The organism is Gordonia sp. B8661-1 (assembly GCF_059427765.1).
Genome location: NZ_JCAHRL010000005.1, coordinates 171,649 through 229,319, shown reverse-complemented (window position 1 = coordinate 229,319; position 57,671 = coordinate 171,649). Strand labels below are relative to the sequence as shown.

52 protein-coding genes (1 of these 52 running past the window's edge) are annotated in these 57,671 nt (G+C 67.7%); 23 read left to right on the top strand and 29 right to left on the bottom strand.

Annotated features, from left to right (window positions below; translation table 11 throughout):
• Positions 1-84: 84 nt before the first annotated feature.
• The 8 genes from AC4JJG_RS12870 to AC4JJG_RS12835 form a co-directional block, all read right to left on the bottom strand.
• A complete protein-coding gene (locus tag AC4JJG_RS12870; RefSeq protein ID WP_495401475.1) occupies positions 85-288 on the bottom strand; it encodes a heavy-metal-associated domain-containing protein in 204 nt (67 codons plus the stop codon).
• Positions 289-364: 76 nt separating this feature from the next.
• Complete coding sequence (locus tag AC4JJG_RS12865; RefSeq protein ID WP_495401476.1) at positions 365-670, bottom strand: metal-sensitive transcriptional regulator; 306 nt, start codon at positions 668-670, stop codon at positions 365-367.
• A gap of 77 nt (positions 671-747) precedes the next feature.
• The gene (locus AC4JJG_RS12860; protein WP_495401477.1) at positions 748-1,650 is read right to left on the bottom strand and encodes a hypothetical protein; all 903 of its coding nucleotides are present in this window, start codon (positions 1,648-1,650) and stop codon (positions 748-750) included.
• A 248-nt stretch (positions 1,651-1,898) separates the two neighbouring features.
• Positions 1,899-2,867, bottom strand: a complete 969-nt coding sequence (locus AC4JJG_RS12855) for an alpha/beta fold hydrolase (protein ID WP_495401478.1) — start codon at positions 2,865-2,867, stop codon at positions 1,899-1,901.
• Complete coding sequence (nadB, locus tag AC4JJG_RS12850; protein ID WP_495401479.1) at positions 2,864-4,501, bottom strand: L-aspartate oxidase; 1,638 nt, start codon at positions 4,499-4,501, stop codon at positions 2,864-2,866. The genes AC4JJG_RS12855 and nadB overlap by 4 nt, the downstream gene beginning before the upstream one ends.
• 54 nt (positions 4,502-4,555) lie before the next feature.
• A complete protein-coding gene (locus AC4JJG_RS12845; RefSeq protein ID WP_495405772.1) occupies positions 4,556-6,676 on the bottom strand; it encodes a heavy metal translocating P-type ATPase in 2,121 nt (706 codons plus the stop codon).
• 96 nt (positions 6,677-6,772) lie between these two features.
• A complete protein-coding gene (locus AC4JJG_RS12840) occupies positions 6,773-7,561 on the bottom strand; it encodes an alpha/beta fold hydrolase (protein ID WP_495401482.1) in 789 nt (262 codons plus the stop codon).
• A 7-nt stretch (positions 7,562-7,568) separates the two neighbouring features.
• Positions 7,569-8,612 carry an NAD(P)-dependent alcohol dehydrogenase gene (locus tag AC4JJG_RS12835; protein ID WP_495401483.1) on the bottom strand — a complete coding sequence of 348 codons (1,044 nt, stop codon included), beginning with the start codon at positions 8,610-8,612 and terminating at the stop codon, positions 7,569-7,571.
• A gap of 103 nt (positions 8,613-8,715) precedes the next feature.
• Between AC4JJG_RS12835 and AC4JJG_RS12830 the strand changes: the two genes are divergently transcribed.
• The 5 genes from AC4JJG_RS12830 to AC4JJG_RS12810 all read left to right on the top strand — a co-directional run bounded on the left by AC4JJG_RS12830 (position 8,716) and on the right by AC4JJG_RS12810 (position 14,076).
• A complete protein-coding gene (locus AC4JJG_RS12830; protein ID WP_495401484.1) occupies positions 8,716-9,987 on the top strand; it encodes an MFS transporter in 1,272 nt (423 codons plus the stop codon).
• Positions 9,988-10,001: 14 nt separating this feature from the next.
• Positions 10,002-10,403 carry an ArsR/SmtB family transcription factor gene (locus AC4JJG_RS12825; RefSeq protein WP_495401485.1) on the top strand — a complete coding sequence of 134 codons (402 nt, stop codon included), beginning with the start codon at positions 10,002-10,004 and terminating at the stop codon, positions 10,401-10,403.
• A gap of 122 nt (positions 10,404-10,525) precedes the next feature.
• A complete protein-coding gene (locus tag AC4JJG_RS12820) occupies positions 10,526-11,860 on the top strand; it encodes an ABC1 kinase family protein (RefSeq protein ID WP_495405774.1) in 1,335 nt (444 codons plus the stop codon).
• Between the two features lie 69 nt (positions 11,861-11,929).
• The gene (pgfA, locus tag AC4JJG_RS12815) at positions 11,930-13,327 is read left to right on the top strand and encodes a cell envelope lipid trafficking protein PgfA (protein WP_495401487.1); all 1,398 of its coding nucleotides are present in this window, start codon (positions 11,930-11,932) and stop codon (positions 13,325-13,327) included.
• 260 nt (positions 13,328-13,587) lie between these two features.
• On the top strand, positions 13,588-14,076 hold the full coding sequence (locus tag AC4JJG_RS12810) for an FBP domain-containing protein (RefSeq protein WP_495401488.1): 489 nt from the start codon (positions 13,588-13,590) through the stop codon (positions 14,074-14,076).
• Between the two features lie 22 nt (positions 14,077-14,098).
• Here AC4JJG_RS12810 and AC4JJG_RS12805 read toward each other — a convergent pair whose 3' ends face one another.
• Positions 14,099-15,310, bottom strand: coding sequence for a glucose-1-phosphate adenylyltransferase family protein (locus AC4JJG_RS12805; protein WP_495401489.1), 1,212 nt, complete (start codon positions 15,308-15,310; stop codon positions 14,099-14,101).
• A 239-nt stretch (positions 15,311-15,549) separates the two neighbouring features.
• Between AC4JJG_RS12805 and AC4JJG_RS12800 the strand changes: the two genes are divergently transcribed.
• The 3 genes from AC4JJG_RS12800 to AC4JJG_RS12790 all read left to right on the top strand — a co-directional run bounded on the left by AC4JJG_RS12800 (position 15,550) and on the right by AC4JJG_RS12790 (position 18,819).
• Positions 15,550-16,692, top strand: coding sequence for a metallophosphoesterase (locus AC4JJG_RS12800; protein ID WP_495401490.1), 1,143 nt, complete (start codon positions 15,550-15,552; stop codon positions 16,690-16,692).
• A 50-nt stretch (positions 16,693-16,742) separates the two neighbouring features.
• Positions 16,743-17,180 carry a protein-tyrosine phosphatase family protein gene (locus tag AC4JJG_RS12795; RefSeq protein WP_495401491.1) on the top strand — a complete coding sequence of 146 codons (438 nt, stop codon included), beginning with the start codon at positions 16,743-16,745 and terminating at the stop codon, positions 17,178-17,180.
• A 130-nt stretch (positions 17,181-17,310) separates the two neighbouring features.
• The gene (locus AC4JJG_RS12790) at positions 17,311-18,819 is read left to right on the top strand and encodes an HNH endonuclease signature motif containing protein (RefSeq protein WP_495401492.1); all 1,509 of its coding nucleotides are present in this window, start codon (positions 17,311-17,313) and stop codon (positions 18,817-18,819) included.
• An 84-nt stretch (positions 18,820-18,903) separates the two neighbouring features.
• On the opposite strand, the gene AC4JJG_RS12785 is transcribed toward AC4JJG_RS12790, so the two are convergent.
• A complete protein-coding gene (locus tag AC4JJG_RS12785) occupies positions 18,904-19,860 on the bottom strand; it encodes an alpha/beta hydrolase (protein ID WP_495401493.1) in 957 nt (318 codons plus the stop codon).
• A 359-nt stretch (positions 19,861-20,219) separates the two neighbouring features.
• Here AC4JJG_RS12785 and AC4JJG_RS12780 point away from each other — a divergent pair, with 359 nt between their 5' ends.
• From AC4JJG_RS12780 to AC4JJG_RS12750, 7 genes are all read left to right on the top strand, one after another.
• On the top strand, positions 20,220-20,345 hold the full coding sequence (locus tag AC4JJG_RS12780) for a hypothetical protein (RefSeq protein WP_495401494.1): 126 nt from the start codon (positions 20,220-20,222) through the stop codon (positions 20,343-20,345).
• Complete coding sequence (locus tag AC4JJG_RS12775) at positions 20,342-21,499, top strand: AAA family ATPase (protein WP_495401495.1); 1,158 nt, start codon at positions 20,342-20,344, stop codon at positions 21,497-21,499. The genes AC4JJG_RS12780 and AC4JJG_RS12775 overlap by 4 nt, the downstream gene beginning before the upstream one ends.
• 84 nt (positions 21,500-21,583) lie before the next feature.
• Positions 21,584-23,245: an FAD-binding dehydrogenase gene (locus AC4JJG_RS12770; protein ID WP_495401496.1), complete on the top strand. Its 1,662-nt coding sequence runs from the start codon at positions 21,584-21,586 to the stop codon at positions 23,243-23,245.
• Between the two features lie 54 nt (positions 23,246-23,299).
• On the top strand, positions 23,300-24,370 hold the full coding sequence (locus tag AC4JJG_RS12765) for a Dyp-type peroxidase (RefSeq protein ID WP_495401497.1): 1,071 nt from the start codon (positions 23,300-23,302) through the stop codon (positions 24,368-24,370).
• Positions 24,371-24,398: 28 nt separating this feature from the next.
• Positions 24,399-25,196: a family 1 encapsulin nanocompartment shell protein gene (locus tag AC4JJG_RS12760; protein WP_495401498.1), complete on the top strand. Its 798-nt coding sequence runs from the start codon at positions 24,399-24,401 to the stop codon at positions 25,194-25,196.
• A 98-nt stretch (positions 25,197-25,294) separates the two neighbouring features.
• Positions 25,295-27,028, top strand: a complete 1,734-nt coding sequence (locus tag AC4JJG_RS12755) for an ABC transporter ATP-binding protein (protein WP_495401499.1) — start codon at positions 25,295-25,297, stop codon at positions 27,026-27,028.
• Positions 27,025-28,974, top strand: coding sequence for an ABC transporter ATP-binding protein (locus AC4JJG_RS12750; RefSeq protein ID WP_495401500.1), 1,950 nt, complete (start codon positions 27,025-27,027; stop codon positions 28,972-28,974). The genes AC4JJG_RS12755 and AC4JJG_RS12750 overlap by 4 nt, the downstream gene beginning before the upstream one ends.
• Positions 28,975-29,222: 248 nt before the next feature.
• On the opposite strand, the gene AC4JJG_RS12745 is transcribed toward AC4JJG_RS12750, so the two are convergent.
• Positions 29,223-30,083 (bottom strand): mycofactocin-coupled SDR family oxidoreductase, encoded by an 861-nt coding sequence (locus AC4JJG_RS12745; protein ID WP_495401501.1) that lies wholly within the window; start codon positions 30,081-30,083, stop codon positions 29,223-29,225.
• A 207-nt stretch (positions 30,084-30,290) separates the two neighbouring features.
• On the opposite strand from AC4JJG_RS12745, the gene casG reads away from it, so the two are divergent.
• Positions 30,291-31,964, top strand: a complete 1,674-nt coding sequence (gene casG / locus AC4JJG_RS12740) for a steroid-24-oyl-CoA synthetase (RefSeq protein ID WP_495401502.1) — start codon at positions 30,291-30,293, stop codon at positions 31,962-31,964.
• A gap of 179 nt (positions 31,965-32,143) precedes the next feature.
• Complete coding sequence (locus AC4JJG_RS12735) at positions 32,144-33,043, top strand: LLM class flavin-dependent oxidoreductase (protein WP_495401503.1); 900 nt, start codon at positions 32,144-32,146, stop codon at positions 33,041-33,043.
• A 1-nt stretch (position 33,044) separates the two neighbouring features.
• On the opposite strand, the gene AC4JJG_RS12730 is transcribed toward AC4JJG_RS12735, so the two are convergent.
• The 12 genes from AC4JJG_RS12730 to rnhA form a co-directional block, all read right to left on the bottom strand.
• Positions 33,045-33,695 carry a TetR/AcrR family transcriptional regulator gene (locus tag AC4JJG_RS12730; protein ID WP_495401504.1) on the bottom strand — a complete coding sequence of 217 codons (651 nt, stop codon included), beginning with the start codon at positions 33,693-33,695 and terminating at the stop codon, positions 33,045-33,047.
• A 3-nt stretch (positions 33,696-33,698) separates the two neighbouring features.
• Entirely contained in the window at positions 33,699-34,511 is an 813-nt protein-coding gene (locus AC4JJG_RS12725; RefSeq protein ID WP_495401505.1) for an IclR family transcriptional regulator, read from the bottom strand.
• A 133-nt stretch (positions 34,512-34,644) separates the two neighbouring features.
• Positions 34,645-35,325 carry a hypothetical protein gene (locus AC4JJG_RS12720; RefSeq protein WP_495401506.1) on the bottom strand — a complete coding sequence of 227 codons (681 nt, stop codon included), beginning with the start codon at positions 35,323-35,325 and terminating at the stop codon, positions 34,645-34,647.
• A gap of 82 nt (positions 35,326-35,407) precedes the next feature.
• Positions 35,408-36,202 (bottom strand): SDR family oxidoreductase, encoded by a 795-nt coding sequence (locus AC4JJG_RS12715; RefSeq protein ID WP_495401507.1) that lies wholly within the window; start codon positions 36,200-36,202, stop codon positions 35,408-35,410.
• A gap of 82 nt (positions 36,203-36,284) precedes the next feature.
• On the bottom strand, positions 36,285-37,274 hold the full coding sequence (locus AC4JJG_RS12710) for an aldo/keto reductase (RefSeq protein WP_495401508.1): 990 nt from the start codon (positions 37,272-37,274) through the stop codon (positions 36,285-36,287).
• A complete protein-coding gene (locus AC4JJG_RS12705) occupies positions 37,271-37,738 on the bottom strand; it encodes a MerR family transcriptional regulator (RefSeq protein WP_495401509.1) in 468 nt (155 codons plus the stop codon). Before AC4JJG_RS12705 ends, AC4JJG_RS12710 begins: the two co-directional genes overlap by 4 nt.
• A gap of 298 nt (positions 37,739-38,036) precedes the next feature.
• Positions 38,037-38,705 carry an LGFP repeat-containing protein gene (locus AC4JJG_RS12700; protein ID WP_495401510.1) on the bottom strand — a complete coding sequence of 223 codons (669 nt, stop codon included), beginning with the start codon at positions 38,703-38,705 and terminating at the stop codon, positions 38,037-38,039.
• A gap of 158 nt (positions 38,706-38,863) precedes the next feature.
• Positions 38,864-39,331, bottom strand: coding sequence for a GNAT family N-acetyltransferase (locus AC4JJG_RS12695; protein WP_495401511.1), 468 nt, complete (start codon positions 39,329-39,331; stop codon positions 38,864-38,866).
• Positions 39,332-39,376: 45 nt separating this feature from the next.
• Positions 39,377-42,838: an arabinosyltransferase domain-containing protein gene (locus tag AC4JJG_RS12690; protein WP_495401512.1), complete on the bottom strand. Its 3,462-nt coding sequence runs from the start codon at positions 42,836-42,838 to the stop codon at positions 39,377-39,379.
• Positions 42,831-46,115, bottom strand: coding sequence for an arabinosyltransferase domain-containing protein (locus AC4JJG_RS12685; protein WP_495401683.1), 3,285 nt, complete (start codon positions 46,113-46,115; stop codon positions 42,831-42,833). The genes AC4JJG_RS12690 and AC4JJG_RS12685 overlap by 8 nt, the downstream gene beginning before the upstream one ends.
• Positions 46,116-46,238: 123 nt before the next feature.
• Positions 46,239-47,156 (bottom strand): D-isomer specific 2-hydroxyacid dehydrogenase family protein, encoded by a 918-nt coding sequence (locus AC4JJG_RS12680; protein ID WP_495401513.1) that lies wholly within the window; start codon positions 47,154-47,156, stop codon positions 46,239-46,241.
• Between the two features lie 34 nt (positions 47,157-47,190).
• Positions 47,191-47,670 (bottom strand): ribonuclease HI, encoded by a 480-nt coding sequence (rnhA, locus tag AC4JJG_RS12675; protein ID WP_495401684.1) that lies wholly within the window; start codon positions 47,668-47,670, stop codon positions 47,191-47,193.
• A gap of 102 nt (positions 47,671-47,772) precedes the next feature.
• Between rnhA and AC4JJG_RS12670 the strand changes: the two genes are divergently transcribed.
• The 3 genes from AC4JJG_RS12670 to AC4JJG_RS12660 all read left to right on the top strand — a co-directional run bounded on the left by AC4JJG_RS12670 (position 47,773) and on the right by AC4JJG_RS12660 (position 50,523).
• Positions 47,773-48,543 carry a methyltransferase domain-containing protein gene (locus AC4JJG_RS12670; RefSeq protein WP_495401514.1) on the top strand — a complete coding sequence of 257 codons (771 nt, stop codon included), beginning with the start codon at positions 47,773-47,775 and terminating at the stop codon, positions 48,541-48,543.
• A gap of 134 nt (positions 48,544-48,677) precedes the next feature.
• Positions 48,678-49,970 (top strand): glycoside hydrolase family 183 protein, encoded by a 1,293-nt coding sequence (locus tag AC4JJG_RS12665; protein WP_495401515.1) that lies wholly within the window; start codon positions 48,678-48,680, stop codon positions 49,968-49,970.
• A 16-nt stretch (positions 49,971-49,986) separates the two neighbouring features.
• Positions 49,987-50,523 (top strand): DUF1697 domain-containing protein, encoded by a 537-nt coding sequence (locus AC4JJG_RS12660; protein WP_495401516.1) that lies wholly within the window; start codon positions 49,987-49,989, stop codon positions 50,521-50,523.
• A gap of 175 nt (positions 50,524-50,698) precedes the next feature.
• On the opposite strand, the gene AC4JJG_RS12655 is transcribed toward AC4JJG_RS12660, so the two are convergent.
• The 5 genes from AC4JJG_RS12655 to AC4JJG_RS12635 form a co-directional block, all read right to left on the bottom strand.
• Positions 50,699-51,184, bottom strand: a complete 486-nt coding sequence (locus tag AC4JJG_RS12655) for a hypothetical protein (protein ID WP_495401517.1) — start codon at positions 51,182-51,184, stop codon at positions 50,699-50,701.
• A gap of 66 nt (positions 51,185-51,250) precedes the next feature.
• On the bottom strand, positions 51,251-51,766 hold the full coding sequence (locus AC4JJG_RS12650) for an RBBP9/YdeN family alpha/beta hydrolase (RefSeq protein WP_495401518.1): 516 nt from the start codon (positions 51,764-51,766) through the stop codon (positions 51,251-51,253).
• Between the two features lie 6 nt (positions 51,767-51,772).
• Entirely contained in the window at positions 51,773-52,252 is a 480-nt protein-coding gene (locus AC4JJG_RS12645; protein ID WP_495401519.1) for a MarR family winged helix-turn-helix transcriptional regulator, read from the bottom strand.
• A gap of 96 nt (positions 52,253-52,348) precedes the next feature.
• Complete coding sequence (locus AC4JJG_RS12640; RefSeq protein ID WP_495401520.1) at positions 52,349-53,116, bottom strand: hypothetical protein; 768 nt, start codon at positions 53,114-53,116, stop codon at positions 52,349-52,351.
• An 18-nt stretch (positions 53,117-53,134) separates the two neighbouring features.
• The gene (locus AC4JJG_RS12635; RefSeq protein ID WP_495401521.1) at positions 53,135-53,557 is read right to left on the bottom strand and encodes a CoA-binding protein; all 423 of its coding nucleotides are present in this window, start codon (positions 53,555-53,557) and stop codon (positions 53,135-53,137) included.
• 71 nt (positions 53,558-53,628) lie between these two features.
• Here AC4JJG_RS12635 and AC4JJG_RS12630 point away from each other — a divergent pair, with 71 nt between their 5' ends.
• Entirely contained in the window at positions 53,629-54,420 is a 792-nt protein-coding gene (locus AC4JJG_RS12630; protein ID WP_495401522.1) for a sulfite exporter TauE/SafE family protein, read from the top strand.
• A gap of 57 nt (positions 54,421-54,477) precedes the next feature.
• Here the strand turns inward: AC4JJG_RS12630 and AC4JJG_RS12625 are convergent, their stop codons facing one another.
• Positions 54,478-55,998 carry a flavin-containing monooxygenase gene (locus tag AC4JJG_RS12625; RefSeq protein WP_495401523.1) on the bottom strand — a complete coding sequence of 507 codons (1,521 nt, stop codon included), beginning with the start codon at positions 55,996-55,998 and terminating at the stop codon, positions 54,478-54,480.
• A gap of 149 nt (positions 55,999-56,147) precedes the next feature.
• On the opposite strand from AC4JJG_RS12625, the gene AC4JJG_RS12620 reads away from it, so the two are divergent.
• Both AC4JJG_RS12620 and AC4JJG_RS12615 read left to right on the top strand, forming a co-directional pair.
• Positions 56,148-57,398, top strand: a complete 1,251-nt coding sequence (locus AC4JJG_RS12620) for a PucR family transcriptional regulator (protein ID WP_495401524.1) — start codon at positions 56,148-56,150, stop codon at positions 57,396-57,398.
• Between the two features lie 113 nt (positions 57,399-57,511).
• Positions 57,512-57,671: the start of a CaiB/BaiF CoA transferase family protein gene (locus AC4JJG_RS12615; protein ID WP_495401525.1), read on the top strand. 1,019 nt of this gene lie beyond the right edge of the window; only the first 160 of its 1,179 coding nucleotides appear in the window; its start codon is at positions 57,512-57,514; its stop codon lies beyond the right edge, outside the window.

Below are 57,671 nucleotides of genomic sequence, written 5' to 3'. Positions count from 1 at the left end.
ACCGACCACACAGAGAAACCGGTCGCCGGAACCACTGCGATTCCGGCGACCGGCTCAGGCGTTCGCGCGTTCCCGATACGAGGATCAGGCCAGCTGGTAACCCGCCTCGGTCACCGCGGCCGCGACCTCGTCGCGCCCGAGTTCGCGATCACTGGTGATCTCGACGGCGCCGGTGTCAAGCGTGACATCGACGTTCTGGACGCCGTCGATCTCGCCGATCTCCTCCCGCACGGACGAGACGCAATGCCCACAGGTCATGCCGGTGACGGTGTAGGTGCTGGTGGCCATGAGAATGCCTCCTCGGATTGCTCGACAGATCGTGCCGAATGATGAATTCGCTTGTGCAACAAATAGTTTCAGACGCTCAGGACTTGACCAGCCGAGCGATTGCCTGCATGGCCTCGTCGACCTTGGCCTGCCCCTGCTCGTCACCTTCGCGTGCCGCGTTGACCACGCAGTGCCCCATGTGTTCCTCCAGCAGCCCCAGGCTCACCGCCTGGAGCGCCTTGGTCATCGCGGACACCTGGGTGAGGATGTCGATGCAGTACGCCTCTTCCTCGACCATCCGTTGCAGACCGCGGGCCTGCCCCTCGATCCGCTTGAGCCGGCGGAGGTAATCCTCTTTGTTCTGATTGGCGATATAGCCGTGCTGCGCCTGCGTGTCGGTCATCTGCGATCCCCTTACTGCGGTACCGGGTCCAGGTATACCACCGCACACCCGGAAACGCTACCCCCCTAGGGTATAGCTCACCGTTGCCGCAACGCCGCGGCCAGGCGCTCGAGAGCGACTGCGATGTCTGACAGCGCGGCCGCGATGGCCGAGTCCTGGAGAGCGGCCTGGCCGGGCTCGGACGCCGGGTTCTGCGAGGACGCTCCCCTGCGCGGCCGCGGGGGTTCGGGCACCTCCGGATGCGGCGGCGTGGGCGGTTCCCCGGCATCCGGCATGCGATGACGACTGCCGGCGAACGGCGCCGCAGGTGGCGGCTCGGCACCCGTGGAGCGGCGGCCGCCGCGGTAACTGTCGCGACCGGCGCCGGCATGTGCACCGGACAGTTCCGCTTCCGGCTCCTGCGCGGGATCCACGACGGCACGTTCCCCCGTCGCACCCGCCATCGGGATCACCGGTTGAGGTTGGGACACCGGCGCGGGCTGCGACTGCGGAGGTACCGGGGGCGCACTCGGCGCGGGCGGAGGAGGCTGCGGAGCCGACGGTCGGACGAATGGGATCTCGGTGTCGATCGTCCGACCGAACTGGTCGGTCTGCGGCCCGCGCAACGGCGCCGCGCTGCTCGCGGCGCGCCCCGCGACGGCGTGACCGTTACGCGGACGCGCCGTCGGCTGCCCGGTCGACTGCGCGAAGTAGTGGGGTCCGCCGTGGCCTTCGAAGTACAGACAGGGCGCCCCCTGAACCGAGTGCACGGTGCACGGATTGCGTTCGATCAGCGATTGCGCGTGGTCGTCGAAGTCGTTCCACTCCAACCAGAGTCGGCGGTCGCTGCGGGGATACGGACTGGCGTCGGTCGCGTGATTGCCCGCGTGGCCGGCCGCGAGCCTGCAGTGCAGCAACCACTCCGAGTGTCCGGTCAGGCCGAGGGCCGCTCGTTCGGCCGGGGTGCAGACGACCGTCGACCAGCACCCGTCGCCGTTCATCCGGCCTCCCTGTTTCGTGCGTGTGTGGATTCACCACAGATCGACTGTCGATACCGCCAGCGATATCACCACAGACCATCGACCTGCATGGTGACTTCGGCGTTTCCCCGGAACCGAACTCCACGCGCCGACGGTCATCCCGGATCGATGCTGTCCCCTCCGCCGCCAGTGTACGAAAGGATCGGCGTTCGTGGCCAGTTCCCCACGCGGGCCGTCGCGAGCAATATCGGACACCTCGCCCGTGGCCGTCACTCGACGGCCGCTCCCGCGTCGTCATCCTGAATCCCGCATTCAAGGAACGACAGAATGTGTTGTCGCACAGGCTCCGGGGAGTCGAGATGCGCGAAATGCCCGGCATCGGCGATCCGCTCGACACGACTGCCGGGCGGCATCCGTCCGGCGAGCCGGTCGACGAACCGCACATCCATGCAGCCGTCCTCCACGCCGTGCAGATACAGCATCGGCACCCGCGGCGTACCCAGCCAGGACCGTGCGAGAGTCGCGTAGCGCGGCGACTCACCCACCCGGCGGCGCGCGGGCGGACGCACCAGGGCGCGGTAGTAACCGAGGGCGGCGCTCCGGTGCGCCCGCGTCGGCAGCGCCTCGAGTGCGTGCGCGATGTCCTCCGCGGCGGGCGACGGCCCCCAGCGGCGCCAGAGCCACGGGATGAGCCTGCCCAGCACGCGCTCCGGGACGACGGGCACCTGCTGGAATCCGATGTACCAACTCAGCGCGGCCTGCCGCAGCAACAGGCGGAGCGCCTCGAGGCCGGGGTTGCCCGCGTCGCGGACCGGCCCGAGCGGCGGGACGGCCATCGCGATCACGCGGCGGAACGGCGAATCCGCGAGTCCCGCGACGGCGTGCACGGTGATCGCACCCCAGTCGTGTCCGATCAGTACGGCACGGTCGTCACCGCCGAGCGCGTCGTGCAGGGCCAGCGCATCGGATGCGAGCGCGGCGATGTGGAAGTCACCGTCGGACGGGATGTCCGACGGCGCGTACCCGCGGGTGAACGGCGCGACCGCGCGATAACCCGCATCGGCCAGCGCGGGACCCAGGTATCGCCACGTCCATGCCGAATCGGGATAGCCGTGCAGGCACAGTGCAAGGGGCGCCTCCTCCGCACCCCAGGCGAGTGCGCGGAGCCGGAGACCATCGAGGTCGATCGTGATCGACTCGGGTTCGGTTGCCCCGGAACGGGATTCGCCGGCGGTCATACCGCCGCACCGGCGGCCGGACCGCGTTCGGCCACCACGTCATCGCGGCGAACGGGTGCGCCGTCGGCCCAACCGAAGACATGTGACCGGCCGTCGGGATCGGTCTGCGGGTAATCGACGCGGTGATGACATCCCCGGGATTCGGTGCGGGCCAACGCGGCCGCGACCACCAGCCGGGCACCGACGAGCAGCGCCGCGTCCTCGAGGTCGTGCCCATCGGCCATGGGGCGCATCGGCGCATCCGCGAGCGACCGCGCGGCCGACTCGAGCGACTCGGCACCCCGGCGGAGGCCCACGCCCTCCGACATCATGTCCTGCAGGACGGTGCGGTCCAGCGCGGGCCGCTGCGCCGCCGACGACGACGGTGCGACCTCCACCACGGATTCGCCACGCCTCGCCGCGGCGACCGTCGCGACCCGGCGCCCCATGACCAATCCCTCCAGCAGACTGTTCGACGCGAGCCGGTTACCGCCGTGCAGTCCGGTGCGTGCGACCTCGCCGGCCGCCAGCAGTCCCGGTACCGATGTCCGGCCGTCGACATCGGTCAGAACGCCGCCGCACAGATAGTGCGCACCGGGTACCACCGGCAGCATGCCCGAGGCGACGTCCAGACCGGCGGCCGCGACGCCTGCGGTGACCGTCGGGAATCGCATCCCGAAGTGATTGATCGACGTGACGTCGAGGTACACGCACGGATGACCGGTGCGCTCGATGGCGTCCTCGACCGCATTGGCCACCACGTCCCGCGGCGCGAGGTCGCCGCGCGGATGAACCCCCTTGGTGACCGGCCTGCCGTCCACGTCGATCAGACGGGCACCTTCCCCGCGCACGGCCTCGCTGATCAGCGCGCGTCGCCCCCGAGCACCGTCCACGTACAGCATCGTCGGATGGAACTGGATGAACTCGATGTCGGTGACCTGCGCACCCGCGAGCACCGCCAGTGCGACCCCGTCGGCCGTGGCCCCACCGGGATTGGTCGTCGCCGCATAGAGATGCCCGACGCCGCCGGTGGCGAGGACGACCGTCGGTGCGTACACGGCGCGGTCCTCACCGGACTGTGCGAACGCCACACCGACCGCGCTGCCGTCCGCGCAGAGGATCTCGGTGGCCGAGGCATCGTCGACACAGACGATCGACCGGTCCTTCGCGGCCAGACGCAGCCGCCGGGCGAGCGTGCGTTGCACCTGTGCCCCGGTCGCATCGCCCCCGGCATGGATGATGCGCCGCACCGAATGTCCGCCCTCGCGGGTCCGGAGCAACCGGCCGTCGGAGGAACGGTCGAAGATGGCGCCGCGGTCGATCAGTTCGGTGATCGCCGGCCACCCGTCGGCCAGGATCGGCCGGGACGTCGCCGGGTCGGTCAGACCGGCCCCCGCCGCCACCGTGTCGGCGAGATGCAGGTCGACGGAATCCTCGGGCGCACCGGGATCGGCTGCCAGCCCCGGCTGCACGACCGCGATGCCACCCTGCGCGTAGAAGGTGGAGGTGGACTGCTCGGGCCGGTCGGAACGCCAGGCGGGCCCCTTGTTGAGGACGACGACCCGGAGGCCGGCCTCCGCGGCCGAGAGGGCTGCGGTCAGGCCGGCCACACCGGCGCCGACGACCACCAGATCGGCACGTTCGGGACTCGCCATCACACCACCCTTGCAGCGTTTTCGATTACCGGTCGAAAACGCTACCGCAGGTGGTCACCCCACCGATAGGTCCGCACGTCGCAGCAACTGGGCGTTGAGTGCGACGATGACCGTCGATGCCGACATCAGGATCGCGCCCACCGCCATCGGCAGCACGAATCCGATGGGTGCGAGGATGCCCGCGGCCAGCGGCACCGACACCAGGTTGTAGCCGGCGGCCCACCACAGGTTCTGTGTCATCTTCCGATAGGCCAACTGCGACAGGATGATCGCCGATACCACCGTGCGGGGATCGGAGCCGGCCAGCACCACGCCGGCCGAGGCGATCGCCACGTCGGTGCCCGCACCGATGGCGATCCCGACGTCGGCGCGCGCCAGGGCGGGTGCATCGTTGACGCCGTCACCGACCATCACCACCGTCGAGCCGTCCTGCTGGAGTTCGGCGACGATCCGTTCCTTGTCCTCCGGCCGCACACCCGCGTACACCTTGGTGATGCCGAGTTGCTCGGCCACCCGATGGGCGACCTCGGGTGCGTCACCGGTGACCATCATCGTCCGGATGCCACGCGCGGCCAGCGCGCGCACCGTGTCGAGGGATTCGTCGCGGACCTGATCGGCGAGGGCGAGCGCGCCGACGACCTGATCGTCGACGATCACGTACAGCACCGTATTGCCCTCGGCGGCAAGGCCTTCGGACTCGGGAAGCGCGGTCAGTCCGGTCTCGGTGAGCAGATTCGGACCGCCCACCGCCACCGACGACCCGTCGACCGTCGCACGCACCCCGACCGCGGCACTCGCGGTGAAATCGGAGGCCGGCGGTACCGCCAGGTCGGCCTCGACGGCGGCGTTGACGACCGCGGTCGCCAGCGGGTGTTCGCTGTCGGATTCCGCTGCGGCCGCGAGCGACAGCACCCGGTCGACGGTCCATCCCTCGGCGACGACCGTCTTCACCACTGCGGGCTCTCCCTTGGTGAGGGTGCCCGTCTTGTCGAAGATCACCACGTCGGCCAGGCGCAGGGTCTCCAACGCGACGCGGTCGGTGATGAGCACACCCATCTTCGCCGCGCGTTCGGTGGCAATGGACACCACCAGCGGGATGGCCAGCCCCAGGGCGTGCGGGCAGGCGATGACCAGGACGGTGATGGTGCGGATCACCGCGTTGTCGGGTTGCCCGACGGCCACCCAGACGATCGCCGTGATGACCGCGGCGACCAGTGCGAACCAGAACAGCCAGCCGGCCGCCCGGTCCGCGAGGCGCTGGGTGTGACTCGACGAGTTCTGTGCCTCCGACACGAGACGCTGGATGCCGGCGAGCGTGGTGTCGTCACCGACTGCCGTGACGCGCACGCGGATGGCGGTGTCCGCGCTCACCGATCCGGCGACCACGGTGTCCCCCACGGTTCGCGTGACCAGCGTGGATTCACCGGTGATCATGGATTCGTCGACTTCTGCTGTGCCGCTGACGATCTCACCGTCGGCAGGCACCCGCGCACCGGGACGTACGATCACCAGGTCACCGACGGTCAGCCGTGCGGGTGACACCTCCTCGACCTCGCCGCCCACACCCTGAGCGTCGGCACCGACGACCAGGTCGGCGGTATCCGGCAGCAGCGCGGCCAGGGACTGCAGGGCCGAGGTGGACTGCGCGATGGAGCGCATCTCGATCCAGTGCCCGAGCAGCATGATGACGATGAGCAGGGCCAGTTCCCACCAGAAGTCGAGCTCGTGGTGGAGGATGTCCAGCGACGCACCCCACGACGCGACGAACGCGACGGTGATCGCGAGGGCGATCAGCATCATCATTCCCGGTGCGCGGGAACGGAATTCGGATACCGCGCCGGTCAGGAACGGCTTGCCGCCCCAGACGTACATGACGGTACCGAGGATCGGCGAGATCCACGCCACCCAGCCGGCGTCGGGCAGTGAGTAGCCGATGAGGTCGGCGAACATGGGGCTGGCCACGACGGTGGGCACGGCCAGCACCGCCATCACGAAGAACAGTCTCCGGAACATCGCAACATGGTCGCCGTGCCCTCCGGAGTGACCCTCGTGGCCGCCATGCCCCTCGTGACCATCACCGTGTCCGCCGTGCTCGCGATGCGGGTCAGCCGTGCCGTGATGTTCGTGGGCCGTCCGTGGGCTCGATGCGCCATCGGCCATATTCGTCTCGTCCATGCCCTCCGTTTTATACCCTAGGGGGGTATAGGTCAAGGCCCGATCGGCGGCGCGAATGTTCCCATTCGCACGCACTATTGGTGATCGGAGCGACGTTCAGGCGAGGAAGTCGGCGACCATCCGCGGCCACGCGTGGAGTTCCCCCGGGGTCGCGGCCACCGAGAGCCGGGCGTCGGGCAGCGCGGCCGCCAGGTGCTCGCCGCTGCTCACCGGATGTGTGCCGTCGCCGGTCCAGCTCAGCAGCAGTGTCGGGATGGTGAGAGCGGATAATTGTTCGGCCGGAGGCAGATCCGACACGGCCGAGCCACGCAGAACCGAGGCATAGGTGGTGGCGCGCACGGCAATCGGGGTGATGAACCTCCGCGCCTCCGCCAGCGCGGGCGAGGCCGGCACGTCCACGCTCAGACGTTCCAGCGCGGCCAACCCCTCGCGCTCCACCAACTCGGCGGACGAGATCCGGATCGGCGTCTGCGCGCGACGCGTCTCCCAGATCGTCGGCGCGGTGGTCAGGACGAGCTTGGAGAACCGATCCGGTTGTGCGAGAGCGGCATACAGGATCGTCGCGGTACCCATCGACGAACCGATGGCGGCCACGGTTTCATCGGGTGCGACGACGTCGAGTAGCGCGAGCAGATCCTTCCCCAACTCCGGCCACGTGTACTCCTCGGGGGTTCGCCCACCGGTCGAATGCCCGTGCCCCCGTGCGTCATAGCGCACCAGACGGTGGCCGGAACTGATGGCGCGCCAGTCGAACTGACCCGCAGACTCCTGGCCGTAGGCGCTCGAGCTCATGCCGTGCGCCCAGATCACCGTCGAACCGCGACCGGTCTGATTCCACGCCAGCCGGGCGCCACGGATGTCCGCGTAGCGGAATGCGGGGGTCACCTGACGTCTACAGCGTCGCCGTGTCGATGACGAAGCGATAGCGTACGTCGCTGCCGATGACCCGCTCGTAGGCCTCGTTGATCTGATCCGCGGCGATCACCTCGATCTCGGCGCCGATGCCATGTGCCGCACAGAAATCCAGCATCTCCTGCGTCTCCCGGATACCACCGATCTTGGAGCCCGCGAAGCTGCGCCGGTTCTGCACCAGCGAGAACGGCGGCACCTCGATGGGATGCTCCGGCAGGCCGAGTTCGACGAGCGTGCCGCCGATCGCGAGCATGCCCAGGTAATCGCTCATGTCGAGGTTGGCCGACACGGTATTGAGGATGAGATCGAATTCGTTGCGCAGCACCTCGAAGGTCTCCGGGTCGCTGGTCGCGAAGTAACGGTCGGCGCCCAGTCGCAGACCGTCCTCCATCTTCTTGAGCGATTGCGACAGCACCGTCACCTCGGCGCCCATCGCGTGGGCGATCTTCACCCCGACATGCCCCAGCCCGCCGAGACCGACCACCGCCACCTTCTTACCCGGCCCCGCATCCCAGTGCCGCAGTGGCGAATACAGCGTGATGCCCGCGCAGAGCAGGGGCGCCGCGACATCGAGGCCGATGCCGTCCGGAATCCGGCACACATAGTTCTCGTCGACCACGATCGCCGTGCTGTAGCCGCCGTAGGTCGGCTCGCCGTCGCGACCGACGGAGTTGTAGGTGCCCGTCATGCCGCGCTCGCAGTACTGCTCCTCCCCTTGCAGACACGCATCGCATTCGCGACAGGAGTCGACGAAGCAACCGACGCCGACGCGATCACCGACCGCATACCGCGTGACATCACTGCCGACGGCGCTGACGGTGCCGGCGATCTCGTGCCCCGGGACGACCGGATAGCGCGTCGCACCCCATTCACCGCGTGCGGTGTGGATGTCGGAATGACAGATCCCGGCGTAGGCGATGTCGATGAGCACGTCATGGGGTCCGGGATCGCGACGCTCGATGGTCGTCGGCGCAAGCGGCGTATCACTCGCGGCGGCACTGTAGGCATTCACGGTGGTCGGCACGCCTCCATTCTGCCGCGCACCGAACAGTCCTCGCATATCGGCCACCGACCGCACTTGGAATCTACATGTGCGCATATGCGCACTCATATATTACGCTGCTGCCGTGTCCTCGTTGATCCGGAACCCGACCTTCCGGCGGCTGTACACGGCGCAGGTGGTGGCGCTCACCGGCACCGGCCTGCTGACCGTGGCACTCGCCCTGCTCGCCTACGACCTGGCCGGCGACCACGCCGGTCAGGTTCTCGGTACCGCGCTGGCGATCAAGATGGTCGCGTACGTGGTGATGGCGCCGGTGATGCGTGCCACCGTCGCGCGATGCTCACCGGTCGCGGTGCTCGTCTCCGCGGACGCGGTGCGGATGCTGATGGCGCTCGCACTCCCCTGGGTCGACGACGTCTGGCTCGTGTACCTCCTGGTCTTCGCACTGCAGTCGGCATCGGCGACCTTCACACCGACGGTCACCGCGACGATCCCCGCGGTACTGCCGGATCAGGACGACTACACGCGCGCGCAGTCGGCCTACCGGATCGCCTATCAACTCGAGTCGGTGGCCAGTCCGATGATCGCGGCGGCCCTGCTCACGGTCATGGCGCCGTCGATGCTGTTCGTCGGCACCGCACTGGGGTTCGCGGTGTCCGCGATCCTCGTCCTGGCCTCCGGCCTGAGACGCGATCATCTGCCCTCGGTGCCGGACCTCGGTTTCCGCCGACGGGTGACGCAGGGCATGCGGATCATGGTGTCCCACCGGGTGTTCCAGGGGGTTCTGGTGGCCAACGGGGCAACCGCAGCTGCCACCGCGCTCGTCGTGGTGTCGTCGGTGACCTATGTACGCGGCACTCTCGGATTGGGCGACACCGCACTCGCCATCGCGTATGCGGCATTCGGCGCGGGCGCGATCCTGGCCGCTGTCGCCCTACCCGCCGTGCTCCGACGGCGCCGGAGCGAGGCCACGATCGTGACCGGTGCGGCCATCTGCACCGCCGGACTGGCGGCCACCGGTGTGGTGCTGATCGTCGGTGCGAATCTGACCGGTCTGCTACTGGTCTGGGTCGTCCTGGGCATCGGCACGGCGTGTATCGACACCGCCACCCCGCGCCTCCTCCGTGATCACGCCGAACCCACCCGGCGCGACGCGGTGTTCAGCGCCCAGTTCTCGCTGTCACACGCCGCGTTCCTGATCACCTATCCGCTGGCCGGCTGGGCGGCCGATCTCATCGGGACCGCGGCCACCCCACTGCTGCTCGCCGTCGTCGCGGGCTCCTGTGGTTACGCGGCACACCGGATCTGGCGTACGGCCTGGCCTACGATGGTGGACACGCGAACGTGGCAAGCCCCCCGGACAGCCGACGACCGGGAACGGGCCCACGAGAGGTAACGGGAGGACGCGCGATGAACCAGCGCCGCGCGTCCGAACCGGCAACCGAGTCGGTACTCCCGCATTCGGCACGGTCGCCGAAGCCCAGCCTCCACCATGCCGTCGAGGCCGACCCCGAGTTGTTCGCGGCGGCGACCTCGGTATTCGCGATGCTCGCCGACCCGACCCGGCTGCACCTGGTGTGGCGCCTGACCGGCGGCGAGGCCGATGTCACCAAACTCACCGAGTCGACCGGGGCCTCGCGCACCGCGGTCAGCCAGCATCTCGCCAAGCTGCGTCTCACCGGGCTCGTCGACACCCGACGCGAGGGTCGTCGCATGATCTACCGCCTGCGCGACGGGCACCTCATCCGGCTCGTCGAAGAAGCCCTCAATCACGCCGATCACCGGGTCACCGGCGAACCCGCACACGACTGATCGCCGGCCACAAGCGGCCCGAACGGGCCTTGATGCGGTCGCCCGCGTTGTTAAGCTGGCCACCGGTGACCACACAACAGCCTGCTGACCGGGGCGCCGCCGACACTGCCGCGCCCGACAATCTGCCCGAGGTCTCGCCGCTGGCCGAGATCGGACGCCTGGGCTCCGCGGCCACGCACGCCGCCGTCGGTGTCGGACGATTCCTGCTGCACACGGCAACCGACGCGCTGTCCGGCCGGCCGCCCGGCATGCGGCGCATCGCCCGGGAGGTGCGCACCACCTTCGAACACCTGGGCCCGGCGTACGTGAAGCTCGGTCAGCTCATCGCGTCGAGCCCCGGCGTATTCGGCGAGACGCTGTCCACCGAGTTCGAGTCGCTCCTCGACCGGGTACCTCCCGCCGACCCCGCCGTCGTGCGCACGCTGTTCGTCGAAGAATTCGGTGCGCCACCCGAAGAGATCTTCGCGAGCTTCGACACGACACCGATCGCGTCCGCATCGATCGCGCAGGTACACACCGCGACACTGCACACCGGCGAGGACGTGGTGGTCAAGATCCAGCGGCCGGGCATCGCCGACCGCCTCGCACCGGATGTAGCCCTTCTCGAGCGTGTGGCCGGGCTCCTCGAACTGTCCGAGCACGGACGGATGCTCAGCCCACGGCATGTGGTCGACGACTTCGCCGACGGACTGTCCGCCGAACTCGACTTCCGCACCGAGGCGGCCGCCATGCGTGAGTGGTACGCCTGCCTGCAGCCCGGCCCGTTCGGCAGCCGTGTACGCGTACCCACCGTGTACGACGAGTTCACCACCGCGCGCGTGCTGACGATGGAGCGCATCGACGCCATCCGGATCGACGACGTCGCGGCCGTCCGCGCCGCCGGACACGACGGCGTCGCACTGTGCCGCAACCTTCTGCTCTCCCTGCTCGAATCGGCCTTCCACGGCGGCCTCTTCCACGGTGACCTGCACGCCGGGAACGTCCTCGTCGACGAGGAGGGCACCCTGGTCCTCCTCGATTTCGGTATCGTCGGTCGCTTCACGAAGCGCACCAAGCGCATCCTGCGGCAGCTCGTCGTCGACCTCATCGTGCGCGGCGACTACGAGGCCGCGGGCCGCGCCATCTTCCTTCTCGGCGCCGTCCACAAGCCGTCGTCGACAACCCAGGGCGCAGCGGACATCAAGAAGGTGACGATGCCGTTGTCCACCACGGATCTCGGCTCGGTGTCCTACGCCGACCTCGGTAGGCAACTCGCCGCGGTGGCCAAGGCCCACGACGCGCGTCTGCCCCGTGAGCTGGTCCTCGTCGGGAAACAACTGCTGTACGTCGAGAAGTACACCAAGCTGCTGGCACCTCGATGGAAAGCCATGTCCGACAAAGAGATCTACTCCTACATGGCCGGCATCTACGCGGAGGCCGAACGCGACCGCAAGGCCGCGCGGCCACAATCCGGCTGACGACGTGCACGGCGGCAAGTACCGCGCCGCTACTGTTGTCCCTGTTACGTCCGAATTCAGGAGTGGAAAATGAGACGACTCTGGCCGGCGATCACGGCGTTCCTCGCCGCCGCCTGCATCACAGCCGCCATCGCCGTGCCGTTGTTCCTGGTGCCACAGCTACGCGTGGTTCCGCTCGACCTCGACATCACCTCGGTGGCGACCACGGTGCCGACCGAGGAGCAGGGCACCGGCGACCGCTTCCCGGCCAAGGTCTTCGACCGATGCTCGGTCAGTGAACCGCGCGCACGAGTCCTCGACGGTCACCTCACGCAGCAGCGCCGCTCGGTGATCGTCGACCCGTCGGATCGTCGCCAGGCCACCCTGCAGTCGGGACAGACCGTGCGGATCGATCGTCTCCGGGACGCCGACGGCAAAGAGACCGAGCCCACACTGCTGCCCGCCAACGACGAGCGCAAGTGCACCGACGGCCTGCTCACCGCGACCGTCGACCGCGTCTCGGTGAACCGCAAGACGTCGGTGCCCAACGGCACCGTGAGCTCGCTGCAGCTCGAGGCCGCGCCCGAGGGCGTCAACGTGAGCGATGTGTCGGTCCCCCTGCCCAACCGCAAGGGTTTCCAGTACAAGTTCGGCTTCGACGTGAAGAAGCGCTCCTACCTGTACTTCGACGCCAACACTCGTCAGGACGTGCCGGCCAAGTTCGTCGACGAGAAGAAGATCGACGGGGTGACCGTCTACCACTTCGTCAGCGACGTCCCCGAAGTCGACCTGTCGGGCCTGCCGAACGCGCAGAACGAGGCCGCACTCGGCACCATGCTGACCATGCCCGCGAAGTGGTGGGGTATCAGCGGTCGCGGCGTGAAGCCGAATGACAAGGTCACCATGCACCGCTACGCGTCGGCCGTCCGCCACGTGTACGTCGAACCGAAGACCGGCACCATCGTCTCCGGCATGGAAGATCAGCACCAGTACTTCAAGTCGCCGGACCAGAGCCAGGACTCGCCTGCCCCGGTGCGCGACTTCCGCATGGATGCCATGAAGGCCCGCTTCCAGTGGTCCGACGAGACCGTCAAGAACCAGGCATCCAAGGCCGAGCACTACATGGGATTGCTGCGCCTGGGCAACTTCTGGCTGCCGCTGATCCTCGGGATCGTCGGAGTGCTGTTCGCACTGCTGACAGCTCTGCTGTTGTGGCTCGGACGGCGCCGCCGCGACGATGACACCGGCCGGGTTCGTGACCGGGAGGACCGTGACCGGGAGGACATCGACGCGCCGACCACGCGCCGCACCACCGCGGACGATTCGCCGTGGCAGGAGCCGGGCGCCGCGACGGCCGCCGGACGCACCGACTCACCCACCCAGAGGCTCGGGGACGGACCGTCGGGGCGCTCCGCCGATCCGTGGGATCGTCCGACCGAGCAGATCCCGATCGTCGATCCGAACAAGGGCAACAAACCGCCCGAGTAGACCGGCACACGCTCCACGACGCAGGCCCCACCGCTCCGGTGGGGCCTGCGTCGTTGTGTGTCAAAGCCGTTTGACTGCCGAACCACACGCGTTGCACCATGCAGTCATGTCGAAGTTTCGGACGGCCCGCGGGCGTGAGGAGGTTGTCGGCGTGATCGCCGGCATCGCTTGATCACCCCGCCCCGCCGGTGCGTGTGCCTCAGTGAGGTCCGCACCGGATGCGCCGTACCCACATTCTTCGACCGAAAGTGTCTTCACCCATGCATGCCCTCACGGATTCCGACATCCGCTCATCGTTCGTCAACGCATCCGTCCGCGAACGCAAAGCTCTCACTCTGCCAACGAATTTCGACGATCTCGACTGGGACCGGCTCGACTTCCTCGGCTGGCGCGACCCGAAGCTACCGCAGGTCGCCTATCTCGTGATCCCCGTCGACGACCGCAACGTCGGCATCATGCTGCGCCTCGGCGGCAAGAAGCCACGCAACCGGCAGCTGTGCTCCTTCTGCGAGGACGTGCAATTGCCCCACGAGGTGGTCTTCTACAGCGCGCGCCGGGCGGGCTCGGCCGGCCGCAACGGCAACACGATCGGCACTTTGCTGTGCGGCGAATTCCAGTGCAACGCCAACGTGCGTGCCATGCCGTCGAAGATCATGGCGGGCGGACACCCGGAGGAGGTCCGTGCACAACGCATGGAGAACCTCCGCACGCGGGTCACCGCCTTCGCACGCCGGTTCGCGGCGGCCTGACCGGACCGCCCGGCAGCGAAGGTCAGACTCGTGAGCCCGGGGAGACGCGGGCGCCGATCGGCACCCGCGCTCCCTTGGTGATCAGCGCGTCCATTCCCACCAGGGTGATGCGATCGGTCGGCACCGGGCGCTGTCGCGGACGGCCACCGACGCGTGCGCCCGGACCGATACGCACCCGCTCGTCGACGATCGACCACGACACCTCCGCCCCACGCCGGACGACGGTGTCGGCGAAGATGACCGAATCGGTCACGGTGGCACCGGGTTCGACGATCACACCCGGCCCCAGCACGCTTCGCCGTACCGTCCCGGAGACGCGGGCGCCGCTGCTGACGAGCGAATCGGCGACGGTGGCACCCTCGTCGATCCGGGCGGCGCCGCGCTGCGGTTGCCGCGTCAGCACCGGCCGTTCCGGCCGGAAGAAGTCGACGTGGCCTTCGATGAGGTCGCGGTGCGCCTGCAGATAGGTTTCAGGCCGTCCGGCATCGATCCAGTACCCCGGCAGTGCGTGCGCATAGGTTTTGCCGCGCTTGACGAACCACGGCAGCAGATGGTCGCCGAAGTCGCCGAGGCCGGTGTCGGAGTCGTCGTCGGAGTCGTCGACGGTCGCGTCGTAGAGGTCCTCGAGCGCCTCCACCAGAACCTTCGGGTCGTAGACGAAGATCTCGGCGGCGACGACCTTGGTGGTCGCGCGGTCGGGTTTGTAGGCGAAATCCGTCACGCGACCGTCCCGGCGAGCCGTCACCGTCGCATGTGCGGTGGCCTCGGTCAGCGAACTGGTGGTCGTCACGATGGTGCACTCGGCGTTGTTCTCCCGGTGTGTGGCGAGTGCGTCCTCGAGGTCGAACTCGTACACATGGTCGGCGCTCATCACGATGACGGCCTCGGGATCGCGGTCGGCGATCCGATGCCGGATCCGGTACAGCAGGTCGGCGTTGCCGGTGGCGAATCCGTCCTCGGTGGCATCGCTCTCGGACTCCTCCGGCAGCACCATCCGCAGGCCGCCGGTCGTCCGGTCGAGATCCCACGGCCGCCCGCCCGCCACCTGCTGCAGCAGCGAATCCGCCTCGAACTGGACGGCGAGCCACACCTCGTCGATGCCGCTGTGGTGCAGATTCGACAACGGAAAGTCGATCAGCTGGTAATTGCCCGCGAACGGCAGTGCCGGTTTCGCACGGCGGTCGGTGAGCACCTCCATACGCGAACCACGTCCACCCGCCTGCACGATTGCCACGACATCACTTCTCGCCATCGGTTCCTCTCCGATATTCGTCCCGACCCGTGTCTCCGGACCCCACCGTGTCCGAGTTGTCCCCTTCGGCCACCCTAGATCGGGAATCGCCTCGCGTGGTGTGTTCACGTCCGTCAACGGGCCGGTACCTACCGGAGCCTGCGTATCCGGACGCTCGTGATTGACTCGTCGGTGCGTGCGGGGGCGGCAAGCGACGACGACGGATCGGGAGGTGGCCCCAGGTGGCGATCGTGTTCGTGGCGGTGATCTGTGCCCTGCTGGCCTTCTGGTTCCACCGCCGGGTCGTCCGGGCGACCGGGATGCCCAGGCCGTGGTCGATCATCGTGGACGTCGCGCTCGTCATCCTGGGTGTGACGACGGTGATCGGCATGTCGACGGGTGATGACCTCGATCCCCGGTGGGCCCGCCCCATCGCCTTCGTGGGCCTCACCTGGCTGAGCGCATTCCTGTACTTCGGCCTCGGGCTGCTGCTCCTCGGACTGATATCGATGATCGTGCGTCTGGTGCTGCGATTCCGCGCCGGTGATCACGCGGATCCCCGACGGCACTGGGCCTTTCGTGGTGCAACCGCCGTCGTGGTCGTCGCGTCGGTGGCGACCGTCGCCTACGGGGTCGTCGAGGCATCGGGGCCGAGAGTCACCTTTGTCCCGGTCGCACTGGACCGCCTGCCGCGTGAATTCAACGGCGTACGAGTCGCACTCGTCTCCGACCTCCACATCGGTCCCGCGCGCGGCGCCGGCTTCACGCGGAAGGTCGTCGACCTGGTCAATGCCCAGCACCCCGATCTGATCGTCCTCGCCGGGGACCTCACGGACGGCACCGTCGATCTCGTCGCCGACGATCTCGCACCGATCGCCGATCTCACCGCACCCCTGGGAGTGTTCGGGACGAGCGGCAACCACGAGTTCTACGCCGACGACGGCGGACACTGGCTTGACACCTGGGACCGACTGGGCGTCAAGACATTACGAAACGAACGAGTCGAACTCACCCGCGGTGGAGCGGTGATCGATCTGGCCGGTATCCACGACTTCAGCGCGCCCGCACCGTACGAGCCCGACCTCGGCGCCGCCCTGCGGGGACGCGATACCGACCGCTTTGTGTTGCTCTCCGCACACGAACCGCGACAGGCCGAGGAGGCGTCGCGGATGGGCGTCGACCTGCAACTGTCCGGCCACACCCACGGCGGACAGATGTGGCCGATCCGCTATCTCGTTCCCCTGCAACAACCTTCGGTGGACGGACTCGACCGCATCGGCGGCACGCGGCTCTACACCACTCGTGGTGCGGGCTCCTGGGGGCCGCCGGTGCGCGTCGGCGCCCCTCCGGAGATCACGATTCTCGAACTGCGCCGGCAGCCCTGACAGTCGGCTGACTATGAACGACGTGACGTGAGGCCTACGAGAGGGAAGTCATGGCGCAATGGGATCCGGACACGGAGGGAGTAGTCGAGTTTCCCGACGGTACGCGTGTGCGTGGACGCGGGATGGCCCGCGGTGGCCCTGCGACGAGCGAGCTTCCTGATTTCGGGGTGTATCTGTTGACCAAGCCGCCGAACGTCCCCTGGGATCATCGGTGGGTTCGGTGGCCCGATTTCTGGTTGCCGCGGTCCTCCGATGAGGCGGTGACTGCGCTTCAGCAGGCCTTTTCACGCGCGGCACACGACCGAGTCGAGGTGGCGTGTGCCGGCGGCACAGGGCGCACCGGCACAGCGTTGGCGTTGATGGCGGCCATGGCGGGCGTACCCGCCGGCGATGCCGTTGGATGGGCCCGAGAGCACTATCGAACGGGTGCGGTCGAGACGCCGTGGCAGCGTCGGTGGGTGTCGCGCTACGCGGCTTCTGGCACGTAGACCTCGCCGAAAAGCGGGCCCACCCGAGCTGCTGCAACCACCGTGGAGAAGCAACAGCTCCCTTGACAATCGAACATGTGTTCGATATTGTGGTGGTAGTCGCAGGTCATGGCATCGGGGGGTGAACCATATGACCGCATCGGTCGAACTATCGTCATCGCTGACGGACATGTACGCGCAGCTGGAATCGTTGGTCGATGGCATCGTTGCCGCGTCGTCGCAGTCGTGTTCGGAAGCCGAGCTTGTCGAGTTGGCCGAAACGCATGAACGGTTGTATCGGCGGATGGCCTTCGCGGGGCATCGGCGGGTGATGGATGTGGCCGATCGTGACGCCCACCGATCAGCAGGCTGTCGTTCGATGCAGGACTTCATGTTTACGCGCCTACGCATCACCGATGTCCGCCGTCGCATGGATGCGATGAGCGCACTGATGCCCACCTACACCTTGCAGGGCGAGGTGAAAGAGCCCGAATGCCCCGACACCGCAGCCGCATTGGCCGAAGGCGCCATCAACCCCGATCACGTCGGCGCGGTGCTGGACGTGATGAAGAAGCTACCGGCGGCGGTGTCGGTCGAGGACCGGCAAGCTGCCGAGGCGACACTTGCTGAATATGCACGAGAGTTGACGCCCAAGAGCATTCGGCAGGTCGGTGCACGGATTCTCGCGCACTTGGATCCCGACGGATCGTTGACCGACGACCGTGATCGGAAACGTCGGCGCCGGTTGTCGGTGCTCGACCCGGACTCGCAGCAGATGTCGAAAATCTATGGCTATCTGGACCCTGAAACCCGAGCGATGCTCGATGTGGTGATGGCCGCGTGGGCCGCGCCGGGCATGAACAATCCCGACGACGAGCAGTCGCCGGTGGGGCATGTCGACGAGGCTGATCCGGAGCAGGTGAAGGAAGCGGCACAACGGGATTCACGCAGCGAGGCCGAACGCCAGCACGACGCGTTCAAAGCCCTACTGCGCTGCGCGTTGGATGGTGGTGTCCTCGGCAAGAGCCATCGGGGACTACCACCACATCTGATCATCAAGATCACCGAATCCGAACTGCGGGAGCGGGCGGGTCTGGGCCACACCACCACCGGCGCCGATCTGCCCATCGGTGATGTGATCAAGCTGGCGGCCGACGCCCAGATGTATCTCGCGGTGTTCGCCGACCACACCAACGAGCCGTTGTATCTCGGTCGAGCCAAACGTCTCGCGAATCAGGCCCAGAGGTTCATGAGTTTCGTGCAGTACGGCGGCTGTTCGGTACCGGGTTGTCCGCGACCGTTCTCGCACACCGAAATGCATCACGCCGAACAGGATTGGACCGACGGCGGACGCACCGACGCCAACGCGATGGCGCCGGCCTGCCCGCCGCACAACCGACTCGTGGGCCCGAAGACCGGACAGTTATCGACGATCAAGATCCGCACCGGGCCCGACCGAGGACGCTACGGCTGGAGATGCAACACCAGCACGGGAGTCCCGCCCGACAGGCCGCGAACCAACCACATCCACCTCGTCGACGAACTCGTCGAACGGCGAAAACCACCACCCGACCCACCGACCGTCATCGGCCTGGACGAGCAACGGCGACAACGCATCCTCGCCGCCGGCTGGGACATCCAGCGCCTCGTGTGCGAATGACGCGGCCGACCATCGACACACAGAAAAGCACCGCGGCCGGTGACCCTGTCAGGTCACCGGCCGCGGTGGTTGTTCAGAGGGCGATCAGAAGAACGCCGGGCGGAAGGTCGTGGCCCACGACTGCTTGAAGTCGCCGGACCAGTAGTCCCACCAGTGCACGCCGTCGGGCTTGACGTTGGTCGTCAGCTTGATGCCCGGAACCAGCGCGGCGCGGCCGATGTACAGCTGGCTCGACACCGAAGCGGCGACCTCGAGCGGCACCATCTGGGCGAACTTGGTCGGGTTGAAGTTACCGCTGCTCGGGTTCACCGAGGAGTCGTACTTGCTGCCCAGGCCGGTGCCCGAGGACACGTACACGTGCTTGCCCGCGAGGTTGCCCGCGCTCAGGAACGGGTCATTCTGGAACCACTGACCGGCCGGGTAGAAGCCCCACATGTTGGTCGGGTTGCCGCCCATCTCGGCGACCGAGGCCTGGATGCCCTGGGTGAATCCCGGCATCGTGACGGTCGGGTAACCGCTGTACGAGGCGACGGCCTTGTAGAAGCCGGGGTGGCGCGACGCGAGGTTCAGCGCCGAGGTGCCCGACATCGACAGACCGGCGATGCCGTTGCGACGGTTGTCGCTGTTGTGCTTGCGCTTCATGTACGCCGGCAGCTCGCGGGTCAGGAAGGTCTCCCACTTGTTGACGCCGAGCTTCGGGTCGCGCTGCTCCCAGTCGGTGTAGAAGCTGCCGCCGCCACCGAACGGAATCGCCACGTTGGTGCCCTTGCCGACCATGAAGCGGTCGACGTCGGTGTTCTGCAGCCAGCCGCTGGTGTTGTTCGGTGCGCGCAGACCGTCGAGCAGGTACAGCGTCGGCTTGGGGCCGCCACCGCCCGCGGAGACGATACGAACCGGGATGTTGCGGTGCATGGAAGCGGAGTACACGTACTCCGTGTTTCCGGCCGCCTGCGCGGTGGGCTGGGCGACCATGGTCATCGATGACGCGGCCACGAGGGCAGCAACACCGGCGACGAGGCGCTTACGGGCGCGTGTCAGCATTCACTTAATCCTTATCGATGTCGACCATGAGTGCAGGTCGATGGGCACTGTCACGGGATTCTATGGCGCTTGGGCCCGGGCGATCCCCGTCGTGAGGCAGTGTAACGGCTCTATAACATCCCGGCAAAGGCAACGCAGACGCCCCTGACCGGCGGAAATAGGCTCCTATATTCCGGCGCGTCGCGCTTACCTGCATAAACGATGCGCCAGGCGAAGTAGTGGGATTCGATAATTCACACAGCTGTGGCATGCCGCTATCACCACGTTATGGAATTGCGTAGGCGATGGTGATCCTGATCACGGATGGGTCCCGGTGCGGCCGCGGCAACCGGCAATTCGGGCGGTCGTACACTCGCTGCGTGCTGTCCCAGGCCGGCCGCGCACCCGGCGACGACCCTCGGGTCGTCCCCGTGGCCGCCACGCTCTACGTCCTGTTCACCGGGTTCGGCGCCGACCGAACCCCCGCACCGATCGCGACGACGTGACCACCTCAACCGACTCATCCGACACGCAATCACCCGCATCCGACGGCACCCGCACCTTCCGTCACGGTCTGGTGGTCGGCAGGTTCTATCCGCCGCATCACGGCCACGATCATCTGATCCGCACCGCGGTCCGGTCCTGCGATCGGGTGACGGTCGAGGTCATCGGTTCGACGGCGGAGTCCATCGACGTGACCTCACGGGCGGAGTGGCTGCACGAGACGCACCCGACGGTCCGGATCGCGGCCGCCGTGGACGAGAATCCCATCGCCCCCGATTCGCCGGAGGCGTGGGACGTCCGGACGCGGATCGTCGAGACGCTGCTGGACGAGCCCGTCGATGCCGTGTTCTCCGGCGACGGCCACGACGCCGAACTGGCACGACGCCTCGACGCGGAATGGGTGCACGTCGATCCGGACCGCGTCGCCAACCCGATCACCGGCACAGCGGTCCGCGACGACCTTGTCGGCTGGTGGTCACACCTCTCGCCGCCCGTCCGGTCCGGCCTGATCCAGCGCGTCGTCGTCCTCGGTGCGGAATCGACGGGCACCACCACGCTCACCGAAGAACTCGCCGAGTTGTACGCGACCAACTGGGTGCCCGACTACGGCCGGGACTACGGCGAGATTCGCGAGGAGAACCCGCTGGGCATCTGGCGCTCCGAGGAGTTCGACGTCATCGTCGAACGGCAGCTCGGCCTGGAGGAGGTGGCCGCCCGCCGCTCCCCCACCCCGGTTCTGTTCTGTGACACCGACGTCCTGTCCACGGGGGTCTGGCACGAGCGCCGGATGGGCTGGTCGTCGCCGACGATCACCGCGGCCGTCGAAGCGCATCAGCCGATGCTCTACATCCTGACCGGTGACGACATCCCGTGGGAGGACGACGGCGTCCGCGACGACGAAGACGTCCGCCCGGGTATGCAGCAGCGGTTCCGCGATGTGCTGGCCGCCCAACCGACCCCGTGGATCGAGGTGCGCGGCACCGTGGAGGAACGGCTCGACGCGGCGCAGCGGGCCGTCGACACCATGCTCGAGCGGGCGTTCCGGTTCCGGTCGTCGCGGCCGGACCACCCGGCGACCACGAGCGCTCACCCCGCGGTCGCCGCGGATCGCAACGGGAACGCCGGCGACACCGACGATGCCGTCGATCAGGACTGATCCGTTCCTTCTGCCACCGGACCCGGCGGCGATAGGCTGCAAGCGCACACAAGCATCCGGGCGCGGGCCCGGCGAGGAGGACACGTGAGTCAGCAGCGCGCCGACGCGGTGGTCGTCGGATCGGGTTTGGCCGGGTTGGTCGCGACGTACGAGCTGACGCGCGCGGGACGACGGGTGATCGTCGTCGACCAGGAGAACCGGGCCAACCTGGGCGGACAGGCGTTCTGGTCGCTCGGCGGACTGTTCCTGGTGGACACCCCCGAGCAACGGCGGCTGGGCATCCACGACTCCGCCGAACTCGCACTGCAGGACTGGATGGGATCGGCCGGCTTCGACCGCGAGGACGAGGACTTCTGGCCGCGCCAGTGGGCGCGGGCATACGTCGACTTCGCGGCCGGTGAGAAGCGCCGGTACCTGCACGACCTCGGTCTACGGATCACCCCGGTCGTCGGATGGGCCGAGCGGGGCGGCGGTTTCGCCGACGGCCACGGCAATTCGGTCCCGCGCTTCCATCTGACCTGGGGCACCGGCCCCGAGGTGGTCCGGGTCTTCCTCGAACCGGTCCTGGAGGCCGAACGTCAGGGGCTCGTGGAGTTCCGGTTCCGTCATCGCGTGGACGACATCATCGTCGAGGACGAGAGCGCGGTCGGCGTACGTGGTGCCGAACTCGCGCCCAGCAACACCGACCGCGGCGTCGCCTCGTCACGAGATGTGGTCGGCGAGTTCGAGATCCGCGCGAACGCCGTCATCGTGACGACCGGCGGCATCGGACACAACCACGAGCTGATCCGGAAGAACTGGCCCACCGAACGGCTCGGGCCGGCACCGCAGCACATGATCTCCGGGGTGCCCGCCTATGTCGACGGGCGGATGCTCGGCATCGCCGAGAATGCGGGCGCGAACCTGGTGAACCGGGATCGTATGTGGCACTACACCGAGGGCATCCACAACTGGGATCCGATCTGGCCCGACCACGCCATCCGCATCATTCCCGGACCGTCGTCGCTGTGGCTGGACGCCAACGGAAACCGCTTGTCCCCACCCAATTTTCCGGGTTTCGACACCAACTCGACGATGCGCGAGATCCTCGCGACCGGGTACGACTACTCGTGGTTCATCCTCACGCAGAGCATCATCGAGAAGGAATTCGCACTGTCCGGCTCGGAACAGAACCCGGACATCACGAGCAAGGACCTGAAGTTCGCGGCGAAGAGCCGCCTGGCGAAGGGCGCCCCGGGGCCGGTCGCCAAGTTCACGGAGCACGGTGTGGATTTCGTGGTCAGCGACAACCTGCCCGCACTGGTGGCCGGCATGAACGAGATCACCCGAGGGCCTCGTCTGGATCTTCAGCACCTCGAACGCGTGATCTCCGCGCGCGACGCACAGATCGACAACAAGTTCACCAAGGACGCGCAGCTGATGGCCATCACGAATGCGCGACAGTTCTTGGGCGACAAGGTCGTTCGCGTCGCCAAGCCGCACCGGCTGCTGGATCCCGAGCACGGCCCGCTGATCGCGGTGCGACTCAATATCCTCACGCGAAAAACACTGGGCGGCTTGGAGACCAATCTCGAATCCCAGGTGATGCGACCGGATGGAAGCGCTTTCGACGGTCTCTACGCGGCCGGCGAGGTCGCGGGTTTCGGCGGCGGAGGGGTACACGGCTACAACGCATTAGAGGGCACCTTCCTCGGTGGCTGCATCTTCTCCGGGCGGGCCGCGGGCCGCGCGGTGGCCCGCTCCTGACCGCTCCGTCACGGCGTTCGGCACCGGCTATCGCGTTCGGATACAGTCGATGACGTGGCGACAGCGCAGACGATCATCACGGGCAAGACGAGGGCTGCCGTTTTCCTGACCCTCACCATCAATGAGGGCGGGGCGGCCGCCGTACACGATGCGCTCGGCGATATCAGCAGCCGCGTCAACTCGGTGACGTCCCGCGCGCCCGCGGAAACCCTTACTGCCGTCGTCGGATTCGGTTCGGATGCCTGGGACCGGCTCTTCGACGGTCCCCGCCCCAAGGAGCTGGCGCCCTTCACCGCTCTGCAGGGCAACGTGCACGCGGCCCCCTCCACGCCCGGCGACATCCTCATCCATCTCAAGGGCGATCACATGGATCTCTGCTATGAGCTGGGTCGTTTGATCGTCGAGGGCTTCGGGTCGGCGGTCACGACCGTGGAGGAGGTCCACGGTTTCCGGTACTTCGAGATGCGCGACCTCACCGGATTCGTCGACGGGACCGAGAATCCCGTCGGGGAGGCCGCGATCGAGGCCATCACCGTCGGTGACGAGGACCCGGATTTCGCCGGCGGCAGCTACGTCGCCATCCAGCGCTATGTCACCGACATGGAGAAGTGGGACGGCTTGACCGTCGAACAGCAGGAGCAGGTGTTCGGCCGCACCAAACTCGACAACGTGGAGTTCCCCGACGACGAGAAGGCCCCCAACGCCCACATCAAACTCAATGTCGTCGAGGATGCCGAGGGCAACCAGATCGACGTCCTCCGCGACAACATGCCGTACGGGCACGTCAGCAGTTCCGGCGACAGGGGCACGTTCTACATCGCCTACTCGTCGTCCCCGGACGTGACCGATCAGATGCTGCGCAACATGTTCATCGGCGATCCGCCCGGCACCTACGACCGACTGCTCGACTTCACCACCGCGGTCACCGGCGTCCAGTTCTTCGTTCCCACCGGCGACTTCCTCGACGATCCGCCGCCGCTGCCCGGCTCGGGCACCCGGCAGGAGGACAACCAGAAGGACGACAGCAAGAAGGACAGCGACAAGAAGGACAGCGGGAATCCGTCGGACAGCCCGTCCACCGGCGCCGGCTCCGACGGTTCACTCCGCATCGGCTCGCTCCACTGACACCCACCCGAATCCAGGAAGGCCCACGATGAACAATCTGCATCGCTCCCTCGCCCCCATCTCCGATGCCGCATGGCGGGAGATCGAGGAGGAGGCCACCCGCTCCTTCAAGCGCAACAGCGCGGGCCGTCGCCTCGTCGACGTGCAGGGCCCGCTCGGCGACGAGGCCGCGTCGGTGAACCTGGGCCACCGCGCATCGATCGACTCCCCCACCGAGGGCATCACCGCACACCTGCGCAAGAGCCAGCCGCTGGTGGAGTTGCGCGTGCCGTTCACGGTCAGCCGGGAGGCGATCGACGACGTCGACCGCGGCGCCAAGGACTCCGACTGGGATCCGGTGCGCGACGCCGCGGCCGAGTTGGCCCGCGCCGAGGACCGGGCGATCTTCGAGGGATTCGCCGCCGCCGGCATCACCGGCATGCGCGCATCCTCGTCGAACAAGCCGATCGCGTTGCCCACCGACGTCCTCGACTACGCCGAGGCCATCACCCATGCCACCACCGCTCTGCGCCTCGAATCGGTCGAGGGACCGTACTCGTTGGCCCTGTCGGCGGAGATCTACCAGTTGGTCAACGAGTCGACCAACCACGGTTTCCCGCTGCGCGATCATCTGCAGCGCCTCCTGATCGACGGCGGCATCTACTGGGCACCGGCGATCGACGGTGCGATGCTGCTGAGCACCCGTGGCGGCGACTTCGAACTCACCATCGGCGAGGACGTCTCCATCGGATACCACTCGCACGACGCCGACACTGTGCAGCTGTACTTCCAGGAGTCGTTCACCTTCCTGACCTACACCCCCGAGGCAGCGGTTTCGCTGACGTAGCAGCGCAGGCCGGACGCGTTTTCGCGGTCGGCGGAAACGGACAAAAGTAGTTCCCCACCAGGGGCACTTGTTGCTAGCGTCGTCCGGGTGATCGCCCCATGCTGACCCGCATCATCCGGACGTACCTGCGGCCCTACCTGCCGTTCATGGCGGTGGTCGTGATGCTGCAGCTCGTCGCCACCGCGGCGATGCTGTATCTGCCGACGCTGAACGCCGACATCATCGATCGCGGTGTGGCCCGCGGCGACACCGACTACATCCTGCGGATCGGCGGCTGGATGCTGGTGATCTCGGTGGCGCAGATCGCGTGTTCGATTGCCGCACAGTATTTCGGGGCGCGCGCCGCTCTCGGGGCCGGTCGCGACATCCGGCACGATCTGCTGCACCGCGTGAACACCTTCTCGGCGCGGGAGATCGGTCGCTTCGGGGCACCGTCGCTGATCACCCGCACCACCAACGACGTCCAGCAGGTGCAGATGCTCACCGTGATGAGCTCGATGATCCTGGTGATGGCACCCATCATGTGTATCGGCGGCATCGTCATGGGCATCACGGTGGCACCCGGCCTGTCCTGGATCATGGCCGTCGCGATCCCGATCCTGGCTCTCGCGATGGCCGTGATCATCGCGCGCATGATTCCCGGTTTCCGCGTGATGCAGGAACGCATCGACGCGGTGAACCGCGTACTGCGCGAACAGATCACCGGCATCCGTGTGGTCCGCGCCTTCGTCCGCGAACGCCATGAGACACAACGTTTCTCGGTCGCCAACGACTCCCTGGCCGACGCTACCATGCGCGTCGGACGGCTGATGGCGCTGATGTTCCCGGTGGTCATGCTGATCACCAACGTCACGATCATCGCCATCATCTGGTTCGGCGGGCACGCCGTCTCCGACGGCGACGTCGAGATCGGTGCCCTCACCGCGATGATGAGCTACGTCATGCAGATCATGATGTCGGTGATGATGGCCTCCTTCCTGGCGATGATGGCGCCCCGAGCGACGGTTTGTGCCGAACGTATCTGCGAGGTGCTCGACACCGAGACCTCGGTGACACCGCCCGCCGATCCGGTGGATTTCGCCGGTCCCCCATCCGATGTCGAATTGCGGAACGCCGAGTTCCGGTACCCCGGCGCCGACACCCCCGTCCTCGACGACGTGTCCTTCCGCGCGACGGCCGGAACCACCACCGCCATCGTGGGGTCCACGGGTTCCGGCAAAACCACACTGATCAATCTGATCCCCCGGCTCATCGACGTGACGGGCGGCGAGGTCCTGGTCGGTGACACCGATGTTCGCCGGCTCGACCCCGATCGGCTCCGATCGGTCATCGGGCTCGTCCCGCAGCGGCCGTATCTCTTCTCCGGCACCGTTGCGTCCAACCTCCGGCACGGCAAACCCGACGCCACCGACGACGAACTCTGGGAGGCGCTGCGCATCGCACAGGCCGACGATTTCGTCGCCGCGATGCCCGACGGGCTCGACACCCCGATCGCCCAGGGCGGCACCACGGTGTCGGGCGGTCAGCGTCAGCGCCTGGCGATTGCCCGCGCCCTGGTGCGGCGCCCGGCGATTTATCTCTTCGACGACTCCTTCTCCGCACTCGACCTGACCACCGACGCGCGACTGCGCGCCGCGCTGCGACCGGCCACCCGGGACGCCGCGGTCATCGTGGTGGCGCAACGGATCTCGACCATCATGGAGGCCGATCAGATCGTGGTCCTCGATCACGGCCGGATCGTCGGCCTCGGACGTCACGACGAACTCCTGAGCACCTGCAGCACCTATGCGGAGATCGCCGAATCCCAGATGTCCATCGCGGAGGCGTCATGACACGGCCGGGAGGTGGCGGCGGCCCCATGATGGGCGCGCCCGCGGAGAAGGCCCGCTCGTTCGGGCCGTCGATCAAACGGCTTCTCGGTCTGCTGCTCGTCCGCCGGATCGCGGTGGGTGTCGTGGTGGCGTCGATCGTCGCCTCGGTGGTGCTGACGGCCATCGCGCCGCGTGTGCTCGGGCATGCCACCGACCTGGTGTTCAACGGCGTCATCGGGAAGATGTTGCCGGGCGATCTCACCAAGGAGCAGGCCGTCGCCGGACTGCGCGAACGCGGTCAGGGCACCTTCGCCGACATGGTGAACTCGATGGATCTGACACCCGGCGTGGGCGTCGACTTCGGCGATGTCGGCCGGGTTCTGCTGATCGTCTTCCTGCTGTACGCCGCGTCGTCGCTGTTCTCGTGGCTCGGCGCGTACGTGCTCAACACCGTGGTCGTCCGGACCGTGCAGAAGCTGCGCGCCGACGTAGAGGCGAAAATCCATCGTCTGCCGCTGAGCTATTTCGACACGTCCGCGCGCGGTGATCTGCTCAGCCGCGTCACCAACGACCTCGACAATCTGTCGCAGACGTTGCAGCAGACCATCGCTCAGTTGCTGAACTCCGTTCTGATGGTCATCGCGCTGCTCGTGGTGATGATCTGGATCTCGCCGCTGCTCGCGCTGATCGCGGTCGCGACCGTCCCGCTGGCGATGCTGGCGACCGCGCTGATCGCGAAAAGGTCCAAGCCACACTTCATTTCGCAGTGGTCGTCGACGGGTGCGCTCAACGCGCAGGTCGAGGAGGCCTTCAGCGGACACGAGCTGGTGAAGGCATTCGGGCGGCAGTCCGAGATCGAATCGACCTTCGACGAACGCAACGAGAAGCTCTACGAGTCGAGCTGGCGGGCACAGTTCATCTCCGGGATGATCATGCCGACGATCATGTTCCTGGGGAACCTGAACTATGTCGCGGTCGCCGTCGTCGGCGGGTTGAAGGTGGCGTCGGGATCGCTGAGCCTCGGCGAGGTGCAGGCGTTCATCCAGTACTCACGGCAGTTCACCCAGCCGCTCACCCAGATCGGTTCGATGATGAATTTGATGCAGAGCGGCGTGGCATCGGCCGAGCGCATCTTCGACATCCTCGACGCCGAGGAGGAGACACCCGACCCGGCCGACCCCCTGTCCCCCGCCGACGATCGCGGACTCATCGAATTCGACGACGTCTCCTTCCGGTACGTCGACGACCGGCCGCTGATCGAGAACCTCTCGCTGGTCGCCGAACCCGGCCACATGGTGGCGATCGTCGGCCCGACGGGCGCGGGCAAGACCACCCTCGTGAACCTCATCATGCGGTTCTACGACGTCGACTCGGGCACCATCCGCGTCGACGGCGTGGAGTCACGGCAGATGACCCGCGACGATCTGCGCGAGCGGACCGGCATGGTTCTGCAGGATTCCTGGCTCTTCGGCGGGACCATCTACGACAACATCGCCTATGGCGATCCGACGGCCACGCGGGCCGAGGTGCTCGAGGCCGCCGAACTCAGTCACGTCGACAATTTCGTGCGGCATCTGCCGGACGGCTACGACACGCTCCTCGATGAGGAGGGCGGCGGTGTGAGTGCGGGCGAACGCCAGCTCATCACCATCGCCCGGGCCTTCCTCGCCAAGCCGACGATCCTGATTCTCGACGAGGCGACGAGTTCGGTGGACACCCGCACCGAGTTGCTGATCCAGAAAGCGATGGCGAACCTGCGCACGGATCGCACGAGTTTCGTGATCGCCCACCGGCTCTCGACAATCCGCGACGCGGACACCATCGTGGTGATGGAGGACGGGCACATCGTCGAGCAGGGCACCCACGCGGAACTCCTGGCCGCCCAGGGCGCCTACTGCCGCCTCTACAACAGCCAGTTCGTCGGTCCCGCCGACGACGCCGCCCTCGAAGCAGTCGACGCGCCGTAACCTCGGGCGCACAACCGCTGATCGAGTAGTCCCACGCACGCGCCGCCCGCTGATCGAGTAGTCCCACGCACGCGCCGCCCGCTGATCGAGTAGCCCCACGCACGCGCCGCCCGCTGATCGAGTAGCCCGCGAGCGCAGCGAGCGAGCGTATCGAGATCCGTTGCACCAGATCTCGATACGGCCTCGGCTGGCGCCTCGCCCTACTCGATCAGCGGTTGGAAGTCGGCGGTTGGTGTCGGGGGGGGTTGTCAGGCGGTGACGCGGCTCGCGTTGCCCGCGTCGATCGGGATCACGATGCCGGAGAGGTGGGCGCTGGCGTCGGCGGCGAGGAAGGTGACCACCCGGGTGACCTCCTCGGGTTCGAGCCACGGCACGGGCTGGGCGTGCAGCGAGGTGAAGACCGGGGCGACGTCGTCGGCGGTCGGGTTCTCGAGGTCCGGACGCAGCAGTGAGTAGAGCGCGTTGTTGTGGATCATCGGCGTCGAGATATTACCCGGCGCAACGGCATTGACGGTGACGCCGTGCGGCGCCAGGTCGAGGGCGGCGTCCTTGGTGATGCCGATGACGCCCCACTTGGACGCGCCGTAGGCGACGATGCCGGGACCGCCCATGCGGCCCATCATGGAGGACACGGTGATGATGCGGCCGTACTTGCGGTCGATCATGCCGGGTGCGACCGCGGCGACGGTGTTGAAGACGCCGGTCAGGTTGGTGGCGATGGCCTCATCCCACTGGTCCTGCCCGATGTCCTGGACCTGACCGGGCATGGAGACGCCGGCGTTGGCGACGGCGATGTCGATGCGTCCCAGTTCGGCCTCGGCCCGGGCGACGAGCGCGTCCATGGCGGCGCGGTCGGCGGTGTCCACCACGGCGCTGACGCATTTACGGCCGGTGGCCTCGACGAGCCGGACGGTCTCGGCGAGATCCTCCTCGGTGGCGAGCGGGTACCCCATCACGTCGGGGGTGGCGCACCGGTCGCAGATGACGATGTCCGCGCCCCGTTCGGCGAAGGCCAGCGCGTGCGAGCGGCCCTGCCCGCGGGCTCCTCCGGTGATGAAGGCGACCTTGCCCGCGAATTCCTTGTTGCCGGACTCTGTGCCGTCGGACATGCCGTGACCTCCGCGTCTACTCGCCGTGAGAACGTTCGCGACCAGGCTAGTGACCCGTGGGCGGGTGCGGGCGCGAAGTCTCGATCAGTGGAATTCTTGCCATCCGCAGGGATCGTTCGTGAGAGCTTTCACACAGACGCCCCTACAAACGGGTGACATCACAGTGCGCGCCGGACACCGTTCGGCGATCTCCGGGAAGGACCTTCGATGAGCAATGAGTCGGATCTGCAGGCGTATATCGCGCAGGTGATCGGTGGCCTGACCGGATCCGGCGGTTCCTTCGAGCTGACCCGGGAGCCCGTCCTGGGCGCGGAGATCACCGTGCTGAAGAACCGGAAGCGGTCCCTCGTCGAGGTCTTCGACGACGCGGAACGCTTCGGCGACACCGACTATCTCGTGACCGCGGATCGCCGGATCACCTTCGCCCGGCACGCACGGAATGTCCGGTCGATCGCTGCCGCGCTGGCCGACGAGTACGGCGTCGGCAAGGGGGATCGCGTGGCGATCCTGGGGGCCAACAGTCCGGAATGGATCGAGACCTTCTGGGCCGTCGAGTTGCTCGGGGCGATCTCGGTCGGCTTCAACGCCTGGTGGACGGCGCCGGAGATCGCGTACGCGATCGAACACAGCACGCCGTCGGTGATTGTCGCCGACGCACGTCGCCGGGAACTCCTCGACGCGATCCCGGGAGGCGTCACCGGTCCGGTTCTGGACATGGACACCGACATCCCGCGTCTCGCCGAAACACATCCCGACGCGCCCACGCCCGGCGTCGAGATCGCCGAGGACGATCCGGCGGTCATCCTCTACACCAGCGGCACCAGCGGACGCCCCAAGGGTGCGGTGCACTCACACCGGAACCTGGTGGCGGTCATCGACTATCACCGCTACAACGACGCGCTGATGGCCGCGTTCACCGGCGGCGACGCCGACGCCGATGGCGCCAAGCGGCGCTACCTGCTGACCTCACCGCTGTTCCACATCGCGAGCCTGCATAACCTCGCGGTACCGCGCCTGGCCACCGGTAGTGCGGTCGTCATGCATCAGGGTGCGTTCGATCCCGACAAGGTTCTGGCGCTCATCGAGCAGGAACGCGTCACCAACTGGGGTGCGGTACCGACGATGGCGAAGCGACTCCTCGACGCCGACATCGAGCGCTACGACCTGTCGTCGATGACGGCCTTCGCGCTGGCGTCGGCACCGTCGTCGGTGGAGTTCCAGGAACGTCTGCGGGAGCGGCTGCCATTCGCCAAGGCGACGCTGGCCGACAGCTACGGCATGACCGAGTCGTGCACCGGCATCGCCGTCGCCACCCGCATGGACCTGGACGCGCACCCCGGCACGCTCGGCCGCCCGGTGATCGCCTGCGAGTTGGAGATCCGGGATCCGCTCGGCGAGACCCTGCCGGAGGGCGTCGAGGGCGAGATCTGCGTGCGCAGCCCGTATGTGATGCTCGGCTACTGGAACAACCCCGACGCCACCGCCGCGACCATCACCGAGGATCGCTGGCTGCGGACCGGCGACATCGGACTCATCGAGAACGGTCTGCTGCGACTCACCACCCGCCGCAGCGATCTGATCCTGCGCGGCGGCGAGAACGTCTACCCGACCGAGGTCGAACAGTGCCTCGACGAATGCCCGGGTGTGCTGGAAGCCGTGGTCCTCGGACTGCCCGACGACGATCTCGGGCAGATCGTCGCGGCCGTGGTGGTCACCGACCCGTCCGATCCGGTCACGGAGGAGACGCTCGACGAGTTCGTCGCCGACCGCCTGGCCCGCTACAAGCAGCCGGCGGTGTGGCAGATCATCACCGAACCGTTGCCGCGCAACGCGACCGGGAAGATCATCCGACGGAATGTGCCGCTTCCGGCACTTCCGTGACCGTCCGCCCGTGACGATTCGTCAGGTCATCGATCCGCTCGTCGAACTGAGAGGCCAGGGAACAACCCGCGCCGGCTCACGTTACGAACATATGTAGACGGGGGAGCCGAGCCGCGATAAGCCCCGCGACCCCACCCAGTGGTCGGCGACTACTCACTCGAGTAAAGGTGGCTTCGCATATGACGACGAACATCAAATTCGGATTCGGCGCCCACAGCGAGGTGGCCGACGCGGACTCCCTGCTCTCCCTGGTCACTCGGGCGGATCGCGACCGACTCGATCTCTTCTCGCTCTCTGATCATCCCTACCTGGCTTCGCGATTGGACGCTTACGCGACAATCGGTTTCGTCCTCGGGCAGACCGAACACATCTCCGGCTTCGCCAATGTGACCAACCTGCCGCTGCGCCCCGCCCCGATGCTGGCACGCACGGTCGCAACGCTCTCGGTGCTCGCCCGCGGCCGCATCGTCATCGGTGCAGGCGCAGGCGGCTCCTGGAACCACATCGAGTCGATGGGGGTGCCCAGACTGACTCCCGGCCAGGCGGTCGAGAGCTTCGAGGAGTCGATCGTCGCGCTCAGGGCCCTCCTCGGCGGGCCAACGACCGGGACTGTGTCCCGGCTCGACCTCGATGCGATCCAGCCGTCACCCATCGGCACCACACCACCGGTCTGGACCGGCTCGGTCGGACCGAAGTCTCTCGCGGTCACGGGCAGAGTGGCCGATGGATGGATTCCCGGACACGCAGCCGACTGGGTCAGCTCGCGATTTCGCACTTCCCGGCCCCTCGTCGACGATGCCGCTCGCGCCGCCGGGCGTGATCCTGCGGACATCCGGACCATCTTCAACCTGCCGGGCACCATAACGCCGGGTCGCATCGCGCAGCCACGAGATCCCGTCAGCGGCAAATGGATCGGTGGTTCTTCCGATCAATGGGTCGACGAACTCACGCGGGCCGTGACCGAACACGGTGCTGCGGGCTTCATGCTCTTCTCCCCGTCCGGCGGGACCCCCGACGCCGACTCCGTCGCACGGTGGGGATCCGAGATCGCGCCCCGGGTGCGCGAGGCAATCGGTTAGGTCATCCGGCGGAATGTGCCGCTTCCGACACTTCCGTGACGCCGTCATCGTCGACCAGCGGGGCCAGCAGCAGCCGGCATGCGATGCGGATGTCCGCCTCGGCGGCCGGTAGGTCGATGTGCCCGTTGAGGCAAGACTGGGCGATACCGAACCACTGCTGACTGAGCAGCCGGACGAGGGTGTACTCGCGCTCGGTCGGTTCGTCGATACGGATGGCGCGCAGCAGGACATCCCGGAACGCGTCGTCGATGCGCCGCATCTCGATGGTCTGAGAGTAACCACCGTTGACCGAGCGGATCATCGAGGTCGCCAGGATCGGCCTGCGCATCAGCGAGTGGAGCGCGCGGGTGAGCGAGATGGCCGCCGCCTCGGCGGGATTCTCGGGCAGATCGGGCGCACGGTTGACCTGCGTTCCCATCAGAGCGATCTGGTCGGACAGCAGCGCCGCGAACAGGTGCGGTTTCGACGGGAAGTAGCGGTACAGGGTGGCCACCGCGACCTTCGCCCGGCGCGCGACATCGAGCATCTGCACGCGGTCGTAGTCATTGACACTGCCGAGTTCCCTTGCCGCGGTGAGCATGCGGGCATACTTGGCGCGCTGGAGCTCGGAGCTGGGCTCGGCCGCCTGACGGACTTCGGGGATACGGGGCACCGGTCAGCCCACCGCCCCGGACTCGCGGGAGCCGGCGAACAGAGCCGCCGAGATCCGTCGTGTCGCATCGACGACCAGCGGCGCGACCCGCTCCAGCGACGGCCCCTGCGGCTGTCCGCACAGGCAGATCGCGGCCACGGGACCGAATGGTCCACGGATCGCCGCGGCGACGCTCGGCAGCGACCGTCCGGATATCCGGTGGGCGAGGTCACCGCGATCGAACGACAGTCCGTGCCGACGACGCACACGATGCAGCTCGGCGTAGAGCGACGTGAGATCCCACCCGTCCGGGCCGGGTTCGGAACCGACGTGCTCGCGCACCGAGAGGTCCACGTCCTCCGGCGTCAGCCACGCCAGCATGGCGCGTCCGCCGGTCGTCCTGTGCAGCGGCTGCCGCCTGCCGATCCGGGATTCCAGCGACATCGCGAAACGTCCGCCGAGTTTGTCGAGGTAGACCTCTTCGGAGCCGTCGAGCGCGGCCAGATGGACCACCATCCCGGTGCGCAGATGCAGGTCGAGTAGATAGTCGGCGGCGGCTTCGCGGATCGCACCGTGGGTGCCGTCCTGACCGCCCAGCCCCAGCGCGCGACGGCCGAGCCGGTATCCGGGCGGGGTGTGCTCGAGCCATTCCAGTCCGACGAGCTGCTCGAGGATACGATGCGTGGTCGACCGCGGCAGGTTCGTCCGGGCGGAGATCTCCTCCAGATTCAGCCGCGCGGTCCGCTTGTCGAACGCGTCGAGTATCAGGGTCATCCGGCCCACCATCGACGATGGCGAGAGGGCGGGCAGGTCGACGTCACAGTCGAGGACGGTCATGGCACCTCCGTCGGAAGCAGTCGGTTATCCGACAATGGGTATTTCTGAAATTGATTCTGCAACCGTACCAGTGATCCGCACCACGTTCCACGTATTCCGGACAGGAAGCCTTCCGGTGAGCGGGATCAGGAGGTCAGAACTGGCCGTCCGCATCGGAGCCGGCCTCCAACTCGCCGGCGACGCGCCGTTCGAGTTGTTGTGCGGCCGCGGGCGGAACCACGATGAGTCCGTCCAGCTCATCGCGGACCTTGCGGTACGCGGCCTGACGTTCCGCGGGGGTGGCCCCACCGTCGGCGGCGATCGCGACCAGCCTGCGCGCCCGCTCGAGACGTTCGCGCTCGATCGGCGAGAAATCCGACTGCCGCCTGCGTCGCGCCTCGCGCTCGGCGGCATCGAAGGCGGCCACGTAGGCGGCGACGGCCTGCCGGTACCCCTCGAAGACCGCCGGATCGAGCAGATCGTCGGTGTCGGTCGGCCGCAGGTCGTCGGCGTGGATCTTCGCACTGTGGAAGGCGAGGGTCAGCGGTTCCCGCAGATCGGTCATCATCGGGTACTCGATGAGCGTCGCGAGATCGAGCTCGTAATCGAACCAGCGTTTGTCGACGTCGTCGTGGCGGGCCAGGGTCTTCGCGATGGCGGACTTGGAGGTCTGGGTGATCCGTAGTTGCTCAGTCTTCGCGGCTGCCTTCACGCGCGCGAGCTCGATCTTGTCGCGGCGGCGCTTCTCGTTGTAGGCCGCGACCCGTGCCGCCCATCCGCCGACGACGCCTCCGATCGGGAAGATGAGCCACCAGTAGTCGAGCAGATGGTCCACGCCATCGACTTTACCGACGTTCGCGCACCGACGACCCGGTCACGAGCACGGGCACGCTAATACGGACGAGTCGGACCGGATGTCACAGATCCGGAATCGGCAGATCCAGATTGGGCACGATGATGCCGCCGTCGACCTCGAGGATCTTCCCGGTGAGATACGCACCGGCGGGCGAAGCCAGATACAGTGCGGCAGCGGCGATGTCGTCGGGATCACCCAGCCGGTGCAACGGTGTCGCGGCTTCCACCGCGGCCCGCATGTTCTCGTCGGCGGCGACGACGTCCAGCGACGAGGTGAGGATCGCGCCCGGCGCGATGCCGTTGACCCGGATTCGCGGGTTCAGATCCATCGCCGCGAGCCGGGTGTAGTGCGCCAGTGCGGCTTTCGCGGTTCCATAGGCGCCGTACGCGCGGCCCGGCAGCCGGCCGACGGCCGAGCTGATATTGATGATCGAGCCGCCGTCGCCCGCGGTGGCGAGCATATGCGGCACCGCTGCGAGGACCAGCGCGTGCGCGTTGGCGACGTTGAAGTCGAAGGCCTGCCGCAGGTGTTTGGGCTTGGTGTCCAGCAGGGGCCGCGGCATGGCGCCGCCGACATTGTTGACGACGGTGTCCAGGCGACCAAATTCGTCGACAGCCACCTGCGCGAGATGTGCGGCGGCCTCCTCGTCGCTCAGATCGGCGACGACCACCTGCGCACGCCGTCCGGCGTCGGTGACCTGTGCCGCGACCTGTTCGAGTTCGTCGGCGCTTCGCGACGAGATCACCACGTCGGCACCCGCCTGGGCGAATGCCACGGCGATCGCCGCACCCAGCCCACGGCCCGCACCGGTCACCACGGCCACCCGGTCATCCATCCGGAATTTGTCGAGAATCACGGGCTCGACAATGCCACGAACCGCACCGTTATGAAACGGATTCCAGTTCTGGGGTCCCGATGGCCGGGACTGCGACCCGCGACTAGCGCGACGCCCCGGCCACCCAGGACATGTCCGGGTAGCGATCCCCACTGGGACGCAACCGGGAGAGACGGGCCAGCTGGTCGTCGGTGAGCGTGACGTCCACGGCGCTGATGTTCTCGACGAGGTAGGTGCGCCTCTTGGTCCCCGGGATCGGCACGACGTCGTCGCCGCGCGCCAGCAGCCACGCCAGCGCCACCTGCCCGACCGTCGCACCCACGTCCCGCGCGATCGACTCCACCTCCTCCACCAGGGCGAGGTTCGCGGCCATGTTCTCGCCCTGCCATCGCGGCAGAGTGCGTCGGAAGTCATTGTCCGCCAGGCTGTTCGGCGTGTCGGTCAGCATGCCGCGACCGAGCGGGCTGTAGGCGACGACGGTCGCGCCGACCTCGCGGGCCGCCGGGACGGACGCGTCCTCGATGTCGCGACTGAACAGCGACCACTCGGACTGGAGTGCGGCGATCGGATGCACGGCGGCGGCCCGGCGCAGGGTCTCCGCGCTCGCCTCGGACAGTCCGAGCGCACGCACCTTGCCCTCGGCGACCAACTCGGCCATCGCACCGACGGTCTCCTCGATCGGCCGTGACGGATCGATGCGGTGCAGATAGTAGAGGTCGATGACGTCGACTCCCAGGCGCCGTAACGACGCGTCGACGGCCCGGCGCACGTACTCGGGTGACCCGTCGATGTCGCCGGTCGGGTACCCGGTGTCGGGGTCGGTGAGAATCCCGAACTTGGTGGCCAGCACGATCTCGTCGCGCCGGTCGGCCAGCACCCTGGACAGCAGGCGCTCGTTGTCGCCCCGGCCGTACATGTCGGCGGTATCGAGCAGATTCACGCCGGCGTCGAGGGCGGCGTTCAGTGTCGCCAACGCCTCCGTCCCGTCTGCCGGGCCATACGCGAAACTCATTCCCATGCAACCCAATCCGACAGGTGCGACGTCGAGGTCGCCGATGCGTCGGCGGGGTGCGGTCTGCAGCGGTGAGGTCATGGTGCGGTGTGCCCTCCGTAGGTGGCGATCTTGTATTCGGTTGCGGCCAGCGACAAGGTGAGCTCGGCGATCTGCCTCCGGATGGTGTCACGATGTTCGAGGAGGAGATCCAGACGTTCGCCGACGGTCCCGTCACCCTGATCCACCAGCTCGACGTAGTGCTGGAGATCGCGGATCGCCATACCGGACAAGCGCATTCGCGTCAGGAACACCAGTCGGCGCATGGTGGCCGCGTCGTAGGTGCGGTTGCCCGCCGAGTCGCGGGCCACGTCGACGAGGCCGATCCTCTCGTAGTACCGGAGCGTGTGGGCGGAGACGCCGAGCGTGTCCGCCGCCTCCTGCACGGTCAGCGCGCCGTCGATCTGCGCGGTGTCCACCAGCTGGTGGATCACCTCCACCGACAGTGGTCCGTCCCGTTCCCCCAGGGCCGCGAGGGCCTTCGCCATCAGTTGTTCGGTGCTCATGCCGATGACGCTATGCCTTGGAGCGCGCTCGAAGGCAAGCCCGCAAGCGGCGTGTGATCTCGATACGGCCTGCCACCAGGAGGCCGCCCACCGCCGAGCGGCGGTTCACTTGGCGCGCTCGGCACCGCGCTGACGGGCGGTTTTCGGTCCGCAGAACGTGTGTACCGGACTTCCGGGGAATCACCCCATATCCGCACGCAACAATCCAACAATGTGCGCGTGAATATAGCCAAGAATGCCGAAATGCCCCATCCCGGTTCGGGATGGGGCATTTCCGAGGTTGATCAGACGAGCAGAATCACTCGGCCGGAACGACCTGATCCTTCACGGTGACCTCGACCTTGTCACCCTTGGCGTCCCAGGTGATCTTGCCGTTCTCGAAGGTCGATTCCTTCACGCCGGCGTTGTCGGTCTCGTCGCTGGTCGCAGCGCCGAGCGGGCCGTTGGAGCCACCCTTGCCGTCGGCGGCGGGCTTACCCGAGTCGTCGCGCTTGACGTTCCACGCGTCGCGGATCTTGCCCCAGGTGATGTACGCCGGGGTGCCCTCTTCGTCGTTCTTGGCGGTGATGACGCCGCCGTCGAACTGCTGGAACACGACACCGCTGTCACTCTTGCCCTTGGCATCGTCGCCGGTCAGCGGCGCACCGAGGTCGGTCTTCTGCTTTTCCGTGGCAGCCTGATACTTGGCGGCGATCGGGCCGGTCAGCTCAACCTTGCTGCCGTCGGCCGCGGTCACCTCGACCTTGTCTCCGGCACCCTTGACCGAATCGGTGGCGGACGCACCGGCGGACTTGGCCGCGTCGGCTCCCTCGCCGGCCTTGGAGGTGGCGGCGTCAACACCGGCCGACACGGACGCCGAGGCGTTCGATGCGTCGTCGTTGTTGTCGTCGCTGCAGCCAACCGCGACAAATGCGGCCACTGCGATCGCAGCGGTCACACCAGCAGAACGTCGAATCACTTGCTTCATGATTTCCTCTCGGTTTTCGGAAGCACTTCCCGACGAGCAGGCACAGGTGTGTACCCATTCGTTCGGCCCTCTAACAATAGGGGCAAACATCGCCCATGGGTAGATTTCGGCAAAGATTTTCTTCGATGTCGTGAAATGTTGGCCGCTGGCCTGCGGAATCAGCTCCCCGGGCCACGGCGTGTCGGGTCAAGCGACAGCTGCCGCGTCAGGAACATGCTGTTCGGATCGTCGGCCGGGTAGTCGCCGAACGCCTCGCATTCGACGAAGCCCAGCGACCGGTACAGGGCGTGCGCGGGAGCGAAGAACGCCATCGACCCGGTCTCCAGCGAGACCCGTGCGACCCCGCGGTGGCGAGCATCGTCGAGCAGCTCGCGGACAAGTGCCCGCGCGATCCCCTGCCCACGGTGCTGCGGCGACGTCCGAACGGTCTTCAGCTCCTCGTGACGCGCCCCGGCATCGAGGACGCCCAGGCCCGCGGTACCCACGAGCACCTCGTCGAGGTGGGCCGTCCACAAACGGAACGTGCTCGACGTCCTCAGCTCGTCGACGCCCATCGCATGCTGGCTCTCCGGCGGCGCGGTCGGCGCGATGTCGGTCAGATGATCCTGCAGAAATGACTGCAGCACAGGATCATTCAGGTCCGCACGGCCGATCCGCAGCACCGGGGACACTCAGTTGCCGATGGAGCGGATGGGCCCCGGCGTCCAGAGCCCGTTGTGGGTGTCGGTGGTGATGTCCAGTTCCGCGGGACGCTGCGGGACCAGCGGCCGGAGGCGCTGCAGCATGCCCCAGTCCTTGGCCCAGTCGTTGCGCAGATACGACGGGTAGACCGTCGGCCGCATCTGGTTCTCGACGATGCCCAGCGGACCGCCCGCGTCACCGGCCATCCATCGCTGCGAGTTGACCCGTTCGCCCTCACGGTCCGGCGAGATACGCCACTCCGGCGTCTCGAGGACGCCGTTGCGCACCTGGGCGGGCCGCTGGCACGGGAACGCCAGCGCGGCCTCCCAGTCGATCATCACCGGGGCCTCCGAACCCACCAGCGAGTTCAGGGTCACCAGTTCCGACATCCGCGGCGGTGTCACCGCCAGCCACTGATCCGGTTGCGCGGAGGTGTCCTCGGCGACGACCCGCACCACGGTGGCCCCCTGTGGGGCACGGTCGAGCGGGAACCGGAGGTTACGCCACTGCGGGGCACCACCGATGTCCATCGGCGTCATGATCCCGGCGGGAGAAACCTTGCCGTCCGGGCCGATCCGGCCGAACTGCAGGCGCACGATCTGTCCCTTCCGGGTGACCGCCAGGTCGTCGACGTACTCGACCTGTCCGGCCACCGACAGCGAGATCAGCGGCTTGTCGGCGGAGCGTGCGGGCAACTGATACCAGTCGGAGGTGAGCTTGCCCAGGCCGTTCGGGGACCCATAGGTGCCGAGTACGGGGGTACGTTGCGGGGAGAGCCCGAACGGCAACTTCACCTTCGACCCGTTGACTCCGGCCACCCCGGCGGTGCCGCCCGCGGTGTCGCTGGAGGCGGTGGTGTCGCCCGTCGACGATCCGTCCTCCTTCTGCGTGGAATCCTGTCGTGTCGGATCCGAACTCGTCCGGTCCACTTCGGTACTGGCCGTACTGGATTCGTCCTCGGAATCGGTTCCGTCGTCCTCGGACAGATCCGACGCCACCCCGTTGGGATCGAATCCGGTCATCCCCGTGCCGGCCAGTGTCCGGCCCGGATCGCCGGGTCGTTGGCCGCCGACCGGTGCCGCGGACAGCAGCCCCTTCGTGGGATCGGATTCCACGAGCACCGCATCGGCGAGCGCGCACGGCCTGCCCTGCAGGGCATGGACGTTCGAGCTCAGCCACGACCACGAATGCCGTTGTGTCCAGTCCGCTTTCGCGAAGGACACCAGCGTGAAGAGCAGGACGATGACGGACACGATCGCGATCGTCGGGCTGCGCAGGACCGAGATGCGCCACCGCGCACCGGTGCGGTCACCGGCGCGTGCGGTCTCCGACGTGTAGTCGTCCCGGAAATGCTGCCAGAGTCCGAGGAGGGTGAGCCCGATCGCGACCGCCAGGATCACCGCATAGACCGGAATGCCCTTGATCTCGGGAACCGCGTCGCGCCACGGGATTCCGTAGCTGCCGACGTACCACCACTGATTGCGGCCGGTGAACGCGATCGCCAGGACGTAGGTGCACGCCGCGGCGAACAGCGTGCGATTGCGGCGACGTTTCATCACGGCGGGGTCCACGCAGGTGGCCGCGACCGCCGCCAGCGCACCCGCGATACAGGCGTACACGCCGAGCTGATGTGTCCACTTGGTCGGCTGGAAGGCCAGCAGCACCACGGTGCCGCCGACCATCGCGACCAGCCGCCACGTCGGTGCCGTGGCGATGCCGGGCAGCCTGCGACGATGCAGCAGCATCACGACGACCACGATCAGGCAGGCGAAGGTGATGAGGATTCCGAAACGACGGGCGATACTGCCGTCCGCCGTCGGATTCATCATCATGTAGTAGCGCATGCCCTCTTCCCACCACTTGTTGGTGGGACCGACGGCCGAGTTGACGCTCACCGCCTCCAGGATGGCCGCGAGTGTCTGGTCGGCGAAGATCTCGTAGAGCACGGCCAGCCCCGACGCGATGATCGGGATCAGCAAGGGCCACAGACCATCCCGCCGCTTCCGGATCATCAGGCGTTTGAGCAGCGGACGGATGCCCGCGATGAGCGGGATGGCCGCGATGATGCCGGTGGGGTGGATCGTCAGCGTGAACGCGGCGACCAGGATCCCGATGGTGAGGGGGAAGAACCGGCCGGTGGCGATGGCGCGTTCCACGCAGACCCACGCCAGCAGCGCACCCACCGCGATCATCGGTTCGACCCGCAGACCGTTGTTGAAGGGCAGCCAGACGGCCAGGAACACCAGCGCGGCGGCCCACACCGCCGACGACGAGGACGCGACGCCGCGCCCGAGTCGCGGCAGCGCGGCGCGGCTGATCAGCCACCAGCCCGCCATCGCCGCGAAGAACGGCAGCAGCCTCAACCAGGGTGTGGCCGTGCTGACCTCCATCCACAGCGACAGATAGTGATAGTGCCAGCCGAAGGGATCCTGTGGCGCACCGAAATAGCGGTAGTAATTGTCCAGATAGCCGGCGTCCTGGGCGATCCGGCCTACGGTGACCTGATACCCGTCGTCGGCCGTGTTGCCGCCGACGAACAGCCAGATCAGCAGGACGGCCGTGACGAACGCGTCGACCCAGCGCGGCCGGAACCAGCCGGCGGGGAACAGCCGATGATGGCCGCGTCCGTCCTGCGCGTCGAGGACGGCGAGCGCCAGCAGCGACGCGATGGTCGCGGCGATACCGATGACCATCAGCCAGAACTTCAGGGGCGTCGGGGTGGACACGAAACGCGTGTCGATCGTCGACCGGAACGAAAGTCCTTCGGTGGGCGCCGATTCCGGCAGTTCCGAATAGACGCCGACGATCTGCGGACGGGCATTCGGATCCCGGATGTCGAACGAGTGCTGCGCACCGTCACGGTCGGCGACGTTCTCGATGCGGCCGGTGCTTCCGGTGCCGTCGGCGTGGATCACGATGCGGCAGTTCGGATTCGACTCGGCCTGCGCGCGCGGGGTGCTCAGCAGCACCACGTTGCGCTGATCGACCTGGAGGGTGTCGGCGGTGGCCCGCACGAACAATCCGACGCGGCCCGCCTCGGCGCCCGACGCGGGCACCGTCGACACGATCACGCCGCCGCGTGCCGGCAGCGAGGCCCCCAGCGAACAGGGCACCGTGACATCCATCGAGACCGGGGCGAAGGAGACGTTCGGCGCGGCGACGCTGCCGACCGAATTCTGCTGCGGCCAGTTCAGATCCGCCTTGGTGTAGTCCACCGGCAGGAAGGGGCTGGCGAGCGCGAGCAGAATACCGATCGCACCCGCGACCACCGCGACGATCCGTGCCACGCCGATGATGCGCTGACGTCGCTGCTGATCGGTGCCCGCACCATCGGTCGTCGCCACCGAGGTGTCCGGGTCACCGGCGCTGGTGTCGTTCACCTGGGTCCTTTCGGCGTCATCACTGTTCGTCACCCGATCGTCGGCCGGGATGTCCTTCTGCGGGTCACTCATCCTGTGCCACCACTCGCATCGGTCCGGGATACTGCCAGCCCCAACGGTTCTCGGTGCCCGATGACACCGAGGCCGGAACCGCGTCGGGCACCAGCGGGTTCAGCTTCTGCAGGCTGCCCCAGTCGCGATACCAGTCGTTCTCCAGGTATGTCGCCATGGTGCTCGGGGTGGTCAGGGCATCCGCCGTGGTGAGCAGGCCGCCGTTCTTGGTCGCCATCCAGGTCTTCGACTGCGAATTGGCGACGGTCGGCTCCGGCAGGATGCGCCACTGCGGGATCTGGTTGATCCCGTGTGTGGCGTGCATCGGCTGCTGGCACGGGAACGCCGCGCCGACCGCGAAGTCCACCAGCACCGGCGACCTGGTGCCGACGACGTTCTCCAGGGTCTTCAGCGCGGGCGCCCGGGGAGGCGTGATGGCCAGCCACTGATTCGCGTCGAGGTTGTTGTCGCGCGCGACGATCCGCATCGAGTCCGCGTTCGGCGGCACCCAGCCCATCGGGATGCGCAGGTTGCGCCACGGACGGTTGCCGCGGTCGGCGTCGATCGGCGTCACCGGGCGGCCCACGGGGGCGCCCTTCGAGGCGAATTCCACCTGCAGCGACTGCCCGAAGGTGCCGACACCGTCGGGGTCGACCGAGGCGATCGCACCGGCCGCGGAGATGACGATCAACGGCGCCGCATCGCGTTGCGGCAGCGTGTACCAGCCGGTGGTGAGCGAGCCCTGCCCGTCGGGGGCACCGGAGCTGCCCATGACCGGGGTCGTGGCCGGATTCAGTCCGAACGGCAACGCGGCGGCGCTGCCGTTGACACCGGTCTCCCCGCGGCCACCGGTGGTACCCGGGTTCCCGCCGGTGACGATGAAGGTCTTCGACAGGTCGGCCGAGGTGTTCATGGTGCCCGGCTTCATCGACCCGGCCTCCGGCATCAGATCGTCGGCGACACCCTGCGGGGTGAATCCGCGCGACTGTCCTTCGAGCGCGCGGGCCTGCGAGCGCGGCGAGTCACCGCCCTCGGCCGGCGTCAGCATGCCCTTGTTGGCGTCCGGCTCGACCAGCACGCGATCGGCCATGCCGCAGGCATTTCCGGTGAGCGCGCGGGCGTTGGCGGCGAAGACCGTGTAGGTGTCCGACCGTGCGACGGCCGCCTTGCCGAAGGCGGCCAGCTGGGACACCACGATCACCACCGCGATGACCGCGATCGGCGACGATGCCACCGCGAGTCGCCAGCGATTCGGCGGCTGCTGACCCTCGTGGGCGAGACCCGTCTCGGCGACATAGTCGAGGCGCAGGTGCTGCCAGAGCGCGACGACCAGTGCGATGACCGCGAGCACCAGGAACATCGTCGAGACCTGAACTCCGGCGACCACCGGGGCCTTGTCGAACCACGGGATGCCGAAGTCGTACGGCCACGGCCACGCGTTCTTGCCCGCCGCGGCCGCCGCGCAGGCGACGAGGAGTCCGGCGATGAGGATCGAGAGATTCCGGGTGGTGCGCCGCGCGGCCTGCGCGATGGCCACACAGGCGACCGCCGACAGTGCGGCGGCGAGCCCGGCGTACACGCCGAACTGGATGGTCCACTTGGTGGGCGTGAACGACATCGCCAGGATGGTCACCAGCACGGCACCGAGCACCCGCCACACCGGTCCGCTGGCGATGCCACTGATCCGCTTGCGACGCAACATGATCGCCAGCATCACGAAGACGGTGACCCCGAGGAGCAGGACCGGGACGCGGCGCACCAGCGAACCGTCGCGGGTGGTGACGGCGAGGAAGTAGTAGCGCAGGAGTTCCTGATACCAGGCCAGCGTCGGGCCGATCGTGTAGCGGGCGGTGATCGCCTCGTACACATTGGCCAGGGTCTGGTCGCGGAACACGATGATCAGGACGACCGCGGGCGCCGCCATCAGCGGCGCGAGCAGGGAGAGCAACCCGGATTCGCGGCGTCGGCGGATCAGGATGCGCAACATCGGACGGGCGCCGGTGAACAGCAGCGCCATCGCGATCAGTCCGTGCGGGGCGGTGGCCAGGGTGAGCGTGGCGGTGAAGGCCGCTGCCGCCGCGGGCAGCATCCGCCGGGTCGCGACGGTCTGCTCCACGGCCCACCAGGTGAGCAGGGTGCCGAGCACGACGATGCCCTCGCTGCGCAGACCCGAGCACATCGGCAGCCAGAACGCGAGGAAGACGGCGGCGGCGGTGACCATGGCCCACTGGGAGGTGCGCACCGCGCGGCCCAGTCGCGGCAGCAGGATCCGGCTCAGCAGGAACCAGCTGACCAGGCCGACGAGCAGCGACGGAATCCGCATCCAGATGCCCGCGGTGGAAACCGCCGACCAGTGCGCGAGGAAGTCGTAATACCAGTCGAAGGGCGCCTCGGGGATGCCCGCGAACCGGTAGTAATTCGAGAGATAGCCCGCACTCTCGGCATTGCGGCCCATGTTGAGGATGTAGCCGTCGTCGGGCGAACCCGCGCCGAGGAAATGCCAGATCAGCAGAATCGCGGTGACCGCGATGTCGGTGGGACGCGGACGCAACAGTCGCATCAGGTCGAGGCGGCCCACGCGTCGGTGATAGCCGTACTTCCGGTCGAGGAGATACAGCCCGATCAGTGCGACGATCGCAGCCAGCACGCCGACGATCATCACCACCCATTTGATGGGCGACGGGCTGGAATCGAAACGGTCGTCGACGGTGATGCGGACCGCGAGGCCGCGTTCACCGCTCGCGGCGGCGGTGACCGTCGGGGTGCTCAGGTCGGTGAAGATCCCGGAGACCTGCGGCCGGTCGTGCGGGTCGATCGTCGTCGCGGGGCCGAGACCGACGAATCGCGCGCCCGTCGCATCCGCGTCGGAGAAGATGTGCAGGCTCTCGCATCGGGGGGTGCCGATGTCGCTGCGCGGGGCGGACACGATCGCGCTACCGCGGGACACCACCGACACCGTGCCGGCGTCCGCGGTCACGAACAGTGCGCTGCTGCGGACGTCCTTCGCCCGGGCGGGCATCGTCGACAGGACCGTGGTGGTCGTGTCCGTCGGCAGGGTGCGCAGCACCTGGCAGGGAATCGTGATGTCGAGCGACTGTGGACTCTGGGAGACCAGCGACGCGGTGATCGCGGGATTCTCCGCGTTCAGCTGCTGACCTTGCGGCCAGGTGATGGTCGCCGTGGACGTCGACACCGGAAGAAACGGGGTGAGGACCGCGGCGATCACCGCGATCACACCGGCAACGGCCGAGACGAGACCGGCTCGACGGGTCAGTAAGCCCTCGGTCCGGCCGGTCACGATGGGTGCGCGGTCGTCGGGAGAGGCTTCGTCCGGTGAGCTGGTCACAGGCGAATGCTAGTCAACGAGTCTGTGTAGGACCCAAACCGCGGTCGCACCGGGCGGAATCGCCTGCGCGTGCGGTCAGTAGTCGCGATCCGGGGTGACCGGCGCGAGCAATTCGTCACCCGCCGCATAACGTCGCAGATTCTCGGCCAGGAAGGGCGCCATGGCCCGGGTCAGTCCGGACGACGGATTCGCGACATGCGGCGTGATGATCACGTTGGGCAGACTCCAGAGCGGATCGTCGGCGGCGGGCGGCTCGGGGTCGGTGACGTCGAGTGCGGCTCCCGCGATGACGCCGCCCCGGACAGCGTCGGCGAGCGCCGCCTGATCGATGAGCGGCCCACGCGCGACATTGACCACCCAGGCGTGTCCGGGTAGCGCGGCGAGGGTGCGCTCGTTGACGAGGTGGCGGGTCTCCGCGGTGTCAGGCGCGGCCAGGACGACGTGATCGGTCTGTCCCCACACCTCGTCGGTGCGCGACGACGGCAGGGTCAGACGCGCGCCGTCGACTTCCCGGCCGGATCTGTTGACGGCGACCACCTCGGCCCCGCAGGCCCGCAGACGCGGTATCAGCGCCGCCGCGATACCGCCCGCGCCGATGATCGCGACGGTGGAGCCGTGCAGCGACCGCACGGCGTTGTCGATGCGATCCTTCGCCCAATGCTCCCGCACCGCGGTATCGATCTGCCGGAGTCCGGCGAGCAGGAGCGCGAGGGCATGTTCGGCGACGTCCTCCGCGTAGAAGCCGGACGCGTTGGTCCACAACCGCCGGTCGTCGATGATGCCGGCGGCCACGAAGTCCTCGATGCCCGCGGTCTTCAGGGCCACCCACCGGATGTGATCGGGCAGCTCGTCCGGGAATTCGTCCGCGGTGCCGATCCAGACCAGCACCTCCGCGTCGTCGATGCCGGTGATCCGGCCGCCCACCGACTCGACGGCGCCCACCAGATACTCGTCGTGGTCCGGCTCGATGGCGACGGTCAGCTGGTCGGTCATGGAGTCTCCCCCGGGTCGTCGGCTACACGGTCGGTCAGGTGAGGGTGCGCGCGGCGGTGGTGGCGAGTTCGTCGGCGATCTCGTTGTAGTGATCGCCCGCGTGACCCTTCACCCATTTCCAGGTCACCGAGTGGCGCTTCTCCTCCTCGACGAGACGCTGCCACAGTTCGACGTTCTTCACCGGTTTCCGATCAGCCGTCTTCCAACCGTTCTTCTGCCAGCCGTGCACCCACTTCATGATGCCGTTGCGGACATAACTGGAGTCGGTATAGAGGACCACCGTGGACGGCTTGGTCAGCGCCGCGAGCCCCTCGATGGCACCGGTCAGTTCCATCTTGTTGTTCGTGGTGTTCGGTTCCGCTCCGGAGATGCGTTTCTCGTGGCCGCGGTAGCGCAGCACCGCTCCCCAGCCGCCGGGGCCCGGATTGCCGAGGCAGGCACCGTCGGTCGAGATCTCCACGACATCGGTCTCGGTGACTGTGATGTCGACGGACAGACTCTCTTCGACGAGGATCTCGGTTACATCGCTGTCGGGGGGCTCCGGCTCGGTCACGAGCAAAGGGTACTCGACCTCATCCGCCCGGCAGAGCGGCCGGATTCTGCCTAGGGTGGGTGTATGCCGCAGTGGGATCCGGACCGCTATCTCCAGTTCGCCGACGCTCGTGCCCGGCCGTTCCTCGACCTGATCAATCAGGTACGCACCGCACCGCAGACCATCGTCGATCTCGGTTGTGGCCCCGGCCATCTCACGCGACACCTCCGCGCCCTCTGGCCGGATGCCCAGATCCTGGGCGTCGACTCGTCGGCGGAGATGGTCGAGGAGGCGATCCGCGACAACATCGACTCCCAGGCCAACTACGACATCTGTGACGTGTCGACCTGGAGTCCGCTGGCACCGGTCGATCTGTTCGTCTCCAACGCGGTGTTCCAGTGGGTTCCCGATCATTTCGCCGCCATCGACCGACTGCTCGGTCACCTCAACCCGCACGGGGTGTTCGCACTCCAGGTACCGAACAACAGCAACGCCGCCACGCATCAGACTCTCATCGACCTCGCCGACGATCCGCGTTTCGCCGCAGCACTGGAACATGTGCGCAGGCCTCCGGTTCTCGATGCCGACGACTATCTGACGTTCTTCGCCGAACGCGGCCTGGACACCACGGCCTGGTCGACGACGTATCTGCACGTGCTGCAGGGCGAGGATCCCGTCTACGACTGGATCTCCGGCACCGGCGCGCGCCCGTTCGTCCAGGCTCTCGACGACGACCTGCGCGACGAGTTCGTCGCGACGCTCAAGGAACGGTTGCGCGCCGCGTACCCCGCGCAGCCGTGGGGCACGGTGCTGCCGTACCGCCGCACCTTCGCCGTCGCGACCCGCCGGAACTGATGGCACCGCCGGTCGAGTAGCCGGCGAGCGCAGGGCACCGCCGGTCGAGTAGCCGGCGAGCGCAGCGAGTCGGCGTATCGAGACCCGCCTTCAGTGCTGGTCACGCGCCGATTCCTGCGGTAGCGTGGCCGACCATGGCCAACTGGCGCAGGTTCCTGGCGACGTCCACGATCGCGGCCCTGGCCGCCACCGGCATCACGATGGTGACCGTCCCGGCCGCCTCGGCATCCCCGTGCAATGCACTGGGCGTCACCGGCGGCGATGTCGGGAGCACCGGCAGTTCGGGGAGTTCGTCCGGCGGATCGTCGGACCTCGGCCTGGGCAGCATGGACTTCGGCAGCTACCGGGCGGGCGGCAAGAAGCCCCAGGGACCTCTCCCAGCATTACGCGGGCCGAGCAAGGCCGTGCAGTGGGTGACCGGCCCGCGCAGCCCGAATCGCACCGACACACGGTTCGCCATCACCTCCACCGACGTGGGCGTGCCGTGGGACAACGGTGCGGGCCAGGTGCTGATGGCCTTCGGCGACACCTGGGGACCGTGCGGCGGACGCATGGGGTGGCGCCACAACACCCTGCTGCGCAGCAGAGCGGCCGCCGACCTGTCCCGGGGCATCCCCGTCGCCGACGCCGTCCCCGGCTACGTTCGGTCCGGTGCTTCGGTGACCTCCGCCCACCCGACGTTCGCGCAACCGATGTTCAACGCAGTCGGCATCCGCAACATCGAGGTCGGCAAGATCCCGACGGGCGGCATCTCGGTCGGCGGCACGCAGTACCTGAGCTACATGTCGATCCGGAAGTGGGGCGCCCCCGGACGGTGGGCCACCAATTTCTCGGCCATCGCGGTCTCCCACGACAACGGGCAGACCTGGGCCACCGATAACAACACCATCCGCGCGAATGCCGGCATCACGATTCCCGGTGTGCCGCAAGCACAGTCCGGCCACAGCCGATTCCAGATGGGCGCCTTCCTGCGCTCCGGCGGCTGGGTCTACCAGTACGGCACACCCAACGGCCGCCGCGGACCCGCGTATGTGGCGCGCGTCCGTCCGGGCGATATCCGGAATCTCAACGCGTACCAGTACTTTGCCGGCGCCGGGAGCGGAGCGAACCGGTGGAGGCCGTCGGCGGATGCCGCGGTCCCGATCGTGACCCGTCCGGTGGCCGAGATGTCGGTGGCGTACAACAATTTTCTGAAGAGATTCGTGATGCTCACCGAGCGCGCGGGCAGCATCACGCTGCGTACCGCACCCACGCCCGCCGGACCGTGGTCGGGTCCGCGGGTGATCGTGTCGTCGGCGCAGACGGCAGGCCTGTACGCGCCCTACATCCATCCGCGGTCCACGGGACAGCAGCTGTACTTCGTTGCGTCGCGCTGGGATGACTACAACGTCATGCTGATCCGCACCGACCTGGCCGCACTGCGCTGAGCCGTCGGGGGATTCGATGAGCCGACGCATCGTGCTGATCCGCGCGATCAACGTGGGCGGCGCGACGCTGCCGATGGCCGATCTTCGGGAACTGGCGTCCGGTCTCGGTGCCACCGAGGTGTCCACCTACATCGCGTCGGGCAACCTGTTCTGCATCCCGCCCGGCGCGCCCGAGGACTTCGACCGCGCACTGGCGGCGGCGATCACCGAACGGTTCGGCTACGAGCGTGAGGTAATCAGCCGGTCGACGGATGAGGTCGTCGCGGCGCTGGAGGCCCACCCTTTCGACGTCGTGAACCCGAAGTTCTCCTACGTCCATTTCCTCACGGGCACACCGGAACCCACGCGGATCAGCGCCTTTGGAGAGCGCGACTTCGGCGACGACGTGTGCACCGTCGTCGGCGACGATCTGCACATCCGGTACGCCGACGGCGCAGGGCGATCAACACTCACCGCCCCGGTGATCGCCAAGGGGCTCGGCGTCCAGGGCACCGGCCGCAACCTGCTCACCGTCCGCAAGCTCATCGACCTGAGCCGCGAGACCGCTTCATAGGGACCGGGATCTCGATACGCCCTCGGCTGGCGCCTCGGGCTACTCGATCAGCGGCAAGGAGAGCCTCGCCCGCCGAGTAGCGGCAAGGAGAGCCTCGCCCACCCAGTAGCGACAAGAAGCTACTCTCGCCCGCCGATCGAGTAGCGCGCGAGCGCAGCGAGCCCGCGTATCGAGATCAGGCCCGCTGCAGTGCGGTGACGACGGCGTTGATGTCGGTGGTCTGCTGCTCCTTCGGCGCTTCCCACAGCTTGGTGGGCAACGCTTCCAGGGCTTCGACGGCCTTCTCGACGTCGTCGAGTTCCTCGGCCCTGGCCTCCTCGTCGGCGAGGTCGGCCGCGGCGATCAGCCGGTCGTCGAGCGCGAAGACCGCATCGTCGAGACGATCGCGTACGGCGACGAGCTCCGGATCGTGCGGGATCGCGGGATTGGCGTGGACGTCGGCGATGGCATAGCGGATACGGCTGTGCAGCAGCGCTTCTCGCGACGTTCCGCCGGTCCACTCGGCGGGCGCCCGGCCCGCCTTGCCGGGGATCAGGTCAGCGGAGTTGGCGAACTTCCGGACCCGCTTGTCGGAGTCCCACGCGAACCAGATGGCGCCCGCGAGAATGAACAGTGCCACCACGACCGTGACGACGATGATCAGGATGGCGATCGCACTCACGGTGTTTCCTCACGTTGGTCGGCCCGATGTGTCGACCCTATCCCGTTCCGCACGCCATGCGAACGATCAGGAGGTGCCCGCGGCGAGCCCTCGCGCGATGGACCTGGCGGCCGGGCCGTCGAATTGGTGCCCGCCACGGGCGTGTTCGACGGCCCGGGCCCGCGGGAGCCGCGCCGCCAGCAGACCGAGATGCGCGACCGGGACGACCTCGTCGTCGACGCAGTGGTGCAGCGCGATCCCGACACCGTCGGGTACGCGTTCGTGGAGGTCCGTCGGGAGGGCGTACTCCGCCTGATCCCAGCCGTGCGGTCCCCAGTCCGGCGCGGCGAGCAGCAGAATGCGGTGCACACCGAGATCGGCCTCGCCGAGCATGCGCAGCACCATCGAACCGCCGAAGGAGTGACCGATGATCGTGTCCACGTCGGCCAGTTCGGCCCGGATGGCCGCGGACCAGGCCTCGTACGTCATGTCGTCGGGCAGGCGCGGTAGGCGCACCCGGGTGTCCAGTGCGTCGGCGAAGACCCGCGCCAGTGCCCGGTCGTCGTCGTAGCCGCCGGCGCCGTGGGCAAACAGGACCGTCATCGACGGTCAGCCCTGCTCCTCGGCGCGCAGCGCCGCGGCGTTGACGCGGGTCAGCACACCGTGCAGTTCGTCGAGGTCCGCGATATCGACACCGAGTGTGTCGACGACGGCGGGCGGGATGGCCACGGCCTGCTCCCGCAGGGCGACGCCCGCGTCGGTGAGCGCGATGTCGACGTTGCGTTCGTCGTCGCCGCGCCGGCGACGTTCCACCAGACCCGCCGACTCCAAGCGTTTGAGCAGTGGTGACAGCGTGGCCGAATCGAGTTGCAGTGCCGCCCCGATGTCCTTGACGGCGCGCGGGGACTCCTCCCACAGCGCCAGCATCACCAGATACTGGGGATGCGTCAGGCCCAGCGGTTCGAGCAGCCTGCGATAGATGCGGAGGACCGAGCGGTTCGCCACCGCGAGCGCGAAACACACCTGGCGCTCCAACAGCAACGGGTTGTCGGCGACCGACGCACCCGCCCCCGGATCGGTGTCCTGCACGACGCCCTCCTCTGCCCGACCACACCCGCGCATCCGCGGCAGTGCCATCAAGTCTAGGCCATTTGATCGCGCGCTATTGAATTGCGGAAACCGGCACTATGTCGCCGGTTGCGGCGCCGCTGTCCCGGATGATGCGCCGGGATCGTCCTCGACGGTCGGGTGCCCCGCCACCAGGTCTTCGACGCCGAGCCCCCAGGTGCCGAAGCGTGCGTCGAAAGCCTTGGCGCGCTTGGTCGCCCGCGCCAGCTTCGCGGGCGAGTAGCGCCGTTTCGCCCACCGAGAATGCGGCCGGGCCAGTCGGATGGCACCGATCCACGCGACCGGCGGAATGAAGGCCCCCACGGCGGCCGTCGAGTACTTCCCCTTCATGACACACATCAGGGCGCACGCGAGATTCACCGGCAGGTTCACGCTCAGGACCAGCGATCCGAGGTTCAGCGTCGTCTTGTCCGACAGCGGATTCACCCCGAGCGCCAGCATTCCGAGAGCGGCAATCGTCAGACAGACCACTTGCACGGAGAGTTGTCCCTGCCGCGACCAGTACACATCCTGCAGGTGGAGGATCAGTGCGAACTCGTCGAGCACCAGCGACGCCCCGATCCCGATCAGCACCGCGCTGATCTCCGCGCCCGGTGCCTGCCCCTCGACGACCACGGAGGTGAACGCACCGATGATCATCAGGATCAGCCCGGGTACCGCGTGGTGAATGTGTACGCCGCCGCGCACGTTGTTCCGGAACGGGCCGCGTCCCGCACGGATCAGCCGGGTGATCGTCCGCGTCACGACGAAGGTGATCACGAAGGACAGGAACAGCAGGAACAGCGGGAGCCGGCCACTGACCAGCGAGTCGAGATCGGAGTGCATGACCGGCTCGGGGTGGCGTCAGCCGCGATCCGGGCGGATACCGGTGCGACGCTGCTCGATCACCAGGCAGCGATCCTCCACGTAGAGCAGCCCCGCCTCCTCGGCGATGGCCCGCGCCTCGGGCGAGGTGATGCCGAGCTGCAGCCAAAGCGCGGTCGCACCGGCCGCGACAGCCTGCCGCGCGACCTCCGGTGCATCCGCTGACGGCCGGAACACATCGACGAGGCCGACCTGCTCCGGGACATCGGCGAGCGACGGATACACCCGCTCACCGACGATCTCCTCGGCGCGCGGATTGATGGGGATGATCCGCCAGCCCAGCTCTTTCATATGTGCCGGCACCTCGTTGGACGGCTTGTCCGGGTTGGCGCTCGCACCGACGACCGTGATGGTGTCGTAGGTGCTCAGGATCTGGTCGACAACTTCGTCGGTGGTGCTCATGCAGCGAGTCTAGGTGTCCCGCCACCGACCCCGCGCACATCCACGAAAGGCGTGGCGGGCACCCTCGAGGGATGAACGCGTGGGAACTGCTGGCGATCCTGGCCGCGGGCGTGGGTGCGGGCGCGATCAACGCGATCGTCGGCAGTGGCACCCTCATCACCTTTCCAACGCTGGTGGCGTTCGGTGTGCCGCCGGTGAGCGCCACGATGTCGAATGCCGTTGGGCTCGTCGCCGGCAGTGTGTCCGGAACGTGGGGCTACCGGCGGGAACTATCCGGCCAGTGGCCCCGGCTGCGCTGGCAGCTCCCGGCGTCGGTGATCGGTGCGATCATCGGCTGCTGGCTTCTCATGCATCTTCCGGAGACGGTCTTCGAGGCGATCGTGCCGGTTCTGCTGGTGCTCGCGCTGATCCTGGTGGCCGCCCAGCCACGTATTCAGGCGTGGGTGCGGCGCCGCATCGGCGACGCGCCGCCGCACGCCGACACCGGTGGCACCGGCCTCACGCCGATCCGCTTCGGACTGCTCATCGCGGCAACGTTCGCCATCGGCATCTACGGTGGCTATTTCACCGCGGCACAGGGCATCCTGCTGATGGCGGCGATGGGGGTCATCGTCTCCGACGATCTGCAACGCCTCAACGCCGCGAAGAACCTGCTGGCACTGGTCGTCAATGTCGTCGCCGCGATCACCTACACCGTCGTCGCGTTCGACCGGATCAATTGGGCGGCAGCGGGACTCATCGCGGTCGGCTCCCTGCTGGGCGGGGTGATCGGTGCGCGCTACGGCCGTCGATTGTCGCCGACCGTGCTGCGTGCGGTGATCGTCGTCGTCGGCCTCATCGGCCTGTGGCGACTGCTCGCCTGAAACAGCAATGCGGGCCGACGATGATCGTCGGCCCGCACCCCTCGCTGCTGATGACCGTCAGCCGACGGCCACCACATTCCGGTCGGACTTCGCGGCACGCTCCTGCGGTCCGGCGAAGTGCAGGTTGCCGTCGTCGACGGAGTTGCCGCGCAACAGCTTCCGGTCGGTGTAGTAGCTCATCGACATCAGCCAGGGAGCCTCCTCGCCCTGACGGGGCAGGGTGGACAGCGCACGCTGGACATAACCGGCGCCGAAGTCGAGAGCGGGACGGGTCTTCATGTCGGGATCGGCAGCCGCCCATACGGTGTCGTACCCGTGCTGGTCGAGGAAGCCGAGGAGACGGCACCAGTAGTCGCACAGGAGGCCGACCTTCAGCGTCCAGGAGGAGTTCGTGTACCCGATGGCGAGCGCGAAATTCGGTACACCGGACAGCATCATGCCGCGGTAGATGACGGTATCCGGCAAGTTCACCGGGCGGCCGTCGACGGTCAGGTCGATACCGCCGAGCAGTCGCACGTTCAGACCGGTGGCCGTCACGATGATGTCGGCCTCGAGTTCACGACCGTCCTCGAGACGGATCCCGTTCTCGGTGAAGGTCTCGATGCGGCCGGTCACGATCGAGGAGTCCCCCTTGCGGATGGACTTGTACAGATCGCCGTCGGGCACCACGCACATACGCTGATCCCACGGGTTGTACGGCGGGTTGAAGTCGACGTCGACCGGGTACCCGGACGGCAGCATCGCCGCGTTGATCTTGCGGATCACCTTGCGCGACAACGTCGGGAAGCGCTGACAGAACTCGAAGAGCACCCGCTGCTGCGCGATGTTCTTCTGCCGGGTGAGCGCGAATCCTCGCTCCTCGCCGAAGATCTTCTTCAGACCGGTCGCGATGGCGTCCTCACGGGGCACCGGGATGATGTAGGTCGGCGTGCGCTGCAGCATCGTCACGTGCTCGGCCTTGTCGGCCATCGCGGGCAGCAGGGTCACCGCGGTCGCGCCACTGCCGATCACCACGACCTTCTTGCCGGTGTAGTCGAGATCCTCCGGCCAGTGCTGCGGGTGGACGACCTCGCCGCGGAAGTCGTCCCGCCCGGCGAAGTCCGGGGTGAAGCCCTCGTCGTAGCGGTAGTAGCCGGAACCCGCGAAGATCCAGCGCGCACTGACCTGGATCCGCTCGGTGCCACCGTCGGCGTCGGTCTTGTCGATGTCCACCAGCCAGCGGGCGTCCTCCGACGACCAGGCCGCCGACACCACGCGATGCCGGTACCGGATGTGCTCGTCGAGACCGTTCTCGGCGATCGTCTCGTGCAGGTAGTTGAGGATGCGGGGGGCGTCGGCGATCGACTGCTTGTCGGTCCACGGCTTGAACTCGTAACCGAAGGTGTGCAAGTCGGAATCGGAACGCAGGCCCGGGTACTTGAAGAGATCCCAGGTACCGCCCGGCGCCTCGCGGCCCTCGATGATCGCGAAGGTCCGGCCGGGGTGTTCGGCACGCAGATAGCGGGCGGCACCGATGCCGGAGATGCCTGCGCCGACGATCACTACGTCGACGGTGTCGGTGGTGGTGGATGCGCTCACCTGTCACTCCTGAGGTCACGAGAATGGACTGTCAGACTTCGCACGACTGAGGTCGTGCGAACGTTGTATGTCCAGCATGCGGTGAACCGAGCGCCCGGCACAGGGACGATGTGCATCGTCCGGCCACGCATGCGGTGCAGAATGTTCACATGTCGGTGTCCCATCCCCCGGCGGAGTCCGATTCCTGGCCCACGCCCTCACCCGCGGTCCGCGACCTCATCCGTCGCGGGGCCGAGATCGCCCTGAACCCACCCGCGGAGTGGATCGCCGAGATGCACGACGCGTCCCTGGGCGGGGTGCGCATGTCGCCGGTGGCCGACGATCCGGCTCTCGCCGACGCGACGCGGCGGGCCAATCTGGCGAACATGCTGCACTGGGCGTCGTCGAACGTGCAGTTCCCCGGCCGGCGGGTGCCGGTCAACCTCGGCGCGGAGATCCTGGCGTCGGCCCGCGACATGGTGCGGCGCGGCCTCGACGAATCCGCACTCGACGCCTATCGCACGGCGCAGAGTGTGGCGTGGCGGTACTGGATGCAGATCTGCTTCGAACTCACCGACGACCCGCAGATCCTGCGCGAACTGCTCGACATCACGTCGCGGTCCATCGCCGGCTTCATCGACGACACCGTCGACGAGATGACCACCCGGATGCGTGCCGAGCGCGCCGAACTCACCCGCGGCACCCATGCCGAACGCCGCGAGACGGTGGCCCTGCTGGTGGAGGGCGCCCCCATCTCCGCCGCGCGCGCCGAGACACAGCTCGGCTATCGCCTCAACGGTCCGCACACGGCCGCCGTCATCTGGGACGACACCGCCGCGGCCACCGCACGCGAACTCGAGGCGGTCGCCGAGGAGATGACGCAGGGCACCGATATCCGCCAGCGGCTCACGGTGACCGCCAGCGCCGCATCCCTGTGGGTCTGGGTGCCGACCGGGGACGTCCTTTCGGTCCGGCCACCCGCGACACTGCCCGGCGTGCGGATCGCGATCGGGCGACCCGGCACCGGCGTCGACGGCTTCCGGCGCAGCCACCTCCAGGCACTGGCCGCCCAGCGGCTCATCGCGCGCCTGTCGTCGCCGCAGCAGGTGGTCCGGTTCGACGACATCCGGTTGGTCTCGCTGATGACCAGTGATCCCGCCGCCGCCGACGAATTCCTGACCGACACCCTCGGCGCCCTCGTCACCGCCGACACCGAAACGCTGGAGACCTTGCACACGTGGATCACCGAGCAGTGCAACACCTCTCGGACCGCCGAACGTCTGTATACCCACCGCAACACGGTCATCCGGCGGCTCGCCCGCGTCGACGACCTGCTGCCCCGCCCCATCGCGGAGAACCTCATCGACGTGGCCGCGGCCCTCGAACTCCTGCACTGGCGGTCGCGCGACCCCGCCCGTTGATCGAGTCGGTCGAGGCACCAGCTACCGCCGACCGCTGATCGAGTAGCACGAGGCGCCGGCCGAGGGCGTATCGAGATCACCGCCGCCGGACAACCACGTGCACAATTGCTCCCATGGCTCTCGACCTTCTCGCCGGCATCCGCGTCGTGTCACTCGAGCAATACATCGCGGGGCCGTACTGCACCTCGCTGCTGGCCGATGCGGGCGCCGAGGTCATCAAGGTGGAGAGCCCCGACACGGGCGACCCGCGCCGCTCATACGAACCGTATGCCG

Excerpts from the sequence above, each read along its gene's own strand:
- AC4JJG_RS12870 (WP_495401475.1), bottom strand. The coding sequence starts at position 288 with ATGGCCACCAGCACCTACACCGTCACCGGCATGACCTGTGGGCATTGC.
- AC4JJG_RS12865 (WP_495401476.1), bottom strand. The coding sequence starts at position 670 with ATGACCGACACGCAGGCGCAGCACGGCTATATCGCCAATCAGAACAAA.
- AC4JJG_RS12860 (WP_495401477.1), bottom strand. The coding sequence starts at position 1,650 with ATGAACGGCGACGGGTGCTGGTCGACGGTCGTCTGCACCCCGGCCGAA.
- AC4JJG_RS12855 (WP_495401478.1), bottom strand. The coding sequence starts at position 2,867 with ATGACCGCCGGCGAATCCCGTTCCGGGGCAACCGAACCCGAGTCGATC.
- nadB (WP_495401479.1), bottom strand. The coding sequence starts at position 4,501 with ATGGCGAGTCCCGAACGTGCCGATCTGGTGGTCGTCGGCGCCGGTGTG.
- AC4JJG_RS12845 (WP_495405772.1), bottom strand. The coding sequence starts at position 6,676 with ATGGACGAGACGAATATGGCCGATGGCGCATCGAGCCCACGGACGGCC.
- AC4JJG_RS12825 (WP_495401485.1), top strand. The coding sequence starts at position 10,002 with ATGAACCAGCGCCGCGCGTCCGAACCGGCAACCGAGTCGGTACTCCCG.
- pgfA (WP_495401487.1), top strand. The coding sequence starts at position 11,930 with ATGAGACGACTCTGGCCGGCGATCACGGCGTTCCTCGCCGCCGCCTGC.
- AC4JJG_RS12810 (WP_495401488.1), top strand. The coding sequence starts at position 13,588 with ATGCATGCCCTCACGGATTCCGACATCCGCTCATCGTTCGTCAACGCA.
- AC4JJG_RS12795 (WP_495401491.1), top strand. The coding sequence starts at position 16,743 with ATGGCGCAATGGGATCCGGACACGGAGGGAGTAGTCGAGTTTCCCGAC.
- AC4JJG_RS12790 (WP_495401492.1), top strand. The coding sequence starts at position 17,311 with ATGACCGCATCGGTCGAACTATCGTCATCGCTGACGGACATGTACGCG.
- AC4JJG_RS12785 (WP_495401493.1), bottom strand. The coding sequence starts at position 19,860 with ATGCTGACACGCGCCCGTAAGCGCCTCGTCGCCGGTGTTGCTGCCCTC.
- AC4JJG_RS12760 (WP_495401498.1), top strand. The coding sequence starts at position 24,399 with ATGAACAATCTGCATCGCTCCCTCGCCCCCATCTCCGATGCCGCATGG.
- AC4JJG_RS12755 (WP_495401499.1), top strand. The coding sequence starts at position 25,295 with ATGCTGACCCGCATCATCCGGACGTACCTGCGGCCCTACCTGCCGTTC.
- AC4JJG_RS12750 (WP_495401500.1), top strand. The coding sequence starts at position 27,025 with ATGACACGGCCGGGAGGTGGCGGCGGCCCCATGATGGGCGCGCCCGCG.
- AC4JJG_RS12745 (WP_495401501.1), bottom strand. The coding sequence starts at position 30,083 with ATGTCCGACGGCACAGAGTCCGGCAACAAGGAATTCGCGGGCAAGGTC.
- casG (WP_495401502.1), top strand. The coding sequence starts at position 30,291 with ATGAGCAATGAGTCGGATCTGCAGGCGTATATCGCGCAGGTGATCGGT.
- AC4JJG_RS12735 (WP_495401503.1), top strand. The coding sequence starts at position 32,144 with ATGACGACGAACATCAAATTCGGATTCGGCGCCCACAGCGAGGTGGCC.
- AC4JJG_RS12725 (WP_495401505.1), bottom strand. The coding sequence starts at position 34,511 with ATGACCGTCCTCGACTGTGACGTCGACCTGCCCGCCCTCTCGCCATCG.
- AC4JJG_RS12710 (WP_495401508.1), bottom strand. The coding sequence starts at position 37,274 with ATGACCTCACCGCTGCAGACCGCACCCCGCCGACGCATCGGCGACCTC.
- AC4JJG_RS12705 (WP_495401509.1), bottom strand. The coding sequence starts at position 37,738 with ATGAGCACCGAACAACTGATGGCGAAGGCCCTCGCGGCCCTGGGGGAA.
- AC4JJG_RS12700 (WP_495401510.1), bottom strand. The coding sequence starts at position 38,705 with ATGAAGCAAGTGATTCGACGTTCTGCTGGTGTGACCGCTGCGATCGCA.
- AC4JJG_RS12690 (WP_495401512.1), bottom strand. The coding sequence starts at position 42,838 with ATGAGTGACCCGCAGAAGGACATCCCGGCCGACGATCGGGTGACGAAC.
- AC4JJG_RS12680 (WP_495401513.1), bottom strand. The coding sequence starts at position 47,156 with ATGACCGACCAGCTGACCGTCGCCATCGAGCCGGACCACGACGAGTAT.
- AC4JJG_RS12670 (WP_495401514.1), top strand. The coding sequence starts at position 47,773 with ATGCCGCAGTGGGATCCGGACCGCTATCTCCAGTTCGCCGACGCTCGT.
- AC4JJG_RS12665 (WP_495401515.1), top strand. The coding sequence starts at position 48,678 with ATGGCCAACTGGCGCAGGTTCCTGGCGACGTCCACGATCGCGGCCCTG.
- AC4JJG_RS12660 (WP_495401516.1), top strand. The coding sequence starts at position 49,987 with ATGAGCCGACGCATCGTGCTGATCCGCGCGATCAACGTGGGCGGCGCG.
- AC4JJG_RS12650 (WP_495401518.1), bottom strand. The coding sequence starts at position 51,766 with ATGACGGTCCTGTTTGCCCACGGCGCCGGCGGCTACGACGACGACCGG.
- AC4JJG_RS12640 (WP_495401520.1), bottom strand. The coding sequence starts at position 53,116 with ATGCACTCCGATCTCGACTCGCTGGTCAGTGGCCGGCTCCCGCTGTTC.
- AC4JJG_RS12635 (WP_495401521.1), bottom strand. The coding sequence starts at position 53,557 with ATGAGCACCACCGACGAAGTTGTCGACCAGATCCTGAGCACCTACGAC.
- AC4JJG_RS12630 (WP_495401522.1), top strand. The coding sequence starts at position 53,629 with ATGAACGCGTGGGAACTGCTGGCGATCCTGGCCGCGGGCGTGGGTGCG.
- AC4JJG_RS12620 (WP_495401524.1), top strand. The coding sequence starts at position 56,148 with ATGTCGGTGTCCCATCCCCCGGCGGAGTCCGATTCCTGGCCCACGCCC.